At 42.6% G+C, this 57671-nt stretch carries 49 protein-coding genes, 1 other RNA gene and 1 pseudogene (1 of these 51 running past the window's edge); 31 read left to right on the top strand and 20 right to left on the bottom strand.

All coding sequences use genetic code 11. The annotated features are described in order from the left end of the window. From OH458_RS04420 to radC, 6 genes and pseudogenes are all read right to left on the bottom strand, one after another. Window positions 1-225: pseudogene (locus OH458_RS04420) on the bottom strand (lecithin retinol acyltransferase family protein); the annotation flags it as partial. Window positions 226-326: 101 nt separating this feature from the next. Beyond that, window positions 327-887: a tyrosine-type recombinase/integrase gene (locus OH458_RS04425; protein ID WP_269977400.1), complete on the bottom strand. Its 561-nt coding sequence runs from the start codon at window positions 885-887 to the stop codon at window positions 327-329. Window positions 888-1253: 366 nt separating this feature from the next. Then, on the bottom strand, window positions 1254-2084 hold the full coding sequence (locus OH458_RS04430) for a hypothetical protein (protein ID WP_269977401.1): 831 nt from the start codon (window positions 2082-2084) through the stop codon (window positions 1254-1256). 228 nt (window positions 2085-2312) lie between these two features. Further along, entirely contained in the window at window positions 2313-2741 is a 429-nt protein-coding gene (locus OH458_RS04435) for a DUF2787 family protein (protein WP_269977402.1), read from the bottom strand. A 25-nt stretch (window positions 2742-2766) separates the two neighbouring features. After that, on the bottom strand, window positions 2767-3192 hold the full coding sequence (locus OH458_RS04440) for a DUF2787 family protein (RefSeq protein ID WP_269977403.1): 426 nt from the start codon (window positions 3190-3192) through the stop codon (window positions 2767-2769). Then, complete coding sequence (gene radC / locus OH458_RS04445; RefSeq protein ID WP_269977404.1) at window positions 3189-3665, bottom strand: RadC family protein; 477 nt, start codon at window positions 3663-3665, stop codon at window positions 3189-3191. The genes OH458_RS04440 and radC overlap by 4 nt, the downstream gene beginning before the upstream one ends. Window positions 3666-3899: 234 nt before the next feature. On the opposite strand from radC, the gene OH458_RS04450 reads away from it, so the two are divergent. The 7 genes from OH458_RS04450 (at window position 3900) to OH458_RS04480 (ending at window position 15166) form a co-directional block, all read left to right on the top strand. After that, window positions 3900-4337: an RNase H family protein gene (locus OH458_RS04450; protein WP_269977405.1), complete on the top strand. Its 438-nt coding sequence runs from the start codon at window positions 3900-3902 to the stop codon at window positions 4335-4337. Between the two features lie 118 nt (window positions 4338-4455). Beyond that, window positions 4456-4671 (top strand): AlpA family transcriptional regulator, encoded by a 216-nt coding sequence (locus OH458_RS04455; RefSeq protein WP_081326294.1) that lies wholly within the window; start codon window positions 4456-4458, stop codon window positions 4669-4671. Window positions 4672-4827: 156 nt separating this feature from the next. Further along, window positions 4828-5025 carry a ribbon-helix-helix protein, CopG family gene (locus OH458_RS04460; RefSeq protein ID WP_102511038.1) on the top strand — a complete coding sequence of 66 codons (198 nt, stop codon included), beginning with the start codon at window positions 4828-4830 and terminating at the stop codon, window positions 5023-5025. Continuing rightward, entirely contained in the window at window positions 5022-8147 is a 3126-nt protein-coding gene (locus OH458_RS04465; RefSeq protein ID WP_269977406.1) for an anti-phage-associated DUF499 domain-containing protein, read from the top strand. The genes OH458_RS04460 and OH458_RS04465 overlap by 4 nt, the downstream gene beginning before the upstream one ends. A gap of 39 nt (window positions 8148-8186) precedes the next feature. After that, window positions 8187-9272 (top strand): anti-phage-associated DUF3780 domain-containing protein, encoded by a 1086-nt coding sequence (locus tag OH458_RS04470; RefSeq protein ID WP_269977407.1) that lies wholly within the window; start codon window positions 8187-8189, stop codon window positions 9270-9272. Between the two features lie 100 nt (window positions 9273-9372). Then, window positions 9373-12375, top strand: coding sequence for an anti-phage-associated DUF1156 domain-containing protein (locus OH458_RS04475; protein WP_269977408.1), 3003 nt, complete (start codon window positions 9373-9375; stop codon window positions 12373-12375). 43 nt (window positions 12376-12418) lie between these two features. Further along, window positions 12419-15166, top strand: coding sequence for a phospholipase D-like domain-containing anti-phage protein (locus OH458_RS04480; RefSeq protein WP_269977409.1), 2748 nt, complete (start codon window positions 12419-12421; stop codon window positions 15164-15166). Window positions 15167-15230: 64 nt separating this feature from the next. Here OH458_RS04480 and OH458_RS04485 read toward each other — a convergent pair whose 3' ends face one another. Both OH458_RS04485 and OH458_RS04490 read right to left on the bottom strand, forming a co-directional pair. Further along, on the bottom strand, window positions 15231-16469 hold the full coding sequence (locus OH458_RS04485; protein ID WP_017062794.1) for an integrase domain-containing protein: 1239 nt from the start codon (window positions 16467-16469) through the stop codon (window positions 15231-15233). Window positions 16470-16892: 423 nt separating this feature from the next. After that, on the bottom strand, window positions 16893-17513 hold the full coding sequence (locus OH458_RS04490; protein WP_269977410.1) for a hypothetical protein: 621 nt from the start codon (window positions 17511-17513) through the stop codon (window positions 16893-16895). 1047 nt (window positions 17514-18560) lie between these two features. On the opposite strand from OH458_RS04490, the gene OH458_RS04495 reads away from it, so the two are divergent. Genes OH458_RS04495 through OH458_RS04505 form a run of 3 tightly spaced genes read left to right on the top strand, consistent with a single transcriptional unit; the run spans window position 18561 to window position 20328 of the window. Continuing rightward, window positions 18561-19499, top strand: a complete 939-nt coding sequence (locus tag OH458_RS04495) for a hypothetical protein (RefSeq protein WP_269977411.1) — start codon at window positions 18561-18563, stop codon at window positions 19497-19499. A gap of 34 nt (window positions 19500-19533) precedes the next feature. Continuing rightward, window positions 19534-19920: a hypothetical protein gene (locus OH458_RS04500; RefSeq protein ID WP_269977412.1), complete on the top strand. Its 387-nt coding sequence runs from the start codon at window positions 19534-19536 to the stop codon at window positions 19918-19920. A gap of 57 nt (window positions 19921-19977) precedes the next feature. Further along, window positions 19978-20328 (top strand): hypothetical protein, encoded by a 351-nt coding sequence (locus OH458_RS04505; protein WP_269977413.1) that lies wholly within the window; start codon window positions 19978-19980, stop codon window positions 20326-20328. Between the two features lie 54 nt (window positions 20329-20382). Here OH458_RS04505 and OH458_RS04510 read toward each other — a convergent pair whose 3' ends face one another. Beyond that, window positions 20383-21804, bottom strand: coding sequence for a zincin-like metallopeptidase domain-containing protein (locus OH458_RS04510; protein WP_269977414.1), 1422 nt, complete (start codon window positions 21802-21804; stop codon window positions 20383-20385). Window positions 21805-22078: 274 nt separating this feature from the next. Between OH458_RS04510 and OH458_RS04515 the strand changes: the two genes are divergently transcribed. From OH458_RS04515 to OH458_RS04535, 5 genes are all read left to right on the top strand, one after another. Continuing rightward, window positions 22079-23665: a type I restriction-modification system subunit M gene (locus OH458_RS04515; RefSeq protein WP_269977415.1), complete on the top strand. Its 1587-nt coding sequence runs from the start codon at window positions 22079-22081 to the stop codon at window positions 23663-23665. Further along, window positions 23649-24836, top strand: a complete 1188-nt coding sequence (locus OH458_RS04520; RefSeq protein WP_269977416.1) for a restriction endonuclease subunit S — start codon at window positions 23649-23651, stop codon at window positions 24834-24836. The genes OH458_RS04515 and OH458_RS04520 overlap by 17 nt, the downstream gene beginning before the upstream one ends. A gap of 3 nt (window positions 24837-24839) precedes the next feature. Next, on the top strand, window positions 24840-28007 hold the full coding sequence (locus OH458_RS04525) for a type I restriction endonuclease subunit R (protein ID WP_269977417.1): 3168 nt from the start codon (window positions 24840-24842) through the stop codon (window positions 28005-28007). A 10-nt stretch (window positions 28008-28017) separates the two neighbouring features. Beyond that, window positions 28018-28926 carry a restriction endonuclease gene (locus OH458_RS04530; RefSeq protein WP_269977418.1) on the top strand — a complete coding sequence of 303 codons (909 nt, stop codon included), beginning with the start codon at window positions 28018-28020 and terminating at the stop codon, window positions 28924-28926. Between the two features lie 540 nt (window positions 28927-29466). Then, complete coding sequence (locus OH458_RS04535) at window positions 29467-30168, top strand: hypothetical protein (RefSeq protein ID WP_269977419.1); 702 nt, start codon at window positions 29467-29469, stop codon at window positions 30166-30168. A gap of 57 nt (window positions 30169-30225) precedes the next feature. On the opposite strand, the gene OH458_RS04540 is transcribed toward OH458_RS04535, so the two are convergent. Beyond that, window positions 30226-31641 (bottom strand): hypothetical protein, encoded by a 1416-nt coding sequence (locus OH458_RS04540; protein ID WP_269977420.1) that lies wholly within the window; start codon window positions 31639-31641, stop codon window positions 30226-30228. A gap of 361 nt (window positions 31642-32002) precedes the next feature. Here OH458_RS04540 and OH458_RS04545 point away from each other — a divergent pair, with 361 nt between their 5' ends. From OH458_RS04545 to OH458_RS04555, 3 genes are all read left to right on the top strand, one after another. After that, the gene (locus OH458_RS04545; RefSeq protein ID WP_269977421.1) at window positions 32003-32407 is read left to right on the top strand and encodes a hypothetical protein; all 405 of its coding nucleotides are present in this window, start codon (window positions 32003-32005) and stop codon (window positions 32405-32407) included. A gap of 179 nt (window positions 32408-32586) precedes the next feature. Beyond that, window positions 32587-33051: a Panacea domain-containing protein gene (locus tag OH458_RS04550; protein ID WP_171354591.1), complete on the top strand. Its 465-nt coding sequence runs from the start codon at window positions 32587-32589 to the stop codon at window positions 33049-33051. A 5-nt stretch (window positions 33052-33056) separates the two neighbouring features. Next, window positions 33057-33779, top strand: coding sequence for a hypothetical protein (locus OH458_RS04555; RefSeq protein WP_269977422.1), 723 nt, complete (start codon window positions 33057-33059; stop codon window positions 33777-33779). Window positions 33780-33898: 119 nt separating this feature from the next. Here the strand turns inward: OH458_RS04555 and OH458_RS04560 are convergent, their stop codons facing one another. From OH458_RS04560 to smpB, 3 genes are all read right to left on the bottom strand, one after another. After that, a complete protein-coding gene (locus tag OH458_RS04560) occupies window positions 33899-36022 on the bottom strand; it encodes a site-specific integrase (protein ID WP_269977423.1) in 2124 nt (707 codons plus the stop codon). Between the two features lie 120 nt (window positions 36023-36142). Next, window positions 36143-36509, bottom strand: a transfer-messenger RNA (tmRNA) gene (ssrA, locus tag OH458_RS04565). 67 nt (window positions 36510-36576) lie between these two features. Then, entirely contained in the window at window positions 36577-37062 is a 486-nt protein-coding gene (gene smpB, locus OH458_RS04570; RefSeq protein WP_005471475.1) for an SsrA-binding protein SmpB, read from the bottom strand. A gap of 119 nt (window positions 37063-37181) precedes the next feature. Between smpB and OH458_RS04575 the strand changes: the two genes are divergently transcribed. Together OH458_RS04575 and OH458_RS04580 are read left to right on the top strand one after the other, a co-directional pair. Continuing rightward, window positions 37182-37625: an SRPBCC family protein gene (locus OH458_RS04575; RefSeq protein WP_038140031.1), complete on the top strand. Its 444-nt coding sequence runs from the start codon at window positions 37182-37184 to the stop codon at window positions 37623-37625. Further along, the gene (locus OH458_RS04580; protein WP_269977424.1) at window positions 37615-37968 is read left to right on the top strand and encodes an RnfH family protein; all 354 of its coding nucleotides are present in this window, start codon (window positions 37615-37617) and stop codon (window positions 37966-37968) included. Before OH458_RS04575 ends, OH458_RS04580 begins: the two co-directional genes overlap by 11 nt. 57 nt (window positions 37969-38025) lie before the next feature. Here the strand turns inward: OH458_RS04580 and bamE are convergent, their stop codons facing one another. The 4 genes from bamE to nadK all read right to left on the bottom strand — a co-directional run bounded on the left by bamE (window position 38026) and on the right by nadK (window position 42692). After that, entirely contained in the window at window positions 38026-38385 is a 360-nt protein-coding gene (gene bamE, locus OH458_RS04585; protein WP_005471536.1) for an outer membrane protein assembly factor BamE, read from the bottom strand. Window positions 38386-38561: 176 nt separating this feature from the next. Further along, the gene (recN, locus tag OH458_RS04590) at window positions 38562-40226 is read right to left on the bottom strand and encodes a DNA repair protein RecN (RefSeq protein WP_269977425.1); all 1665 of its coding nucleotides are present in this window, start codon (window positions 40224-40226) and stop codon (window positions 38562-38564) included. A gap of 165 nt (window positions 40227-40391) precedes the next feature. Next, window positions 40392-41579, bottom strand: coding sequence for a DUF3103 domain-containing protein (locus tag OH458_RS04595; RefSeq protein ID WP_269977426.1), 1188 nt, complete (start codon window positions 41577-41579; stop codon window positions 40392-40394). A 228-nt stretch (window positions 41580-41807) separates the two neighbouring features. Next, on the bottom strand, window positions 41808-42692 hold the full coding sequence (gene nadK / locus OH458_RS04600) for an NAD(+) kinase (RefSeq protein ID WP_005471457.1): 885 nt from the start codon (window positions 42690-42692) through the stop codon (window positions 41808-41810). 144 nt (window positions 42693-42836) lie between these two features. On the opposite strand from nadK, the gene grpE reads away from it, so the two are divergent. The 4 genes from grpE to dnaJ all read left to right on the top strand — a co-directional run bounded on the left by grpE (window position 42837) and on the right by dnaJ (window position 48527). Then, complete coding sequence (gene grpE, locus OH458_RS04605) at window positions 42837-43433, top strand: nucleotide exchange factor GrpE (RefSeq protein WP_269977427.1); 597 nt, start codon at window positions 42837-42839, stop codon at window positions 43431-43433. A 285-nt stretch (window positions 43434-43718) separates the two neighbouring features. Continuing rightward, window positions 43719-44993 carry a dicarboxylate/amino acid:cation symporter gene (locus OH458_RS04610; protein WP_269977428.1) on the top strand — a complete coding sequence of 425 codons (1275 nt, stop codon included), beginning with the start codon at window positions 43719-43721 and terminating at the stop codon, window positions 44991-44993. Between the two features lie 241 nt (window positions 44994-45234). Then, complete coding sequence (gene dnaK, locus OH458_RS04615; RefSeq protein WP_038215401.1) at window positions 45235-47145, top strand: molecular chaperone DnaK; 1911 nt, start codon at window positions 45235-45237, stop codon at window positions 47143-47145. A gap of 239 nt (window positions 47146-47384) precedes the next feature. Next, complete coding sequence (gene dnaJ, locus OH458_RS04620; protein ID WP_038189949.1) at window positions 47385-48527, top strand: molecular chaperone DnaJ; 1143 nt, start codon at window positions 47385-47387, stop codon at window positions 48525-48527. Window positions 48528-48662: 135 nt separating this feature from the next. Here dnaJ and OH458_RS04625 read toward each other — a convergent pair whose 3' ends face one another. Next, on the bottom strand, window positions 48663-49100 hold the full coding sequence (locus OH458_RS04625; protein ID WP_269977429.1) for a type IV pilin protein: 438 nt from the start codon (window positions 49098-49100) through the stop codon (window positions 48663-48665). 103 nt (window positions 49101-49203) lie between these two features. On the opposite strand from OH458_RS04625, the gene OH458_RS04630 reads away from it, so the two are divergent. From OH458_RS04630 to tadA, 6 genes are all read left to right on the top strand, one after another. Next, complete coding sequence (locus tag OH458_RS04630; RefSeq protein WP_269977430.1) at window positions 49204-49713, top strand: GspH/FimT family pseudopilin; 510 nt, start codon at window positions 49204-49206, stop codon at window positions 49711-49713. A gap of 1 nt (window position 49714) precedes the next feature. Further along, a complete protein-coding gene (locus OH458_RS04635; RefSeq protein ID WP_269977431.1) occupies window positions 49715-50350 on the top strand; it encodes a PilW family protein in 636 nt (211 codons plus the stop codon). Window position 50351: 1 nt separating this feature from the next. Next, window positions 50352-51677, top strand: coding sequence for a hypothetical protein (locus OH458_RS04640; RefSeq protein WP_269977432.1), 1326 nt, complete (start codon window positions 50352-50354; stop codon window positions 51675-51677). Beyond that, entirely contained in the window at window positions 51667-52098 is a 432-nt protein-coding gene (locus tag OH458_RS04645; RefSeq protein WP_269977433.1) for a type IV pilus modification PilV family protein, read from the top strand. The genes OH458_RS04640 and OH458_RS04645 overlap by 11 nt, the downstream gene beginning before the upstream one ends. A 271-nt stretch (window positions 52099-52369) precedes the next feature. Next, a complete protein-coding gene (locus OH458_RS04650) occupies window positions 52370-53929 on the top strand; it encodes an AbgT family transporter (protein ID WP_269977434.1) in 1560 nt (519 codons plus the stop codon). Between the two features lie 253 nt (window positions 53930-54182). Continuing rightward, window positions 54183-54749: a tRNA adenosine(34) deaminase TadA gene (tadA, locus tag OH458_RS04655; RefSeq protein ID WP_269977435.1), complete on the top strand. Its 567-nt coding sequence runs from the start codon at window positions 54183-54185 to the stop codon at window positions 54747-54749. 46 nt (window positions 54750-54795) lie between these two features. Here tadA and OH458_RS04660 read toward each other — a convergent pair whose 3' ends face one another. Beyond that, window positions 54796-54933, bottom strand: coding sequence for a hypothetical protein (locus OH458_RS04660; protein ID WP_269977436.1), 138 nt, complete (start codon window positions 54931-54933; stop codon window positions 54796-54798). A 210-nt stretch (window positions 54934-55143) separates the two neighbouring features. Further along, window positions 55144-56673, bottom strand: a complete 1530-nt coding sequence (gene mltF / locus OH458_RS04665) for a membrane-bound lytic murein transglycosylase MltF (protein WP_269977437.1) — start codon at window positions 56671-56673, stop codon at window positions 55144-55146. 351 nt (window positions 56674-57024) lie between these two features. On the opposite strand from mltF, the gene purL reads away from it, so the two are divergent. After that, on the top strand, window positions 57025-57671 hold the start of the coding sequence (gene purL / locus OH458_RS04670; RefSeq protein ID WP_269977438.1) for a phosphoribosylformylglycinamidine synthase. The gene runs 3250 nt beyond the window's last position; only the first 647 of its 3897 coding nucleotides appear in the window; its start codon is at window positions 57025-57027; the stop codon falls past the right edge of the window.

Consider the following 57671-nt stretch of genomic DNA (forward strand, 5'->3'; position numbering starts at 1 on the left):
CAGGAACTGGTTAACTGATACGTCTTCGATAAGGCCGTTACCGTTACGATGGATGATACGTCCATTTCCTACGTAGACACCTGAATGTTCAGCAGTTCCAAATGCGAGATCGCAATACACAATGCAGCCTCTGACTGGGTGATTGGTTTTCCAGAATAAATTTTGGATTAAACTTTTCGATAAGTTGCCGACTAGAAAGCTTCCTATTGCGTTATATGGATTCATGTTATTTGCCCTCTAATGTTGTGATGACGAAACTCAAAAAGGCTCTGAGCTTAATGTTTATAAGGGATTAGCGGTCCCGCCCCCTTAGTAAATGACCATGCTTAAAGCTCAAGAGAAACGAAGTCCTTATCAACCTCATCTTGAGTGATACCGATATATCGAAGGGTGACGCCCTCAGATGTGTGACGAAGCATTTTCATGACACGCCCTATATCTTTTGTGGATTGATAGAGAAAGTAACCTCGGCTCTTTCTCATCGAGTGAGTACCTAACGCGATATTCAGCTCTTGGCCTACTTGCTGAAACGCCATCGATACAGCACGTCGCGTGATTGGCTGCGGTGGTTTGTTTTTCAACTGTTGGCATCGGTGGGATTGAAACAAGTAGATGTGGTCGGGATGTTGCTCTCTCAATCTAGCAATGTGCAGCTGCGCTTTGGTATTGAGCTGAATGTTGGCGAGCTTTCCGGTTTTACTCTCTCGAATAATAAGTCGGTCGCCATTAATGTCTTCAAAGCGAATCGACAACAAATCAGAAATCCTCAGTGCCAGATTTAATCCGATATGCCATATATCGGCCATTTGTGGATGACAACGAATACTCAATAGATGACCAACCATACGTATGGTGTCATCGTCTTTGATTGCTTGGACCTCAGCCATAGTCTGCTTCCTTTTTTGTCTGTAGGAGGGTGTTTTGGGAAGCACAAAGCCGACGATATTAAAGAACCCTTATACAGCAAGGGATGGAAGCTTCCCGTTTTAACAATATGGGAAGCAGCCTCGTTTTAGCTCTGTGCTGGTGGTTGTGTTGAATCCTTAGTCACTGGAAATGCAATTGTTTGCGGAGTGTTACATGACAGGTTTAAACTCTTGCAGAATAGTGGTTTATGTAAGCCGTAAAGAATGAGGTTAGATTAGACGTACGCAGGTGAGAAAGGATCAGTGATTTAGATCATTATGTTTTGGATGAAAGGTAATTTTGTTGTATTAAAAAGCCCTGAGAACTACTCAAGGCTGAAGAACATTTTATGTGCGCTTACACTTTAAATCACGTAAGTGGATAATGTCACTATTACTCAAGCCATTAATGCTTTGAGTCCAATGCAGTATCGTTTTGGTTAATGGCATATAACTTATTGCATTATTATCTTTGTAGATACTTTTTAGAGAGTCAAAGAGGTCTATTTGGCAGTCAACATGAGTACCATCCGACATCTCTGTGCTAAAGCCATTGTAAGAAAATATATAGGTTTCATCTGGTGTGGTAGACCATTGATAAATTTCGCTGATTTTAACTGGAGAGATGATATCGGCATATTTATTGTTGATCTCGTCGATTCTCGGGTCCAACCCTTGAGGGAACTCTTTTTTCATCTTTCGTTCGGAATTCTCCAGCCATACAAGGCGATCTTTGATGGGTCTTTCAGCTTCAAGCTTTTTGAGTAGGTTTTCGATCTTGGCTGTTTCTTCTAAACGTTGTTCTAGAGAATGTTTTAGCTCCATATCTTTAACTAACTTTTTGTATTCTTGAGTTAGTGTTTCGATTTTCTCAGACCTTTCATCTTCAACCTGAGTATTAATTGCATTGGTTAATTGTTTAAAGTCACATTGGTATTGTACGATGATTCTTTCACGACTATCTTCGAAAGTTTCCCAGTTAACTTCCTCACATATCTGACGATTATTGAAAGCCTGCTCAATAGTAAATGAGCGTTCATATTGGATAACTTCGTTATCTATATTGATGTAGCTAAACGGTTGGTCTTGGAGTGATTCTATATCACCCTCACAACCTGAAAGTGAAACGGTAGCGACGACAGCCGTTACACTTAACAGAAACTGTTTTTTTACTGACATTGTTTATCCTTAGGGTCATTAATTAATTTGTTAAGTTAAGCCTTTTTATAAGCGAAGCGGCATCATCAACAAAAGTAGTCGTATCCACGTTGGTGATGACTTGCCCGTCATGTTGAACGGATATACTTATATAGGCGGCACTATACCTATTTATGCATGGAGTTTTCCATGCATCACGTTGAATTTTTTGATAAAGAATGCACTTTCTGTATGGTTACAAAGTTCAACTCAATCTTCGGTTCCTTTTATCGAGTCATAAGCCCCCATTGCTACATAAGCCAGAAAGTTACACTCCCACATTTCATACAGCTCCGTGGTTTCTTGTAGGTGCATACCAAGCCATCCACTAAAGCGTGCGAAAGCGACGTTGTTAGCAAAATCAAAAGCCAAGTCAGGAACTAGCTCATGAGTATTCTCTCCAACATAAATAAGGTCAGTGATCTCAATAAGAGCAATATGGCCATCTTTGACATCAACCTTTATAGATACCGGATGAAAGCCACCGTTTTCTGGGTGATAGCTGGTGTCTCGATAACGAATAGTTACCTTACCTTGGGAATTAATATCATCGATAGAGCGTTTGATTAACTCGGTGAGTTGGTGTGAAGGCTTAGCGCGCTTGCTCGCGAACATAGCCAGGTTAGTAGCTTGATTCATAAGAACCTTATTGAAGTAAGTTGAGTTAAGAAACTGAAGTGATATGAATGGAAATTGCTGGTTGCGTGGTAAGAGAGTGCGTAATGGCTTTGAGCCAGCTAATAAGTAAGCTCTGTACTTCTGGCTGCTGTAAGCTGCACTGTTTAACTTCTGGGTGATAGAACCAGCAGCTAGCGAAGTTGAAATACAGGGATAACTCTTTTTGTGGTGTACCTGTGACTATCACATCAAAGGTGGCAATAAAGCGGAGTTGCCAAGGTGCTTGGCTTGATGCTCGCTCTAATTGAATTTCGATTGGTTGAAAACGGCTATTCATATCTTTAGAGCGTATGTTTAACGCTATCCGCTTGACTGTACTTGGGATGACGTTTTCAGACATTAGCGCATCGAGAAAACAATGCATGGGACGAACGAGTTCTTCGTTAACACCGGAAATGGCGAATCTATTCATACCCACCCCTTTTCTGCAAATGACACACAATCCTCACCCACAACGATGTGGTCCAATACTCTGATATCTACCAGCTTTAGCGCATCCACCAGCCTCTGTGTAATACGCCTATCAGCTTGAGAGGGCTCCGCAATACCTGACGGGTGGTTGTGAGCAAAAACTACCGCGGCGGCGTTGTAGTTTAGCGCTGCCTTGATCACCTCGCGCGGGTAGATAGATGCAGCATCAATAGTGCCAAAGAACAACTCTTCAAATTCTATTAACTGATGTTGGTTATCAAGAAACATCACAGCAAACACTTCGCGGTCGTGAGCCCCTAACTTGAGCTTTAAGAACTCTTTCACATTGGTGGGATTAGTAAAAGTGCCTTCTCGTTTGTATTTTGCAGCCAGTGCTTCGGCTGCACGTTCTAGCAGTTCATTTAACTCTGAAGTTTTGAACGGGTAATCGTGTTGGTTGTTGGAGTTACGCATAAGAGCTCCTCAGATCATCTGTTTGGTTATGCGTACTGATGAAATATATCTGAAAGGGCTTTAAATCAGCTTGCTAGGTATGGAGGATTGAAAGTAATCGCTCTCAGGGACAGGTAAAAAATAACTTACTTGCCGTTGCTATGTAGTAATCGTAATTAAGTGACGAATGAACAATCAACATAATTGGCTGGTGCAAAGGATGTATCGGCTGTTTAGTCTCTGGAGAGTATAAAAATGAATAAAGAAATTTATGTAGAAGCAGCAATCGTAGAGAAACGAAGAGGCCGTCCCGTTGGTGGCGTTGGGCTGATTATATTCGATGCAAGTGGAACTATGGCTCATGAAGACTGGCTGCCCTTTGACAGTATTATAGATCGTCATTATCTAGATTTATCAGCACTTGCGTTTGGGCTTGAATATGCCGGAGACGGTGACATTGTTTATAGCAGCAGTGACTACTGCGTTTCAGGCTTTAATGAGTGGTTAGATGCCTGGAAACGTCGAAATTGGCGTAAGGCAAATAAAAAGCCTGTAACTAATCAAGCTCTTTGGGAGCTAGTGGATAAACGAAGTGCAGATAAGCAGGTTGAGGTAAGAAAAGTCGCCGCTTGCTCCGCAGGAAAAGATGCCGCTTATAGATACGCTCTTGCAGCAGCGAATCGTCAATTGTAATAAGAATGAATCACTTGCTGGCATAGCCAGCAGGTGTTTTTTGTTGTTACTGGGTTTGAAGGTGGCATGGAACACCACAAGGTACAAAACGGTATTTTTCTACATGCCAAGTAATCCCATGGGAACCAATAACATAGGAGGACGTCCCATGAGATTTCTAAAACTAAAAGAAGTAATGCAAAAGACCGCACTTAGCCGTTCAGCGATTTACAGAAAGATGGATGAAGGGAGTTTTCCTAAATCAGTTAGCTTGGGTGATAGGGCTGTAGCTTGGATTGAAAGTGAAGTGGAAGAGTGGATGGAGTTGATTCTGTCTGCCCGCACCAGTGGCTAAAGTCCAGTAGCCGTTTAGTTAATATGCGCGCCAATTACGGTTCTCGCTCAAGGTAATTTAAAAAATTTGACTTCGAATTTATGTACCTATGTACTAGGTAAATTCTGATACTGAATGTAAAATGCAGTACATCTGCAGGTACTTAGGGATACGAAAATGGCTACTACCAAAACTGCAACGTTGACCATACGAGTTGAACCAAATTTAAAAGAAGCGTTGCGCACAGCAGCTCAAGCTGAACACCGCTCTATCGCCAATATGATTGAAGTGATGATTCGCGAGCATTGTGAGAAAAACGGTATAGCTATAGATAATGCCCAAGAATTAGATCAGCGTCAGGAGCTTAAGAAATGATTAAAACAGTTAAACAAGCATGTAGTTTCAATCCTGTGATTCAGGATTATAAGATGAGCCAAGCGATTGAAAACCTTGCTGATCTAATTAAAGATGAAGGTGATGGTAGCGAATTCTTTTCACGTAATTTCGTTACTCACGGTATGGAGCAACTTTTCCGAGAAGGTATGCTTAGGTTGTCAGGAAAGTCGGATCAAGCTGTTTTCGAACTAACTCAAGCGATGGGTGGTGGTAAAACACACATGATGATCGCTCTAGGCTTACTTGCTAAACACGCTCACCTAAGGCCTGCTGTGTTACCTGAAAGCCTCAGTAGTCGCTTAGATTTTGGTGACGCGCGTATTGCTGCTTTCAATGGGCGAAACAACCCTAGTAATTATATCTGGGGTGATATCTGTACACAGCTAGGTGCTGAAGAAGAAATCAAAGAGCACTGGGTTAATGGGCCTAAACCTGTCGATCAGCAGAAATGGAAAGACATCATCGGAGACACACCAACTCTGATTATGATTGATGAGCTACCACCTTATTTGAACGTTGCAAGTACACATGTTTTAGGTACAGGTACGTTAGCAGATATGGTGGTGTATAGCCTAAGTACGTTAATGAGTGCGGCTTTAGAACTACCAAATTGCTGTATCGTTATGGCGAACCTTTCAGGCAGTTATAAGGCTCAGACAAAAGCACTTGCAGACTCAATCTCTAACCTGCAACAAGAAACTCGCCGCCAATCTATGACCATTACCCCTGTGCAATTATCGGGTAATGAAATCTATGAGATTTTGAAAAAGCGTCTTGTTGATCAAATGCCTGATGAGCAAGTAATCAATGACATTGCGGAAGAGTACGCCCAGCAAATTAAAAAAGCGGAAGACGGTGGCTACATCATTGCTTCAAGCATTGAGCAGATTGCTGACCAGATTCGAGAGACTTACCCGTTCCATCCTTCTTTTAAGCACCTAGTTGCTTTGTTTAAAGAAAATGAAGGCTTTCGTCAAACGCGTGGTTTAATGCAGTTTACTGCTCGACTTCTGAAAAGTGTTGAACAGCGGAAAATTGATGATGTGTTCCTTATTGGTACTCAGCACCTCGATTTAAATGACGAACAAGTTAAAGACGAAATCGAGAGGATCTCTCCAAAGCTTGTACCAGCCATAACGCGAGATATTGCAGACAAAGGTGATGCAATTTCAGAGATTATCGATGCAGAGCAAAGTAACGATGCTTCAGTTCAGCTAATGACTTTATTATTAGCTTCGTCTCTTTCTCGTGCAGTGGGTGGCCGTATCGGTTTATCTGAAAGCGAAATTATCGAGTTTTTAGCGGCACCAAACCGAAAAGCCGATGAATTCTTAGAAGCTATTCATAAGCTACGTGAACAAGCCTGGTACTTGCACCGTGAAGATGAACGTTTCTTTATCAAAGAAACAGAAAATTTATCTCGTCAGATAGAGCGAAATGCGAAGGAAGTTCCACAGCCTAAAGTTGATCAAGCATTGATCAATCATCTAAAAGGAATATTGCAGCCTAACACTCGTAATACCTATCAAGATGTTCAAATTCTGCCTCGAATGGATGAGCTCAAGCTAAGTGGCCCTCGTACCCTTATTGTTATAAAGCCTGATGGTAAAGTGCCACCAAGTGAGTTAATGAACTTCTTTGAATTCCAGCAAGAGAAAAACAATCTTCTAGTACTAACTGGTAAAGATAGTTTTATGGCCGATGCGGTAGAGGAACGTTTGCGTGAGCTTTATGCCATTGAGAAAATCAAAAGTCGTCTAAAGTCAGGCGATACTTTATTTGAGGAAGCTCGTGATCGTTTTGAAGAGGCCGAAGGGCGTTTCACCAAGGCACTTTCAGCTGCTTATAACGTCATATGGTATCCAGGTGTTGATGAAACCTTTGGTACAGAAAGTTTACTCAATGTCATCATAGATAATGGATTAAAAATCGGTGATGGTGATCAATCTGCCGAAGTGCAAATCGATAAATTAATGGCTGATCCTCGCGCCAACTATAAGTTAGCCACGGATCTAAAAGACGACTTTGCTCAGTACTTTGCAATGGCAGAGACGGAGCTTTGGCCTTCTGGCGCTGGAAATAGACGTACTCCGTGGAAAGATGTGCTAAGCAAAGCCAAGTGTAATCCAGGTTGGCCTTGGATGCCTGGTAACGGTGGTATGGATACATTAAAAGCAGAAGCGCTCAAGCAAGGTCGTTGGCGTCAAGGTGAAGATGGTTACGTTGAAAAAGGACCATTCCCTAAAGAAAAAACCAGCGTGAACGTATCTTTACTGAGTTCACATCCAGATACTGGAGAGTCAGTACTTAGCCTAACGCCGCGAAATGCTGGTGACAGCCCCGTAATTCATTATTCAACAAGGCCAGAGGTTTTAGAAACGGATGCACAAGTTGAAGATAGTGAAAGCTTTAGTACAACTGAAAGTACGCTTTACTTCCTAGTGAGAGATCCTAGTGGTAAATATGAAACAGGTGCAGTTACTCGATGGGTTGCAGATCTTAAGATCAGACATCAGGTAGAGGCGTTGGCAGACAAACGAAAAATTACTCTGCAATGCACACCAAATGCTGACATGTTTTACACATTGGATGGCTCTAACCCTAAGGATGGCTCAGCTTATGACAAACCATTCGATATCGGTTCGGATGCAAAGCTGTTATTAGTGTACGCCAAATCAGGTGAAGCATCTGAGACGGTGAAATTTTCGATACCACATGTTGGCGATAAAACTGTAAAAATTGACGACACTAAACCAGCACGAATCAATAGTGCAAAACGTGTATCACTTGATACTACCGATAAGGTTTTCTCCGTTATCAATCGATTTAAAGACCAGGCTTCAACTCAATTCAAAGGAGTTAGGATCGAAATTGGTGAAGGTGAGAACACTGTTGGTATCCGCTTTGGTGAACGTCAAGTTACAGCGGCCATGATCGAAAAAACAGTGAACAGCCTAAGAGAACTACTCAATGAGGCGGATGCAGCGGTTACGGTTAACGTTAGAGATGGCATCGAGTTTGAAAATGGTTTTGAAGCAAAAGAGTTTGCTAAGTTAGCAGGTATTGAGCTTCGCCCTGGTGATGTGGTGCAGGAAGAATAGTCCTGTATGTATAAAGAAAACAGTGATGAGGAGAAATAAATGTCAAAGGTAACAGCAAAACAAAATGCGCCTAAATATTCGACGCTTGGTTTTGGGGTGCCAGCGTCCAGCGATCCTCATCACTTTAAAGTTATCATTCCAAAAGCGAATAGCGGCAAAGTTGAAATTAGTGAGCATCTGGGCATGCAAGCTCAGAGCGAAGAGCTATCGGTTATTGAGCGTGTGGTTCTAGAGCGTCCTTGCTGGACTGCAATACGTGCAGAGGTGCAGCGAGCGTTCAATGCTCGCTTGAAAAGCTATGATTTAAAGCCAAGTTCATGGAAAGTCGGTGAGAATGTTGTCGACCGTTTGCTGGGTAAAGAGCTTTGTGTACTTGCTTGGGCAGTCGAGAGCATGGACGTTGAAAATATCTCTGTCGCTGTTCGTAACTGGTTAGCGCTTCGTCCTGAAGAGCGCTGGTGGTTATTTGGTATGACAGCAATGAGCACAGGCCATAAGGATGACCGTGATGTAGGTTGGCGTGTTGCGCTGCGTCACGCGCTTGGTGACATAGTACAAACAGAGTCGCCAGAAAAAGACAGACAAGTTCGTGAAGTATCACCAAGTTACTCATTGGTTCAATCTGATATTGAAGACAACCTACAACCATCTAATGAAAATTCACGGAAGGCTGCTGAAAGTTTAGCTGAGTTGCCTGCTGGCAATGCAAATCTAATAGTCCGAGACGAGGAAGCTCCATTGCCGCCCGTTACTAAACCTAAAGAAGAGAGTTCATTGGCGGAGGATGTACTATTTCTATTTGAAGCCAAGAAGGCTAAAGCTGGTGGTCACCCAGTTGGTGACATGAGTAAGCCAGAATTTGTTGTCGGAAAAGGCTCGACGGCAAATGTAGCCGTGGCGAAGTCTCTACGACCTGCTATTCGTGAACTACGTCAGAAGCTTTTAGACGAAGGTGTTCTAGTGGAGGACGGAGAGGTTTATTCCTTTACATGTGAGTACTCGTTTAAAAGTCCAAGTTTGGCCGCTTGTGTGATTGCAGGCAACCCTCGCAGTGGTATGGATGCATGGAGAGATTTAAAAGGACGCAGCCTCAAAGAGTTAGGCTACGGTAAAAAAACTAACTAATTTTGCAACGGGGCGGCGAAAAAGCTGCCCCCTTAAATGCATCGAAATAAATATAGAGCGGCGTTCTCAAATATATCGCTCTTTTTGGAGATAGAATTTAATGGCACAACTAACGCCTTTAGCATTAAAAGACGCCCCGGCGTTAATTGAGGCAGCTTTTCCCGCACAAAAAGTTTCCTTTGAAGCTCAGAAAGAAAGAAAAGCGAACCTTGGTCAGACACTAACAGGACTGGGTTCATACTGGAAAGGCCGTAAACCTCTGATTTTGGTACGTTCAGTGGTACTTGGTAGCCTGTTGCCACAAACAAATGATACTGAGAAAGACTTAGAAATCTTCGAGATGCTGATGGCATTCGATAATCAGAGCCTCGCCAAAAGAGCCTTAATTCAGAACGCAATCAAACCTAAAGACATAGCAGAAAAAGTAAGCCTTCATAATCCGTGGGATTATTTTGCTCACAATGTAAAAGTAGATAATGTGCGCTTTAGTGAGGTTGATTCTTTGATTTTTCCTCTATCCCCTGATGAGCTGGGCTTAAAACTGCGTTGGCGACGCGATATCGAAGAAAAAGATAAAATCAATTTGTTAGCTTTGTATCTTGATACGATTGATGGCTATGAAGAGAAATCACTGCTATGTAAACGGCCGGAAGAAGTTGATCAAGATTGGTTAACACAACACATTTGGACAAAAGTAAATAAGCATTATCAAGAGTTCGGTGTTAACGCTAACTCTCACCAGGCTCTCGTTGAGCAACTAGGTATCTTAAAGTACGGACGTAAGCCAAGAATAGCCGATACTTTTAGTGGTGGTGGTTCAATACCATTTGAAGCAGCTCGTGTAGGGTGCGATGTATATGCATCAGATCTCAATCCAATAGCTCTAATGTTAACTTGGGGGGCATTAAACATTATTGGGGCCTCCCCGGAAAGAAAGGTTGAAATTGAGACAAAACAGGAAGAAGTCGCGAAGGCAGTAGATGATGAAATTACGGCTTTAGGGATAGAGCATGATGAACATGGCAACAGAGCAAAAGCCTACCTTTACTGCTTAGAAACAAAATGTCCTGAGACAGGTTGGCTTGTGCCTATGTCTCCTACTTGGGTGATCTCTAAACAAAAAAATGTCATAGCTAGGTTGATCCCTAACTATGAGTCTAAGCGTTTCGATATAGAAGTTGTCAGCAATGTATCAGCTTCTGAGATGAAGCAAGCAAATGAAGGCACTGTAAGAGAGGGCGCCTTAGTTTATGAACTTGATGGTAAAACTTTCCGAACACCAGTAAAAACTTTGCGAGGCGACTATAAAGACTCTGATGGAACTAACAAGAATCGATTAAGAAAGTGGGAAAAGGAAGATTTCGCTCCTCGCGAAGATGATATTTTTCAAGAACGTTTATATGCAATTCACTGGATAACTAAAGAAAGCTTGGATCTGTCGAAACAAGTAACGTTTTTTACTGGTGTATCACAAGAAGACATCGAAAGAGAGCAAAAGGTTAATCAGATTGTTTCAGAAAATATTGTTAAATGGCAGCAAGAAGGGCTCGTTCCAGATATGGAAATTGAACCTGGAGATAAAACTGATGAACCAATAAGAACTAGAGGTTGGACTCATTGGCACCACTTATTCAATGCTCGTCATTTGTTGATGTACGCTCTTTACTTCAAGAACAATACCCCAGAAGACTTTATATTTAACGCTAAGTCTTTGGATTGGAATTCTAGAATTTGCAACTGGATGATTCATTGGGAAAAGACGAATAACGTTTTTTATAACCAAGCGCTAAACCCTTTCTATAACTACGGAATCCGGTGCTTTACTAGTCACGAAGCTGGTCGTTCTTTTGGTTTTGCCAATAGCCCTCTACCTTCTGTTAAGTTTGAAATCAAAAATCATGAAGCAGAGAAAATCGAGGTTGAAAATGACATATATGTTACAGATCCGCCCTATGCCGATGCAGTTAATTATCATGAAATAACAGAGTACTTTATTGCGTGGCTACGTAAAAATCCACCAGCCCCATTTGATGAATGGACTTGGGATTCAAGACGAGCTCTTGCAATTAAGGGATCTGGTGACGGATTTCGTAAAGGTATGGTTAATGCGTACAAAGCCATGGCAAATCATATGCCAGACAATGGTATGCAATGTGTAATGTTTACGCACCAAGATACCGGAGTTTGGTCTGATATGGTTGGCATATTCTGGGCTGCTGGGCTGCAAGTAGTAGGCGCTTGGTATATCGCAACCGAAACAAGCACTGAGTTAAAGAAAGGTGGCTATGTTCAAGGCACCGTGATTTTGATGCTACGTAAACGTCCAGCAGGTGAAAATTCTGGTTTCAAACAGCGGTTGCTCCCTGCAGTTAGAGCTGAAGTGAAAAATCAGATCGAAACCATGATGCATCTAAACGATGAAGTGAAAGATAAGATGGGCGAGCCAGTATTTAACGATTCTGACTTACAGATGGCAGGTTATGCCGCGGCTCTAAAAGTTCTGACGTCATATACTCATATTGGTGGTGAAGACGTGACAGCATTTGCACTACGCCCCCGCACTAAAGGTGAAGTAACAGTCGTTGATGAAATCGTTCAACAAGCGGCAGAGGCTGCAAATAGTCTTTTAGTACCTGAAGGATTAAGTGCCGATACATGGCAGAAACTAAGTGGTATTCAACGTTTTTACTTAAGAATGATGGATATTGAGACCACTGGAGCTGGCAAGCTAGACAACTACCAAAACTTTGCTAAGGCATTCCGCGTTGAAGATTACACTCGTGTAATGGGAAGTATGGCTGCCAACAAAGCTCAATTGAAACGAATCCCAGAGTTTGCTTCTCGTGATTTAACAGAAAGCAACGAGATAGGTTCAACTTGGTTAGGGCAGTTAATTATAGGTTTACAACAACTACTAGCGGAAGCGGAACCTCAAACCGTGATTAGTCATCTTCAGGAAGAATTTCCGGACTTTATGGAAATTCGACCAGTTTTGATTGATGTGCTGAAGTTCGTTGAAAACAAAGCACCGGAGCAAGCGACACGAGATGTTGCGGAAGTGTTGGGTGCACGTTTACGCAATATGCGAGCGTTAGGAAATTAAGCGATATATGATGAATTACTCATGGTGTGAGGGAAAATAATACATGGCGATCAGACGGTTTTCTTCGCGAACTCATCGGCTTGATAGCAGCTTTTTACTTGAGCACTTAAAAGGAGCCCGCAGTTATAAACGTATAGCGGGTTACTTTACCAGTTCTTTATTTGAGGTTGCTCATGAGCTCATTGAAGCGATCCCTGACGTAAAAATCGTCTGTAACGTGGATATTCACCCTGACGACTTGAAAGTAGCTCAGCTTCGAGAGTCTAAGATGATTGGTCGTTGGAATGAGCAAGACATAGAGACGGAAGCTCTGCTTAATCGTGACCGTTATCGAAGACTTGATAGCTTTTTAGCTAAACACGGGCAAGTCATTCGGGTTGCACCTGACAGTGTGTGTGGGTTTCTACATGGTAAAGCCGGAGTCATCGAGTGTGCGGATGGCCGAAAACTGGGCTTCATGGGTTCAATGAATGAAACAAGTAGTGGCTGGCAAAGGCACTATGAGATCCTTTGGGAGGATGACTCTCCTGAGGGGGTAGCATGGATAGAAGAAGAGTTTGAATACTTGTGGAACGCCGCACGTCAGTTACCCGATGCAGTAATACGTGAGGTTAAGCGCCGCGGGTATCGGCGTGAAATCGTATTTGATGAGATTGATGATGAAGATGATGTAGCACCTGCAGCATTGATTGAATCACCGCTCTATCGGCAGGGTTTTTCACTAAGGCCCTGGCAACAAGGTTTTGTTACCGAGTGTATTCGTCATTATCGTAATCATGGCATTGTACGCTTGCTTATTGCTGATGAGGTTGGGTTAGGTAAAACTTTATCAATGGCGACAGCTGCATTGAGTCTTTGCCTTCTTAGTGATAAAGAAAACAAAAAGCGTAAACCCGTAATTATTTTTGCACCAGCCACGCTCTGTGAGCAGTGGCAAACAGAAATGATAGACAAGCTAGGTATTCCGTGTGCTAGATGGCATACACAAAAAAAAGCTTGGATAGATTCGAATGAGCGAGTGATATCGCCTTCAGGTCAATCGTCTATCGCCAAGTGTCCTCTACGTATTGGCATAGTCTCTACAGGGTTGATGATGCAAGAATCTTTAGAGAAAAAGTACCTCTTAGGTTTGAGGTTTGGTCTTACGATTCTTGATGAGGCACATAAGGCACGAAGCCGACAAGGTTTTGGAAAGGAAGCGGGTACTCCGAATAATTTACTTGCTTTCATGCGCGATGTCGCTGCACGTTCTGATCATGTGCTCTTGGGCACAGCGACACCCATTCAAACTCGTTCAGAAGACCTCTGGGACCTTATGGGTATATTGCATCAAGGAGTAGGTAATTTTGTACTAGGGAATGATTTTGCCAAGTGGCATCGTCCAAAAGAGGTACTACCTATTTTGTCAGGTGAGCAGCATGTAAGCTCGCCTAGCTTTGCATGGGAGCTGTTACGTTCACCGCTCCCTATGGTTGATTCTAGCAACGAGAAGCATTCGCGGAAACTGATTCGCTCCATTCGCGAAGATCTTGATCTACTAAATAATCGAAAGTCAGATATTAGAAACCCATTAACAGATCTATCTGAGGACTCTAGGGACTACCTAGAAGACGAGCTAGATCGTGATATTGCTGGAGCTAGTTTTTTCCAGCGAGAGAATCCATTTGTTCGTCATATCGTTTTACGTAAACGTGTGACATTAGAGGACGCAAATCTACTTCCTCGTATTGGTGTTCATGTTCACCCGGATAGACAGCTAGCTAAAGAAGAGCATAAGTTTGGCAGTTTGTTTACGGGTAAGGCGCTAATTACTAGTGAAGAGTTTCGCCAGGCTTACACAGAAGCTCGACATTTTGGCAAAGCGCTTTCGCAAAGCGGTAAAGGTGGTGGCTTCATGAAAAACCTCATGGAGCAGCGTATTTGTTCAAGTATTGTTGCCGGGTTAAATACAGCCAAAATGCTGCTTGAGGGACGAATCGTTCAAGAAGAAAGTGATGAGCAGTTGATTGAACTAAAAGCGGAAAGCCCAGAAGAGATAGCGGTTCTTGAACAAATGATTGCTAGTTTGGAAAGTGTTGAAGAAGACCCAAAACTACGTGCTGTATTACATTATTTGGAGCAGGAAGGCTGGCTCAAGCATGGGGTTATTATTTTCAGCCAGTACTACGACACTGCAAAATGGGTTGCGGACTCTTTAGCCGAGCGGTACCAAAATCAAGCTGTAGGTTTATATGCTGGAGCAGGGAGAAGTCGTCTATACCAAAAAGGTGATAGCGTTAATATTGAGCGTGAGACCTTAAAGAAAATGGTCTCAGAGCATCAATTAGAAATAATGGTTGCTACAGATGCGGCCTGTGAAGGCTTGAATCTACAAACATTAGGTACACTCATAAATGTTGATCTCCCATGGAATCCAACCAAGTTGGAACAAAGAATAGGTCGGATCAAACGCTTTGGACAAGTTCGAGAGCAAGTGGACATGCTTAATTTGGTCAATGAACAGACTGTTGATGAAAAGGTGTATGACAAGCTCTCTGAGCGTATGCAGGATCGTTACAACTTGTTTGGTGCATTGCCAGATACTATTAAAGATGAATGGATAGAAGACATTGAAACGATGGGCGAAAAAATGGATGAGTACATTGATGCGCAAAAAAAAGCCAATGGTTTTGATCTTCGCTATACAAGTACCATGGAGCCTTCGGATAAGGATTGGCGAGATTGCTCTAGCGTTTTATCAAGAAGAGACTTTAGTGAGTTAATGGCATCAGGGTGGAGTGATAATAAATAGCATACCCACTCCCCCTCGACCATCCAGTATAGTACGGCTAATTACTCGGCGTAGGTAAGTCGTACTAGATAACTTTTAATTGCTTAGTTCCAGTTACAGAGAGGCTGCCTTTGGCGGCCTCTTCTATATGTCCGCTCCACCAGTTCATCATTGGTCGGCGGCGTTCAAGGTAGTCAGTACGGTTGTAAGCACTACGTACTTGGTTGTCATCAACGTGGGCCAATGATGCTTCGATTAAGTCACGGTCAAAGCCTTGTTCATTGAGTGTGGTGCTCGCTAGCGAGCGTAAACCGTGGCTAACCAATCTTCCCGCAAACCCCATACGTTTTAGAGCCATATTTGCCGTTTGGCTATTGCATGGCTTCTTGGGATCTCGGTCAGAAGGAAAAATAAACTCTCTGTGTCCGCTAATCGGCTTCATCACTTCTAGCAGCTCTAGCATTTGTTCAGTAAGTGGGATGCGGTGCTCTCTTCTTTTTTTCATTCTCTCTGCAGGAATGGTCCAAACTCCCTCTCCCAAATCAATTTCGTCCCATCGAGATCCAGACGCTTCAGAGGGGCGAGTCATTGTGTGAAGTTGCCACTCTAATAAGCAGCGAGTCGTGAGTTTTATTTGTGCATTGGCAATGGCTTTGATCAACTCTGGTAACTCTGCTGGTTTCAGCGCTGCCATATTTTCTTTTTTTGGTTTTTTGAACGCTGCTTTGATACCAGTTAGCGGGTTTGCTTGAATTAGTCCACAGTTGGTAGCGAAATTCATGACTTCATTGAGGCGTTGAGAAAGGCGTTTGACAGTCTCTAAACTACCTTTGGCTTCTATTGGTTTTAAAAGCTCAATGATTAATGGTGCAGTAATATCTTTAATTGGAGTACCGGCTAGGTGGGGGAGTACATGGAGTTCTAGAGAACGCCAGATGTCGGTCGCGTAGTCTGGAGTGACCGAATCTTTCTTAATTTCAAACCATTCCTTTGATATTTTTACAAAGGTATGCTCATGAACTTCTTTATACTCTCGCTGTCTTTTCTTTTGGTCTTCTTGAGGGTCTATATCTTGTGCGATCAGCGCTTTTGCCTCTAAGACACTCTTTCTTGCTTGAGCAAGTGATACCTCTGGATATCGCCCTAGATTGAGGTTTGCACGTTTTTTACTTATAGGTCGATAGTAATTAAGCTGCCATTGCTTAGAACCACTGGGTAGAATTCTTAGTTTCAGCCCTTGGCCATCAAAGAGGTTGTATTCTTTCTCTTTGGGTTTTGCGTTTTTTACTTCCGTCGCACTAAGAGGTATCGTTGGTCTAGGCATCTTTAGGAACCAAAAGTTAGGAACATAAAACAAAGGTTCCTACATTGGTTCCTAAATGTCAAAGATTCAGTGGAATCTCTTGAAACCTTGTGGGTATGTAAGTCGTTGATTTTTCATTGTTACAGGTACAAAAAAAGACGTCCTGGAACGTCTTTAAATGTAGAATTGGTGGAGCTGGCCTGTGGCTCACATCGTCATTCCCACCAAAGTTAATTTATCAAGTGATTGTTATTTAAAATAAAAATCTTTGGCTGTGGGGTAAGTGTACCACATTTGTGGCTCACCTGAAGGGCTTTTTGGGAGTGTGAAATGGCACTTTTTCGGACGGCAGTTCAACTCCCTGTTTGGAGGTGGTTATCAGGTAAAGGAATGCTTGATAAGGGTTTAAAAAATGGTTTTCTAACCCTCACAACCAAGGAGGAATTACGCCTCCTTCGTTTGATTATTCAGCTCTTGTTTGATCTGCAAGTATGCCGCTCTGGACTCTTCAGAAAGCGCTTGAACTTGCTGTTGGTAGTTGAGCATTTGCGTATCAAAAAGGTCTTTGATCAAAACTTGGTTTGTTAGATGGTGTTCAAACAGTTCTTTTACTTTATCTTCGACACCTTGACCGTTTTCAGTGAGTCTTTTTTTGTCTGAAATGGGTTTGATTAGCGATAGTATGGATTTCTTGGTCGGACAAACACCTAACAGGATCAGAGAAAAGGCACTCAGTGCAGCGGACGAGAATGCGCTAAATAGTTCAGGGTGGTTGTTGATAAGCTGACTCAAGATCTGAGTAATAAGCGTGTGTTTAAACTGTCTCGTCTGTCCTGAGATTTTTCCGCCTATTCTGGCTAATTTGGGGTTTACCTCAGATAAGTAATATTGCTGCATATCCCAGTTAGAACCTCTGCGATGTTCAATCTCAATCAAAAACCTTTCTAAGGTATTTTCTTTCTCTCTGTTCAATGCTGCGACTCGCAGCAAATGGGCTTCGCCCTGTTTCTGAGAAAATCGCTGAAATGCTGTGGTGTTGATGTTCAATTCTGTAGTGTTATTCATAGTTCACTCCTTTAAAAACGGGTTTTTAAACCCTAAGTCAGTGATCCATAAATCAACGAAACGTCAAATTGAGTAAAAGTTGAGCGTGCGAAAAATCCCTCTACTACGGTGTTTTTGCGTTTTGAGAATATTATAGTGCTTGGAAAATTGAATGAGACGGCGAGTTTTTCAAAAAAAATATCTTAGTGAATGCCTTTTTCTAAAAGGGTTTGAGAGTGAAAAACCCCTTAGTTGTCAAGAAAAAAATAAAATAATTCTTGCATCTTGATATTAATTTTGATATGATATGAGAACACTAAACGTTGTACGTGATTTTTAGTGTTAAAATCGCTAAGTATTCCAAAGGAAGTGGAATAATTGATAGAGTCATCGAATGACACTTTAGCGTAAGTGAAAATTATTTTCGCTTTATATTGGCTTATCTACGGACATACACCTCCGTTGTTTGCCGCCAAATAGCACGAACGAAATGTTCGAATAAAACTTAGCAGCCCCGTTGATGAGGGTAGCTACACAAAATAACTGTAAGTGCCACTTGAAGAGGAGTGTTTGACGAAAGAACAGTGAATAAACGTTGTTGATAGCTTTTGTGCTATCAGATCAATCTTTAGGGATTGATGTGCCTTCGCTTTAAGCGATAGAGAAACATAAATAGGTGTCGTGTATTGCGATCACGATCCTGACGTTTATTGATTTTCAGTGTGTCTATCACTGAAAAATGCTGTGCTAATTCGTTAAAACGCCACTCATCTCAGGCTGTGTGTTTTGTGATTTGGTGACAAATTAACTTTGGAGGAAACGCTATGTCATTATTAACATCAATTCAAATTAAACCTACCTTGCACTCGTTCGTGTCTATCACTTACGAGGGATTTTCATACCTGCAATTCCATCAATTCCCTTTCTATTTGTGGCGTTTTCCATAGCCAGCGTTCTGATTGCCTAACTTAGAACGTTAATTAATTCAAAAACTTAAAACAATACGCTCTCTGGGCGGGGGTTCTTACACCCTAAAGAAAACAAATAATCAAATAGAAGGAAAACAATATGAAATATACAAAACTATATCGAGATCAACTAGAAATGTTCAAAAGTAGCAAAAACGGTAGACAAGCACTGAAAAGTCTTTTTGGTAAACAAAATGTGAGCTTTCCGAAGTATGTTCAAGTTATCAGAGAGTTAATTATTAGCGAGACAAAGGAAGATAGCTGTTTGGGAGGGGAGCATTTCAAATTATTAAGTCAAGAGTTGTATTGGCGTGAGAGTGGATCGCCAGTTATTTTTCTCGAAAGTCAGAAGCTAGTGAGTGACTTATACGCAGCAAAGTTCGATTTTGAAACGGATTTTTCTGTTGCCCCACCCTTTAAGTCCTTTGCTCTGAGCTTTCCTGAAAATACGTTGATTAATGGTGTTCCTTTGAAGAGTTGCCTTGTCACCATTATGACAAATAGAGAGTTTGTCAGGGTACACGGTGAGGAATATACGTCATTAAATCATTTTTTGTCTAAAGAGTATCAAAATGATGAGCTGGGGATTGCCGTTCACTATGAAAGCTCCTTTGGTGTGATTAATAGCAACTTTGCATACCTGTATAAGTTGGCGGAAACCTTGAAAAATAATGCTAAAAACCCCTTAGCTGACAACGGAACCGTGATGCTTGAAGCTCAAACTAAAATCGCTCTTGCATTATGTATGTACCACAGCGCTACCAATGGTGAAAAGTTGAAAGCTGGCTATCCATCAGCCTCAATCGAGTTACCCAAAGACAAATCTAAAGGGAGCTATAAGGCGGTAACTGTTCGTTCATTTGATAAAGAGCGTGATAGCACTGGCAGAACGGTTACGCACCGTGTACCTCACTTTAGAAACTTGAGAGCAGAATGTTTTTACAAGAAAGATGAGTACAAACACTTGAAGCGTGGCTCTCGATGGACATTCGTCAGAGGCGTTGATCGCAATGGCAGTATGAACACCTTAGAACAATGAAAACTAACAGAAAATAAATGAAGAGGATTACCTGATGGAAAGAATGAATACAAATAATATTTTAATGAAGCTAGAGAAAGCAGTCGAGAGCTATGGTGGTTGGTTTTGGCACGATGAACTAACAGGTATTGAAGAGTTAGAGGCAACAATTGATAGCTGTATTTGGGATAAAAAGCCTGACTTTGAGTATTTGGCTTTGGAAGTGCTCAAATACTTAGAAATTATTGATAGATATCACATTATTGAAACTGAAACAATTCGGCTCAAAGCTGAGATTTGGAGCGATGAAGAAGAGTTCCTTTATCACGGAGGGGATGAATGTTTTGACAGTTTTGATGAATATCTTGAGTGTAAAAAGACGGACATTTTTTACGGTCTAAGAGAAGTGCTAGTTCGTGAATTAATGGATATTCATAACTAAGAATAAGAAGGGGACAAACAGCAGCGGAGTCTGCACTAACTATAAGCGAGAAAAATAATGATAAAACAGAGTAACGCAGTAGAAAATAAGGCGATCACAAGGGCAATAGAAACGTGGTCAATCGATGAGATTTATGATCAGTGGCAGATCCCTAACTCTTTAGAAAGTAATGACTTGGAATTGCTCGGAAAGGCAGTCAGAGATTTAGTGGTATCAAACCAAATCAATGTACTACTAACACTCCCAAATTACGCAAGATTATGTGTGATAGAAACGCTTGATTGGTATGATCAGCTTTCAATGGATAATGTCTATTACATTGAGCAACAGCTTCACTTTGAGAGGGATGACTATCAAATAGACGATTCAGATTTTGAGGTTATGATGAGAAGGGTGAAACGCAACTAAACCGAAACTTGTATGCAAAGAAGCCCGTGAAGGGCTTTTTGCGTTTTTGGGGGATCAAATTGATAGGCCATTGGTTTTTCTCGGTTTTTTTGTTGGTGAAAAATCTGGCTCAATATCCAACATCGAATCACAGAATAGATCTTGCTTCACGTCTAGTTCTTGCAGCTTATGCTCTATAGATTTTGCGGCTGGGCCATACACATTGACTTTCTTTTCATCGGTGTAAATTTCTAACCCTTTAGCTAAATGGTTAAAACCAACAATTCGCTGATTTTTAAGCGGAATCAATAAACCAAATGAGCGTGATTGTGTGTCAATGAACTGGCTGAGTTCGTCACTGTAGGCACTGTTAAGCGTCACTCGTTGATCAAGTTGATTTGGAATAGAGTAAGAGGCTTGTTGCTCTAGTTTTAGCTTGTGCTCTGCGACTTTATCACTGATGTACTGTTGTGCCTCTTTTGCTTGTTTACATACGCTGAGTAGCACTTTTTTATTATCTGAAAAGTGGCTCGACCATCCTTCTAAGTAGCGAGCGTGGGAATGAAACGTTTCTAAGCCCTCATCTAAGCACATAAACATTGTTGCTGTCTCAGCGATCAATTCTTCTTTTGAGTATGACGCACTGCCAAATGTGCCTGAGATATCACGCCCCAAATGCCTCGAAGTCGAGTGAGAAATTTCGTGCAAAATCACTGCAAAATAGGCTTTATCAGAGCGGAACTTATGCCTAGGAGGGATCACAATTTCGTGTTTACTTGGCGAATAATAAGCACGATCTTCATTCTTTTCTATGACAGGTACACCCATCGCATCAATGATGAGCTGGGCTTTCTCAACAAACTCCTGATCTCGCATTTCTTCACTCATTTGTTGCGATTCAAGTTCGGCTTGTTTGGCAAAATAACAGCGCTCGTCAATGTATGACTGAGGAAGAAGATGTTTGATGCGCTCAATAGGAAATACTTTGTATGGTTTAAGCCCTTTGCGTTTGAGGTAGCCCTTATCGTGCATCTCCTTAAAACTCATTCCTTGAGTTTCATTCTCAAATTTAGCCTTGCTGATTACCTCACCGTCTTTCTTGTAAGTCTCAAGATATTTTACGACTTGTGCATCCAGTTTTAACCCTTTCAATGGTTTATCAGGATCGAATGTTTCTGACTTAGGGGGGAGTTGATCTTTGTGTTGCTCCAATAGTGCAGCGGCTTGTTTGAATGTGGCGTAAATTGGCACTTTTGCAGCTGATTCTTCCTGAGCTTGTATCAACATTATGATGTTAACCCCGTTGTAGTTATTGTCGTTAAAGTTTCTGGGTAGGGCGTTTAATGCGGATCGATAAAAGCTCACATTGATGTCATTTTCTGAAGATGGTTTTTCGCCTTTCGGTTTTGAAAAGTAATCGAATAGACGGTTTAGTATTTCGTTCTGTTGGTCTGTTTTTGCTGTAGTGCGTCCTGCACTCGATCTTGGCTTTTTCATAAGTAACTCCTTTTCTTCGGCCGTTACTTATGTCGTATCACTGATTTTGAATTATCCAAGTTATTGAAAATATAGCGTTAATTTTATCCCTAGATTTCGGCTTTTTGAGGGAATAGTAGAAGCGAAATTTCTATTGCCAATTTAGTTAAAAGTAATGTCTATCAACTTGATATGAGTGTGATTTCAATAGAAAAATCAGGGTGTTTCTGATAGTATTTGGCCCAAAATTTAACCAATAAAATATTCTTAACAGAATCCTATAGGGTGTGCGTAAGTGGCTAAACTGTCTACAAAAAAAGCAGCAGCAAAAAAGAAAGAAAAATCATTTGAAGAAACACTCTGGGATGCGGCAAACAAGCTGCGTGGTAGTGTTGAATCGTCAGAGTACAAACACATCGTATTGAGTCTGATTTTCCTCAAATTCATCAGTGATACATTTGAGAAACAGCGCCAAAAGCTGATTGATTCAGGGCTGGAAAAGCACGTTGATATGGTTCCAGCCTACACCAAAGACAATGTGTTTTATCTACCAGAAAACAGTCGTTGGAGCTTTGTTCAGCAAAATGCTAAACAAGAAGATATTGCTCTAAAGATCGATACCGCTCTAAGCACCATCGAGAAAACCAACAAAGCACTGCAAGGTGCATTGCCTGATAACTATTTCTCTCGTCTTGGTTTGGATGTCAGCAAGCTATCTGCACTGATCGATGTGATTAACAACATCGACACCCTAGCGAATCCGCACGAAGATGTGGTAGGTCGAGTCTACGAATATTTCTTGTCTAAATTTGCGATTGCAGAGGGTAAGGGTAAAGGCGAGTTCTATACCCCAAAGAGCATCGTTAACTTGATCGCAGAGCTGATTGAGCCATACAAAGGTAAAATCTATGACCCGTGTTGTGGTTCGGGCGGTATGTTTGTTCAGTCAATGAAGTTCATTGAGAACCACAAAGGCAACAAGAAAGACATTTCTGTGTATGGTCAAGAGTACACAGGCGCAACCTACAAACTAGCGAAAATGAACCTCGCTATTCGTGGTATCTCTGCCAACCTTGGCGCAGCAGCAAAAGATACCTTTGCCAATGATCAGCACGAAACTCTTAAAGCTGACTTTATTATGGCAAACCCGCCATTTAACCAAAAAGACTGGCGAGCTTCTGATGAACTGGTTGATGATCACCGTTGGGACGGCTACGAAACTCCACCAAGCAGCAATGCCAACTATGGTTGGATTTTGCATATGGTTTCTAAATTGTCAGAGGACAATGGTGTAGCTGGATTTGTTTTGGCAAATGGTGCTTTGTCAGGGGATGGCACAGAGAAAGAAATCCGTAAAAAGTTGGTTGAAAATGGTTTGGTTGAGGCAATTCTTATCTTACCTCAGAATATGTTCTATACCACTAACATCAGTGTAACTTTATGGATTATCAACAAAAATAAGAATAGGCGAGTAGTGGAACAAGCCGATCACACCCGAAATTATAGAGCAAGAAAAGACGAAGTTTTATTTATGGATCTTCGTGAAATTGGTGTTCCATTTGAGAAGAAGTTTATCCAATTCTCGCAAGAAAATATTCAGCATATCGCTTCTACCTTCCATAGTTGGCAATGCGAAGATTCAGGTTATGAAAATGTTGCTGAGTATTGCTACTGTGCATCTAAAGATGAGATTAAAGCTAAAGATTATTCACTTGTACCAAGCAAATACATAGAGTTTGTGAATAAAGATGAACAGGTTGATTTCGACCAGAAAATGACTTCTATCCAGACAGATATGAGAGATTTGCTCAAAGCAGAGCAGAAATCAAAAGTTGAACTTCTATCTGTATTTAAAGAGCTTGGTTATGACATCGAACTATAAACGAATTGGAGATTACATCAGGCTTGTTGATGTACGAAACAAAGACTTAGCAGTTGATACACTATTAGGTTTGTCGATTTCCAAAGAATTTATCCCTTCAGTTGCCAATACTGTTGGGACAAATATGGCTAACTACAAAATAATCAATAAAGGGCAGTTTGCTTGTAGCTTAATGCAAGTAAGGCGAGATAAAAAAATCCCAGTGGCTCTACAAACAGATTTTGATAAAGCCATTATTTCTCAGGCATACCCTGTCTTTGAGGTGATTGATTCAGAGTCATTAGATCCTGAATATTTGATGATGTGGATGTCTCGTGCTGAGTTTGATAGACACGCTTGTTTTCTTGCTGTTGGTGGCGTTCGAGGTAGTTTAGAGTGGGATGACTTTTGCGATATGGAACTACCTGTCCCATCTATCGAAAAGCAGCGTGAAATCGTGCGTGAATACAATGTGGTGAATGGACGTATTGCACTTAACGAGCAACTAACTAAAAAGCTAGAAGAGACCGCTCAAGCTATTTACAAACAGTGGTTTATCGATTTTGAGTTCCCGATCTCTAAAGAATATGCAGAATCCATCGGTAAGCCTGAACTAGAAGGGAAGCCTTACAAGTCTTCAGGTGGTGAGATGGAGTATAGTAAAGAGCTTGATGGTGAAATTCCGCTTAACTGGGAATGTGGAAAAATCCAAGATTATATAGTGATTAATTATGGTAAATCATTGCCTGAAGCTAAACGCATTGCAGGTGAGTATGGGGTTTATAGCTCTGCTGGTCTGACAGGTTCACACAATGCTTATCTAACCGATGAGTCAACTATAGTAATAGGTCGAAAAGGGACTATTGGTAAACTGTACTATGTGCAAAATCCGAGCTTTTGTATTGATACAGCATACTACATCAGAGAGTCGGACTCTCAATTTCCTTTGTCATTTACGTATCGCATATTGTTAGGTTTGAACCTACCAGAATTAAATGAAGATTCCGCTGTCCCAGGTCTGAATCGAAATACAGTTTACGACTTGCCAGTTGTTAAACCTATCTCAAATGTTCTAGATGAATACAATGAGGTTTCTGGAAAGATAACCACTCATAAAAACAATTTACAGGCAGAGATAAGCTCACTTTCGCAACTAAAAAAACTGATTAATACAAAAATGTCAAAGGCTTAATCTATGAAATTCACAGAAGAACGGCTAGAACAAGCCATTATTGAACTGCTAGGGAAAGAAGGCTATCCACATACTCGTGGTGAGGTGATTGAGCGAGCACCTGAAGATGTGCTGATTAAGTCCGATCTTCGTGAATTTCTAGCTAAACGTTATCAAGCGGAAGGTATTACAGCCTACGAGATAGAGCAGATTATCCATAAGCTTGAGTATCTTCCTGCTTCGGATCTCTATGATACCAACAAAGCCATAATGAAGTTTGTCTCTGATGGTTTTTTGCTCAAGCGTGAAGATGCAAGCCAGAAAGATTTATACATTCAGCTTCTAGACTACGTTGACCTAGAGAACAACCGCTATCGCATCGTTAACCAAATGGAGATACAAGGCTATGAGCTGCGTATCCCTGACGGGATTCTATACATTAATGGCTTACCTCTTGTGGTGTTTGAATTTAAGAGTGCCATTCGTGAAGAAGCGACTATCTATGATGCGTATAAACAGCTAACCACTCGTTATGATCGAGATATTCCTGAGTTATTCAAATACAACGCTCTATGCGTGATTAGTGATGGTGTGAACAGCAAGATGGGGTCGTACTTTGCCCCATACGAGTTCTTTTACTCTTGGCGCAAAATTACGGGTGAAGAAAAGCTAGATAAAGACGGTATTGATTCATTGTTTACGATGATCAGCGGCTTGTTCAATAAGAAACGACTTACCGATGTGATACGTCACTTTATCTACTTACCTGACACCTCAAGTAAACAAGAAAAGATTGTTTGTCGTTATCCTCAGTATTACGCAGCAACAAAGCTTTTTGCCAATATCAAACAGCATATGAAGTGCTTTGATGAGCACGGAAAGTTGGTGAGCGGTGATGGTAAGGGTGGTACGTATTTCGGTGCGACTGGTTGTGGTAAAAGCTATACAATGTTGTTCTTATCTCGTCTACTGATGAAAGATGTCGAGTTGGGAAGCCCAACCATTATACTCATTACTGACCGTACCGATCTGGACGATCAGCTTTCAGGTCAATTCACTAATGCAAAAGGTTATGTGGGTGATCAAAACATCATTAGTGTAGAGAGCCGTGCTGAACTTCGTGAACACCTGAAGGGGCGTAAAAGTGGTGGTGTATTCCTGACTACCATCCATAAATTTACAGAAGATTTGGAGCTGTTGACGGAGCGAACCAACGTCATTTGTATCTCGGATGAAGCGCACCGCAGCCAAACCAATTTAGAACAGAAAATTACCGTTACAGAAGACGGAGTGAAAAAGACTTACGGCTTTGCTAAGTATCTTCACGACTCTTTACCAAACGCTACTTATGTTGGCTTTACTGGCACACCGATTGATGCAACGCTGGATGTATTTGGTGCGGTTGTCGATAGCTACACAATGACAGAATCGGTTTATGATGAAATTACTGTTCGTATTGTGTATGAAGGCCGAGCAGCAAAAGTGCTACTTGATGGTCGCCAGCTTGATGAAGTCGAAAAATACTATAAAGAGTGTGAAGAAGCAGGAACAAATGAATACCAAATAGATAAAAGCAAAACGGCTATGGCGAGTATGTCTACCATACTAGGCGACCCAGATCGTATTAAATCTATAGCGAAAGACTTTGTTGAGCATTATGAGAATCGTGTTGAAGAAGGCACGACTCAAAAAGGCAAAGCAATGTTTGTTTGTAGCAGTCGTGAAATCGCTTATCAGTTCTACAAAGAATTGCTTGAGCTTCGCCCTGAGTGGGATGAAGTAAAAGTCTGTGAAGACGGTGCAACTCTATCAGAAATTGATAAGAAGAAAGTGAAGCCGATGGAGCGAGTCAAGATGATTATGACTCGTAACAAAGACGATGATAAAGCTCTGTGGAATAAACTCGGTAACAAAGAGTACCGTAAAGAGCTGGATCGTCAGTTTAAAAATGGTAAATCGAACTTCAAAATCGCTATTGTGGTTGATATGTGGCTAACGGGCTTTGATGTGCCGTTCCTCGATACCATCTACATAGATAAGCCTTTGCAAAAGCATAATCTGATCCAAACCATTTCGAGAGTCAACCGTAAATTTGAAGGTAAAGAGAATGGTCTGGTAGTCGATTACATCGGCATAAAAAAACAGATGAACCTTGCACTTTCTCAATACACAGCAGGGCAAGATCAGAACCTAGAAGATATTAAACAGTCGGTCATTATCGTTAAGGATCACCTGAGCCTGTTAGACGGGCTGTTCCATAAGTTTGACTCTAAGCCCTACTTCAATGGTACGCCACTAGAGCAGTTACATTGCTTAAATGCTTCGGCTGATTTTGCACTAAGAACCAAGAAGTTTGAAAAGACGTTTATGGATCTGACCAAACGCCTTAAATCAGCCTATGACATTTGTGTGGGTAGTAGTGAGCTGACCAAAGAGCATAAGGACAAGATTCACTATTATCTAGCGGTTCGAACCATCGTATTTAAGATCACTACGGGTGGTGCGCCAGATGTTGACCAAATGAACCGTAAGGTACGTGATTTGGTCAAAGACGCACTGATGAGTGATGGTGTTGAAGAGATCTTTAAACTGGGTGAAAAAGACGGTGGTGAGATTGATATTTTTGATGATGATTATCTTGCCAAGTTGGAGATGGTGAAACAGCCAAACACCAAACTTCAACTGCTTCAGCAAATGCTTGCCAAAGCGATTGGCGAGTTTAAAAAGACCAATAAAGTGAAAGGTGTCGATTTCACTAAGAAAATGAATATGTTGGTTGAAAAGTACAATGAGCGTGATGAAAAGGATGTACTTCGCTCGGAAGTCATCAATGACTTTTCTGATGAAATTATCAACCTTTACAATGAACTACGTGCTGAAATGGCTTCATTTGGTGAAATGGGGATAGATTTTGAAGAAAAAGCGTTTTACGACATTCTCATTTCACTGGCTCATAAGTACGACTTTACCTACCCAGAAGAGAAGCTGCTTGACCTATCTAAAGAGGTGAAGAAGGTCATTGATGATAAAGCGAAATACACCGATTGGAACAAGCGAGACGATATCAAAGCTGAGTTGCACTTTGACCTGATCATTTTGCTCGATGAGTGGGGCTACCCACCGATTGATCGTGATGAAGTGTATAAAGAGATTTTTGAGCAGGCAGAGAACTTTAAGCGCAATGCGGCATAGGTAAAGAATTATGACAATCCCTAAGCACAATGAGATTCGATTTGTAGTTTTAACTCACTTACTTGATGGTGAAGTGAAAAAACTCAAAGAACTGGTTAAACCGTTGGCGCAACATTTCCAACTCTCTGATGAAGAGATTGAGCAAATGTATGATTCTGGTAATGGTCCCGTTTTTTTAGATCGGATCTCGTGGGCGATGAGCTTTTTAAATTTAGCAGGGTATATAGATAAGCCTAAGCGTGGTGTGTATCAAATCAATGATGCTGGTCGATTGGTATTGCAACGAGAAGACGCTCAAACATACCTCTATAAAGCTCATACAAAGAGAAAATCAAAGCCTTTAACGGTAGATGAATCGGCTGATATTGAAGCGGAAGATAAAACGCCACTTCAGCTCTTTTCTGAATCATTCGATGAAATTAAAAAATCCATCTACGATGAGATTTTAGAGACGGTTCTGAGAAAATCACCACGAGAGTTTGAACACCTTGTAGTGTCTCTGCTTGAGCGGATGGGCTATGGTGGACAAGTTAAAAACGCTGGTGAAGTGACTCAAGCCTCTAACGATGGTGGAATTGACGGGATTATCAAAGAAGATTTGCTGGGGTTAGGGCGAATCCACATCCAAGCAAAACGTTATGATATTGGTAATACTGTTGGTCGGGACGAGATTCAGAAGTTTGTTGGTGCATTAGCTGTCGCTCAATCGAACAAAGGGATTTTCATTACCACTTCATCTTATACGAAAGGTGCTCAAGAGTACGCTAATAATTTGAATGGCACTACCGCACTGGTTTTGATCGATGGTCAGCAACTCGCTCAATACATTTATGATTTTAACTTGGGAATGCAAGTTGAAAAGGTCATTGAAATTAAAAAGTTAGACAGTGAGTTTTGGGACTTGATGCAAGACGTATAACTCAATAATTTTCACTCAGAGGCAGAAAAATCTCTGATTTTTCATTTCTGTGAATCTCTGATTCATCAGCCTTATGCTCATATAGCGATAGTGGCTCTTTAAATGGCGTTTTTAGCCTAGTTTAATATTGTTGTAGCTAATGGGTGAGCTAATCCTAAAAGTTAGCTTAAAACACCTTTTTATGCACTTTGGTTATATTAAAGAAAGATTTTATTATCATTCCATTATTGAATTACCTCAGATGTAAGGGGGGGAACAATTAGGGGGGAGCAATAGAGCGTATTGGTGTGTGTAATAATCTTTGGTGTGTACAACTAGGAAGGTGTGTGTAATAAGGGTTTTGCTCTTGCAATTTGTTTTTTTTGAGGTTTACTGACTGAAGAACGAAAAAAAAGAACTCGGCAAAAGTTCTTTAGTTTCGGAAAATCTCGATGCAGCGAGATATAATCATTGTTAGCATATTTTTACTTTTTATCAATAGCTTAACCATAAATTATATTTTTTCTCACGAGATAGCATAATCAACCAAGGAGAAAAAATATGCTATCAAACAACCTTTTTTTAAGATTACCTCGTGATTGTGTGGTCAACAACTCTGACGCTCAATCCGCACTTTACCCAGAAAATTTAACCCCACTTCAAATGAAATTGGTGTTGTCCTTTCTTGCTCAAGCTGGAATGAAAGACGATATCGTAAATCACGTTGAAATCTTCCTTAAAGATTTTAAATCAGAAGAGTCTCTATTTGGTTGGGTGAAGCTTTCAAAGAGTAAAATCGAGCAAGCTGTTATAAATATTCAGCATCCCTTTATTGCCAAAATTTCCTGTGATGATGATCGTATCAACGTCACTTTTAGTCGCCAGTTCCTAAACCTCCAAGCAAAAGAAATGCTAGATCCAAAAGCGGTAAATGTGGGGCTGAGTGCTTTAATGGCATACAAGCAAGTATCATCTATTAAGTTGCATATTCAAACGCTGGCGTATTACCCATATAGAGCTAATTTTTACTTCTTAGTCGATTTTCTGGGCGTATCTACTAATCAAGCTCGAAAAGAGCAGATCCGTTCTATCAAAAACAAGATTCGTACAGTCGGTATTGTTCAAGATTTTGATTACCAGCACCCACCTCAAATTTCTTCGCCTCGTAAAGAAGGGGATTATGATTTTTCCATCTATCGCCTGAAAGAGGGGCATTTTCGAAGCGAGAAGATGAATAAGAGAAAACCGGGGAAGAGGACATAGATAGTTTAGTGTGTTTGATCTTGTGGCTTTGCTTTGATTGTTCGTTCAAGTGATAGATTAATTTTTATATCGGTTCTTCGCCTCTTGTCTATCAAACTCCTTTTTATAACGCCTAAGCTGATCTTGTTGTAGAGCTAGTTCAACCTCATCCATTAAGATTTTTCCTGCGTCTTCACGTTCTTGACTAAGGGATAGATGAAGCTCGACAGGCTGGATCAAATCTCGGTTAAGGTTGGATTTTTTGAACGTCAATAAGCCGTTAAACCATTGCTCAAATTTTTCTTCAAACCACTGAGACAGATTCGCTTTAGTACGTTGTAATAGTGCCTTTTGCTGTTTGGCTTTTTTGTTCCAGTTGATAGCCGTTTTTCGTTCCTGAATGGCTTTATCTTTCCAGCGTTGCTCTTGATGTTTAAGGTCGCTTACCGCTTCTATTAGCTCGGTTTTATCGTCATTGAGTTGATTGACTCCGTTATGAACTCGATGCCTAATCTTGAGGTTTGAATATTCGTGTGCGTCTTGTTTGACTTCTTGCGGTGTGCGTTTTACTGCATTGATGTTGTAGCCCAGTTTTTGTAATTGGGTATTACAGTATTTAAACATAATGTTTTGATAAAGTTGGCCGAACTGCTCTACTTCGTCAGGGCTTAACTTACTCCACTTTTTACCACTAAAGAGATCAGGCTTGTTATACAGTTTACGTACTAAGTTTAACTCGTGATCAGGTAAGTCAAACTGTCTAGTTGTGTTGTTATAACCACTCAAACGATGGTGAGCGTGTGGATTTTCTGCTTTTTCGTCTAGATGGACTGCGGTGTAATAAGCATCATAGTCACTGTAAAATTTGTTGTGGAATAGCTCGATTAACTTATTCCAATCTTCAGCGGAGATGCTAATGCCGTGCTTATCAGGGATTTTAAAAATTTTTTCTGAAGATATGACTTTCAATGACATAGAGCCATTGTCGTTGACTGTTAGGAGTTTATTGCACTCTTCTAACTTGTGAATGGTTTTCTTCTTGTTGTTATAGCGTTTGATCTTGCCAAAGCTGGACAGCCTTTTAAGCTCTGTCTTAGCGTGAATTTTATCAATTCCCACCTTTGCCAGTAGTTCATTGAAAAAGTCCCTTTCTAGCGGATTTGAAGCATTCTCCACCCACTTTTTCAGTTTGGACTTGCTCTTAGATCGAGCAAGGTTTAGCTCTCCAACATATTTGTCAGACATTCCGCCTTTGACCTGCTTGAGTTTGTTGTGTTGGTCGGCTTCGATCTCTGCTAATAGGTCGGTCAATTGTGAAGGTTCGACAGGCTTACCTTGTCGATATATCACATTGTTAGGGCTTAGTTCAGGGGTGTAATTACGCTCCTCTGGCGTTAATTCATCCAGTCTAAAGTTATGCTTATCAAATCCTGTTTTGTTCTTGTGGAAGCCGTATGTGTGTGCGGTACGGCATAATAATCTTATCTGCTTCACTGCTGTTTTTTCTCCTTTTTATTTACTCAACTTTTCAAAAGTTGACCAGCATCTATACAAACTTTACTCAAACGTAGAGCAGAGAAAGTGGGTATAGATACAAGCTGGTTGTATGAATGCTTACTTTTAGTAGTCCACAGATATTAAGATATGCAAATTTTAAACGGTTAAGGTGCTGAATATACTGCGGTTTTTCTCTTTAGTTATGGCGATTTTATGGTTGAAACGGGTTCATTTTTTAGCCATAAAATTGTCTACCACTTTTGTTATTAGCATTAGGGTATTGATGATCTTTTTGCTACTAACCTATTGTCATTGCTTGTTTTTGTGGTAGTTCAATAAGTATGGGTAGGAGAAAATTATGAGTGGAAAGAAACAAGAAAGCCGATTGGAATCCTCAGCAAAAAATGAGCTGAAAAAAACACAAGAGTTGGCGAACTCTGACTTCATCAAAGGTCAGCTTAAAGAGCTTATGAGCAACAAGCTACGCAAAGACATAGTTCTGCGTGATGATTTAATCAAAAACGGTTCTGCACCGTCTGAAAAGCTGATCAGCCGAATAGAGGGAAGACAGGAAGCGTTGGATGAGTTAGTCGCTGAGACTTCGACTACTCAAACAGAGCTGCTAGGCACTTACGACATTTTAAAAGCTCTGATTAGTGAGCTAAGAAAGTACGCCCCCGAAAAAGCGGATAAATTTGAAGGCGCACTGGTTCTAAAGATTCAGCAAAGTGGTTCAACAACTATCAAGAAGCAACGTTTGTAAAACAGCATAGATGTGTTGTTGATAGATTTTGTGAACATTATGCGTGTTTAGCTAGGAATGAGTGGACATTTAGGCTATTCAGAGTAATGTTTAAATAACTAGCTTGTGCATTCATTTTTAGTGTAATTTTGTGTATAATTTGCGCCCTCAATTATCACTTAAGTTAGCAGGATAAATTTATGATAAAAATTAATGATTTAGCTGACTACATCATCACTAAACTTAGTGAAGGTGGGGAAAGCCTTAGTAACCTGAAACTTCAGAAGCTTGCTTACTACTGTGATGCTTGGCACTTGGCTTTTAAGGGTGAAAAGCTCGTTGACTCTGATTTTCAGGCTTGGATTCACGGTCCTGTAAGTCGAGAGTTATATGATAGATTTTCCTCAACGAAATCTCTTTACTCTGATATTTCAATAGAAAATCGCTCTGAAGATTTTCAATTGGAATCAGTTGCAAGCGTATCAGGACACATTGACACTGTATTAGAATCTTACGGTAAATTTTCTGGTGCTCAACTCGAAGAGATGACCCACCGAGAGCTACCTTGGATTGAAGCAAGAAAAGGCTATCGTCCAAGCCAGCGTTGCGAAAACGTGCTTGATAATGACGTAATTAAAAAGTACTACAAAAGCCGCCTATCTTAATTCAAATGAAGCCAGTTCTAGACCACACTCCATCAACTAACACTCCTGTCTTAGTTGATGTTGGTGAACGCAAGTGGACGTTTTCTTTTCGGTATTGGAAGCAAATTGAGTATTTTGGTTTAGATAAATCAAACCCCTCTTGGTTTGTTTCTTTAATTGAAAAGCTAAAAGATTTATCAGATAAAGAAGTTAGGAACTTTGTTTCATCTGGTTCTGAGCGGGATGCTTGGCGCTACCATAGCATTAACTGGAATCAACAGAATATCCCTATTCAACGCAAGGACTTGGATTGGTTAGCTTCAGACTATCGAGACAATGAAGAAGAATACCCTATTGTTCAATTTCAGATTTCTCAGGCTTTAGGGAGAGTTGTGGGTTTTTGGGATGAAAATAGTGTTTTTAATATTTTACTACTAGATCCGTTGCACAATATCCAGCCATCCCAACGTTATGGGTATAAAGTTGACTCGTGCAGTCCATTGTCTTGTGATTATTCCTCTCTATTAGCTTCTATTGATGGGCTGAAAAGTGGGAGTTATTGTTCAGCGCACGACTGTGGTTATCAAGAACAACTTGTGCAGTTATCAGCTGATAAGACATACACTAATGTGGTGATGCACTTTCTTGATGATTCTCAAATTTCTGAGGTAGATGCGTTAATCAAAGCCGATAAAGCTCGTGATGAAAAAGAGATTTTTGAAGCAGGCTTGTTATTTTTATCAGAGTAGTTGAAAATAAACGACAAGCTTGTAGATGACCACTGATCCAAGCCACTACATAAGCAACCGTTTATCGGAGAGAAACCCCAGCCTTTGACTGGGGTTTTTCACTTTCTAGTCCTAGATACTTAAACTTTCGTTTTTCTTGGCACTTCAACGGGTGGTGTGATCCCAAGAGGTTCAGCGAGTGCTTTGTGTAAGTGCTTATTGCTGGTAATGCTCTTTTTCATATCCACTACGGCATTGGTTGATTTTGACATTGTGCTACCAAGAGCAAACTCCTTCCACAATTTAAACGGAAGGATTTTTTTTATCTGTGTTTCTGTCAATGGCTCGTAACGGTCAATCTGCGCCTTTTTGAGCGTGATTTTATACTCTTTGCCGTATCGCCCTAATGTTTCATTATCAATCTCGTGTCCCATCAGCTCTGCGGTCATTGCTGGGTTTTCATCGGCTTGTTTACGTTCATCAGCGAAGGTATGACGTAGGCTGTGGAACGATTTACCATCAGCTTTGATGTCCAAAGCTTTGAGGTAACGGTCAAACGACTTAGCGGTGTTATGCCCGTAACCATCACGCCCTTTAATTAAATCTGGAAAAATGAGGTTAGTATGAAGCTTGTCGGCTTTATACAGGGCTTTTAGGTGCTCGACATATCGAATAAAACCTAAACGCACCAAGGTTTTATGCACGGGTACTTTGCGAATGCTGTTAATGGTTTTCAGCGTTTTATCTTCATCTTCATTAAAATCCACCAACCACGTTCCTTCTTCTCGATACACGTCTTGCAGTCTAAGTTGAGACAATTCTCCTAAGCGTGCGCCCATATACAAACCAAGCAGTGGCAACCAATACTCAAAAGTGCGATTGTGCTTACCGTTTTGATACTTGTCGGAATTGAAGATGGTAATGAGTTCATCTTGTGTAAAGCGTTCACGCTGCTTTTTTGCTTGAACTTTCTGAGCACGGTTTTTTACTCGCATCTTATCGAGAATATTTACCGTCATATATCTACGCTGCACCGCCCACAAAAACACGCTTTTCAGTCGCTCTAGGTTTTTGTTCACGTTGGACGCACTCATTGGCTCAAACGTGCCTTGCATTGCGATCAGCTCTTCAATGGATTTATCTTTGAAGGCTTTAAGTTTCTTACGGTTTGGTGGGAGCTTTCGCAGCGTGTCAATGTATTGGTTGGCGTGTTCAAAACTCAGTTCATCGACAAACACATCACCAACAATCTCGACAAAGGTATCGTAGAACGCAAGGTTGGTAGTATGGGTTTTATGACTCTTCCATTCAGCGTTTTGCTCGTCATAAAACTTCTGAAACAGCTCTGATACCTTGAGCATCGTTTTTGGCACAATCACAGGCTTGGAAAATGCTTCAAACTCTTGAATTGGCACATTTTCGCCTTTCTCTAACAGCGATAGCAGTTTTACAAAATTATGCGTGTCTTGCTCATTATCGAGCGTGATCCCTTCTAAGATAATATCGTCTTGCTGATTGTCTGCGAGAGTCGAGCGAAGGGCTGGTGTGCTGCCTGTGTCTATTTCACCGTCAATGAGTCCTACAATGGTGTCACTGGCACTAGTGCGACTGGCTTTCGATTGCTTGGTCAGTTGGTTTGGCGTTTCTGGTAACGGCTTGGGTTTATTGCGTTTGACTACCATTCGAGCGATCCCCACCGATTTATAGGGCGAGTTATCAGTGTTAGAGACATTGGCTCTTGGTTTGATTTTTAGTTGGTCAATATATGGTTGCGGATCGGCAAGGGTGGGGGAAGAGAGTAAATCTATGATCGCAATGAAGTGATTAATTTTATCTATGCTGCTTAAATCCATATCGGCTAATGAATAATCTTGAAGCGGCTCAATATTTTCAAAAGCGTATTTAATGCGGTTTTTACGCTCTAACAAGAAAAACAATTGCTGAGTGAATTGCTGATCGTTAATCGCTTCAGTGGCTCTTTGCTTGAGCATTAATTCTCTTTGCGTGCTTTCATCGAGTTCTTGAAAGGTTTCTCTCATACTTGCCATTCTCGCTACACTCTCCCTGATCTCAGTAAACAGACAATCAAACACCACTTTATGCTCACGAGCTGCGATCATCGCTGTGGCTCGGCATTTGGTTTGTAAGCTGATTTTCAGCTCAACTTTTGCCCGTGGTATAGCGTTAAGAATATCTAAGGGTGTGCGCTGGCGAAAGTAAAAGGTATGAAATCTGTTGAGATAGAGGAAATTATTTGTGGTCATTGTGTGGCTCACCTATGTGGCTCACCTGACTAATTAACCCTGATATAGTGGAAATGCTTTGAAAGGAGATACAAAAAAGGCTTGTAAATCATTGATTCACAAGCCTTTTTTATTTCCAATTGGTGGAGCTGGCGGGAGTTGAACCCGCGTCCAAAAACCATTCATCATTGGTACTACATGCTTAGTCGATCTTTAATTTCACCAGTGACCTGCGAACCGACACGCCAGCCAAAGGCTATCCTGAATTAAAATTCGCCGTTCATCTCTCAGGCGGGAGAATCCGGGCTAGCGCGTTTGGGTTTGATCTCTCGTTGGTCCCCGTCTTACGTGCGGAAGCTAGGGCGAGAGAGCTCTGAGCAGGTTATTAAGCTGCTAGTGCGTAGTTTTCGTCGTTTGCGACTATTTTTTTGCGGCTTTTTACGTGGCCAACCGCCCCACGGCATGCACCTCAGACTGCAAAATTCCTGTCGAATCCTAAATCAGCCCCAAAGTGTTCTTCGCATAGTACCAGAAAAGTCTAACCTGTCTAGCCTTGTGCGTTTAAGTGCTCAATATTAGCGCAGTGAGCTCTTCATCACGCGCGCTTTTTCACGAGCCCAATCTTTTTCTTTTAGATCAGTACGTTTGTCGTGCAGCTTTTTACCTTTTGCTACACCAATTTTCATCTTCACCCATGAGCGAGACCAGTAGAGCGAAAGCGCTGCTAGTGTCATACCTTCACGGTTGATGCGACCGAGTAGGTTGTCGAGTTCACGACGGCTCATTAAGAGCTTGCGTACACGCGTTGGGTTTGCCACCACGTGAGTTGATGCTTGATTAAGAGGAGTGATGGTCATACCGCTGACAAAAGCTTCTCCGTCACGCATAAATACGTAACTTTCGGCGATGTTTGCTTTGCCTTGACGCAGTGCCTTAACTTCCCAGCCTTGTAGCTCTAAGCCAGCTTCAATTTCATCATCAATGAAGTATTCGTGGCGAGCTTTCTTATTGACCGCGATGGTATTGCTACCCGCTTTTTGTTTAGATTTTTTCTTTGCCATAATGGCTGCATTATACGGTTAGGATTTAAGTTAGGAAATCCCTTTATTTGCGCTGAGTGCAAATAAAAGTAAAATTGCTTACAAGCTTGAAGTTCAAGCAATTGATACGAGGAGTCAATATGAAGCAAGTCAGCCGTTCTGCTTTGGTTTCGTTTAGTGCAGAACAGATGTTCAATCTAGTGAACGATGTCGCTAGCTATCCTGAGTTTTTACCAGGGTGCTCGGGTTCGCGTGTGATTGAATCGAGCTCAGAGGCAATGGTGGCTTCAGTTGATGTTTCTAAGGCAGGGATTAGCAAAACATTTACCACATCCAACTCGCTAGTTTCTGGCGAAGCGATCATGATGAGTTTGGTGGACGGTCCATTTAAGACGCTCAAAGGAGGGTGGTTCTTTACTCCTCTTGATGAGCAGGCGTGCAAAGTGGAACTGAAACTAGAATTCGAGTTTTCTAGTAAGATGATCGAAATGGCCTTTGGTAAAGTATTCAATGAGTTAACCAATAATATGGTTAACGCTTTTACACAGCGCGCAAAACAGGTATACCCAGCTTATGAGTATTGAGTCTGAGATGATCCACGTTGAGGTGGTGTACGCTTTACCGCAAGAGCAGCGTGTTTACACCTTGGTGGTCAACAAAGCGATGACGGTTGAAGAAATCATCAAACAATCTGGTGTATTGGAGCAATACCCAGAAGTGGATTTGAGCAAGAATAAAGTCGGCGTGTTTAGTCGCAATGTGAAGTTAGATTCAACGGTACGTGATAAGGACCGTATTGAGATCTACCGCCCATTACTCGCTGACCCTAAGGAGATTCGCCGTAAGCGAGCGGAACAAGCGAAAGCCTCTGGCGCTGCTGACCCTGTGACTGGCGGAAAAAAGAACCCACTTCGCAAAGAGGGTTAGGGGCAAATAAAAAAGGTTGGCATCAGCCAACCTTTTTAAATCATTCTTACTTTTCGATCAGTTAATACTCTCGAAAAAATCTTTACTTGCCGGGAAGTCTCCCTGAATCTCAACCAGCTGACCTTGACCATTGAAATTGACAATTAAGTCTTTTTGAATTGAGTCATTGTGGCCGTCAGTGTGGTGGTAAATGTAGTACCAAGTATCAGGGTAGCCATTTTCCACTAGCATTGGTGAGCCCATAACAAAACGAACTTGCTCTTTTGTCATGCCAAATTTCAGTTTTTCTACTGAGCCTTGTTCAATGTAGTTACCTTGGTTGATATCAATACGATAAACCAATTTTTCTAATAAAGAGCAGCCTGTCAGGGTAGACACAGCGAGCGGTACAGCGATAAGCCACTTTGTGAATTGCATACTTAAATTCTTGCTACTGATATTGGTTAAACTTTGCCGATAATAAACAAGCTGAGCCTTAATGTAAAAAACTCATGCGGTTTTGAATTGTTTCAGACTGCGATTTTTGAGTTTTGTTGCAAAGTCGAGCCAAAAAAGTGGCTTTAGGGAACTTTGACTCGACTTTCTAAGCAGAGCTAGGCTGCGATCAATAACTCGCGAGCATTGGCTAGGGTGGATTCAGTAATCTGGCTGCCACCAAGCAGGCGAGCAAGCTCAGAGATTCTTTGGTCATCATTGAGCGAGTTCATTTGGGTTTCTGTTTTGCCAGCCTTAGTTTGTTTGGCCACAAACAGTTGTTGATGACCACACCCTGCGACTTGAGGCAGGTGAGTGACACACAGAACCTGTGTTGATTCCCCCAGTTTTCTGAGCATTCTTCCAACAACTGCGGCAGTTGGTCCGCTAATGCCGACATCGACTTCGTCAAAGATGAGGCTTGGGGTATCAACTTTCTGAGCGGTAATGACTTGGATAGCCAATGAAATACGAGAAAGCTCACCACCAGATGCTACTTTTGCGATTGGCTGCATTGGTTGCCCTGGGTTGGTTGAAACCACAAAGCAAACACTGTCCATGCCTAATGGCGAAGGGTGCGTACCTTCGTTGTTTACTTCGATACTGAACTGGGCTTTTTCCATGCTCAACTCATGCATGCTCGCTGTAATGAGTTTATTTAGCTCTTTCGCGTAACGACCGCGGGATTTGTGTAACTTTTCAGCGGCGACTAAGAAGGCTTGGTATTTAGCTTCTACTTCTTGTTCGAGGGCATCGAGTTTCTCATCTGAGCAGTCAAGGGCTTCAATTTGTGTGAGCAGATCTTGATGGTGCTGGAACAGCTCTTCTGGCATCACGTGGTGTTTACGCGCAATCGACATGACTTTAGAAAAGCGCTCTTCGACGTACGCCATTCGACCAGGGTCAACATCAATATTATCGAGGTAGTTACGCAGTTCGCTGTTTGCTTCTTCTAATTGGATGATCGCTTCCGCAACCATATTTGGCAGTTCAGCTAACTTGTCATCGAGCTCTGCGAGCTGAATCAGGGAGTGATTGGCTGATTGGAGAATACCAAGCGCATTAACTTCTTCACCTTCGTAAATAAGTTCGATGGCTTGCTGACAGGTAGAGGCAAGTTCACCGCTGTTGGACAGTCTTTTGTGCTCTTGTTCAAGCTCTTCATATTCGTCCTCACCAATTGACAGCTCGTTAAGTTCTTTGATTTGGTATTCGAGCAGTTGCTTCTGCGCCAAATTGGCTGCACTGTTTTCTTTTAGCTGTTTTAAATTGTTGTCTGCCTGGCGCCACGTCTGGTACGCGTTTCGGGTGCTTTTTAAAAGGTTAGTATGCCCCGCATATTGGTCAAGCATGGCCATCTGGTAGTCGCTCTTCATCAATTGATGGTGCGCGTGTTGGCCGTGAATATTAATCAATAATTGACCCAGAGACTTGAGTTGAGAAAGGGGAACGGGACTGCCATTAATAAACGCACGAGAACGACCTTCTTTGTTAATGATACGACGCAAAATGCAATCAGAACCATCGAGTAGATCGTTATCCTCTAGCCAACGAGTTGCGTGAATATTGTTCTCGAGAGAAAACGCGGCACTGACTTCGGTTTTCTCTTCCCCTTGGCGTACCATGCTGGCTTCTGCGCGACCGCCTAAACATAAACCTAATGCATCAATCGCGATAGATTTACCTGCGCCAGTTTCGCCTGTGATGGTCGTCATTCCCTTGGATAGCTCTAGCTGTAGAGACTTAACAATCGCAAAATTATTAACACTTAGATGAGCCAGCATGTAGTTGTACCTGTTTAAATGAACAATACTGTATATAAGTGCAGTATATACTGTTTCTTTATACAGTAAAGTGGGTGGTGTGGATTTTTTTACTGAGAATCTAATTTTGTGATAGGCATGAAAAAACCGCAGTCGAGGCTGCGGTTTAGCTGCAAGGGTGGGACGCTAAGGTCTGGTAGGGTTTATCGTTAAAGGTTCAAGAGTAACGATGGCATTAACGCCCGCTCCTGGATGATCAACGTAAGATGTGTCTTGCATAAGGGTGTAATAGACATCAACAAAGTCGTCATCATTGGTCAGAGCGCCATCTGGGATTGCGTCGATGATTTTGTTGGTAATTTGAGGAATGATAGCGTAAGCCTGCACTTCAGGATCTGGGATGGCTTTCAATACCTCTTCTGCGACTTGAACTAGCAGCTTCGCCAGCTTTTTATAGTCAGTGCCGTCATCTTGTTCCATTAGCACGATGTCAGCCGCTCCCCAACGATAGCGGGACCAATGGATAATGATTTGGTTAGGGTAGTAATCTTGGTTGTCGTAATCCAAGTACGGCATTTCAACCAGATCAAGCGCGGGCTCATCTCGGCTTGGATTCACACCGGTGACCAAGGCATAAATTTCTGCTTTTCCGGAGATCCAAGGTTCTTGATCATCAGCAAGGCGAATTTTCTTCAGTTGGGTGGTATGAATAGGTGACGTCGTGACACTGGATGCACGAGTTGAAAACGCTTCTTTTGCGTTGCGATCTTGTACATATGGCTGCACCTGAGTGGTTTGACCAAGCTTACGCATTTCGGATCGCATTGCTTGTAGGCCCGCCTTGAGTTCTGCCGAGCTATTGCTGTCGACAACCAGTACAGGTACTTCCGGTAATTGATAAACGTCTAATTGGTGTATTTGGCCGTAAACGTCATACGCTTCGATGTATTGCCACTGTTCATCGTCACCACTTGGCTCAAAAGCAAACAGAGGATCGACTTTTCCTTGCTGCCAAGCTGCGAGCATTTGTTCATTTGCTAGGCGAACTTCCAGTATTTGGTCAGCGTATTGTGTAATCCCTTTCCAGCTCCGAATTTGCTCATCGGCGCTTTCAAGTCGTTGACTGAACTTAGAAAGCGGTTGTTGCTCAACAAATTCTGATACCGCAATGCTTGTGTCCTGCGCGGTAATTTCCTTTCGTAAAGTAGACTCGATATCGACATAGTTTTCACTAAGCTGTAACGCCAACTCTCGCTTGGTTTGAGTAATGTCATTCGCTCGAGCGTTTGATGTATCGGTAACCTTTGCCTCATCTGATTGGCAGCCAACAAGCGCTAATGTAGAGAGAGCGGACAATATAATCGTTTTTTTCATAGTGTGTCCTTTAGAGATGAATTGAAAATAGAGTTATTGTTCTATTCATCACGAGAATAACACTGGGTGCTTTTCATTCAATCCGCTCGACAGATGAAAAGTAGAATTTGCCCACAGGATCAAATTTTAAAATTTGTAATTTAGCGGGCTCTTATGTAGGGAAGGGTTATGAATATAGAGGATTTGTCTGTTCGAAAAGGGCTAGCACTGTCACTAGCCCCTATTGGGTTAAAACAATCGGCTTGACCAACCGAGCTTGTTTCTTAACACGTGGTAATAACTGTAGTTTTTAGGATGAATGAGTTTGAGCACGTTGGGGCTTTGGTATACGTGCACTTCATCCCCCGGCGAGACGGGCAGAGAAACTTGACCATCACAGCCGACTTCTTGAGTTCCTCGGTTGTCTGGCGAGACCACGAGTTTGATTCGACGGTTACCATCGACCACCAGAGGGCGGCTTGATAGTGTGTGTGGGAACATAGGAACAAGTGAAATCGCATTGAGGCTTGGAGAGAGAATAGGGCCACCGCCAGACAAGGAATAAGCCGTTGATCCTGTTGGGGTGGATACGATTAACCCATCCGCACGTAAAGAGAACGCAAAGCTATCATCGATATAAACTTCGAATTCAATCATATGTGCCACTTGACCAGGGTGAAGTACTGCTTCATTTAACGCGGCATTGTGGCTTTTTACTTGGCCGTGACGGTGTACTTCCGCTTCAAGTAAGAAACGTTCTTCTTGGATAAATTCGCCATCTAAGACGGCTTTTAGGGCGGTTTGGAAGTCTTCAGGGTTTAGGTCGGTCAGGAAGCCCAAATTCCCTCGGTTGACGCCAATCACTGAAATATCAAATCGGGACAAAACGCGTGCCGCGCCAAGCATATTCCCATCACCGCCAACTACGATCGCGAGATCTGCCGCTTTGCCCAATTGAATCAAGCTAGCAAAGTCCTCTTTAGGTACGTCGTCAAGAATTTCAATTAAGCGATCGTCGATAAAAACTTGATAGCCCTCAGATTTAAGCCAGGTATAGAGCTCGCGATGAGTCTGAATGGCTTGCTGATTTCGGGGTTTTCCGATGATGGCGATCACTTGAAAAGGTTTTTTCATAGGTTTTCCGCACTAAATAGGCTTGATTCGGTAATCTTCATCCCCATAATAATGGCAAGTTAGCTATTTATGCGAGTTTTTGTGTATCTAAACGCGATAAACGTGAAGCGTTAGGTACCAATGGATATGTATTTCGGAGATAACATGAGCAACGAAGAAAACAAAGTTACAGAAGAAGAGCTAGATCAAATCATCGAAGAAGCGGAAAAAGTGGAAGCAGCAGCGCAAGAAGCGGAAGCAGAGCTTGAAGAGATCGGTGATGAGAAAGACGCGAAGATTGCTCAACTAGAAGCGGCTTTACTGACTAGCGAAGCAAAAGTTCAAGAGCAGCAAGACAGCGTGCTACGTGCGAAAGCAGAAGTAGAAAACATGCGCCGTCGTACTGAGCAGGAAATCGATAAAGCTCGTAAATACGCGCTAAACAAATTTGCTGAAGAGCTATTGCCGGTTATCGACAACCTTGAACGTGCGATTCAAGCCGCTGATACGGAAGCAGAAGTTGTTAAGCCACTGCTTGAAGGTGTAGAGCTGACTCACAAGACGTTTGTTGACACGGTGGCTAAGTTCGGTCTTAAAGAGATTAACCCAGAAGGTGAAGTCTTTAATCCTGAATTGCACCAGGCAATGTCTATTCAAGAAAGCCCTGATCATGAGTCAAACACCGTGATGTTTGTAATGCAAAAAGGCTACGAGCTGAATGGTCGAGTGGTTCGCCCAGCGATGGTCATGGTGGCGAAATAATTCAGTTTATCCCCTGCGTTTTAAACACAAGAGAGGCATTCGCCTCTCTTTTTTTATCCCCTACCACCAATTTTACCTGTCTCCAATAACTGATTGATTTAGTGAATTATTCTTAGAATAAAATTTAACCAAAAATTAATTTCTGATTTGAAACTTGTAACATTATCGTAAACAAAGTCTTTATTTTGTAACCTTGATGTGTATTATGTGCGAACTCCGTCGTAAATAGTGGCGGAATAAACTATAAAATCATAATTTAAGAACACAACATTCTGGAGATGAAAGATGGATAAATCGCTTTCAAGCAAGATATTTGTAGGCTTGTTTGCTGGTCTGCTCATTGGTACTGCGATTCAGTACCTATTCAGTGGAATTGCAATCTTTGATACCTACCTCCTTGGTGCCGCAGAGGGCGCTGGTGGTATGTTCGTATCATTGATCAAACTGCTTGTTGTCCCATTGGTCTATGTTTCTATTGTATGTGGTATTGTTGATCTGAAAGACATCACTGCATTTGGTCGCCTTGGTGGTAAAACTTTTGCTCTTTACATTATCAACACCATTATCGCGATCACAGCCGCTCTAACGGTAGGTATGATTTTCCAGCCAGGCGCTGACGCGAATCTAGCTGGCACGATTTCAGAGACCGTTAAACTCACCACAACTGAAACACCGGACATCTTCTCACTTGTCGTTAACATTGTTCCTAGCAACCCAGTTCAGGCGTTTGCTAACGGTGACATGTTACAAATCATCTTTATGGCAATCCTGACAGGTCTTGCTATCCAAGCTCTTGACTCACGCGGTGGTCCAGCAATCCGTACGTTCAAGATGTCGAATGAAATCATGATGAAGCTAGTGGGTCTTGTCATGAGCCTAGCGCCATACGGTGTATTCGCGCTGATGATTCAACTAGGTGCAACACTAGACGCAAACACGTTAATGTCGGTAGCAGGCTACGTAGCACTTGTTGTAGCAATGCTAGTGTTCTGGATTTTCTTCTTCTATCCAACAGCAGTAGGTATTGCGACAGGGACTTCGCCGAAGACGTTCCTACGAGCAACACGTGAGCAGATTCTGTTCTCATTATCAACAGCGAGCTCAAATGCGACGATTCCTGTAACGATGCGCACTTTGACTGAGAAGCTACACGTTTCTAAATCAGTCGCAGGCTTTGGTGTTCCACTCGGTGCAACCATGAACATGTCTGGTGTATCTATCTACATCGCACTAGCAACTATTTTCGTGGCGAACGCATTTGGTCAGCCAATCAACACTGCTGATGTGTTTACTCTAGGTCTCACTATCCTTCTACTGTCAATCGGTGCTGGTGGTGTTCCTGGCGGTGGCGTTGTAATGGTAGGTGTTCTTCTTCATCAACTAGGTCTTCCACCAGAAGGTCTTGCAATCATCGCCGCTGTAGACCGTATCAACGATATGTTCTGTACTTCATCGAACGTAGTGGGCGATACCGCAGTAAACACTATCGTTGCTAAAACGGAAGGTGAAATCGGCAAAGAAGAGGAAGTTGAAGCGAAACCAGTTCAAGCAAATGCTTAATTTGTAAACTTCCTGATTCTAAAAGCGAGCCATATGGCTCGCTTTTGTTTTGTCAGAGGAAATCTTTTTTCACTTTTTTTTACTCTTTCCCTTGAAAAGCCATTTGCCGCCCTTATCTATGTGGCATAGAAGAAGCAAACAACCTTATTTTTGTTTGTGAGCAAGGGTTGAAACCCGATTCTACATCCCCACATAGGGGATATAGCAAAACGAAAATAGAAAATTATTCGGAGATAGCCTGATGGGTAAAATCATTGGTATTGACTTAGGTACTACTAACTCATGTGTTGCTGTACTAGACGGCGACAAACCACGCGTTATTGAAAACGCAGAGGGTGAGCGTACAACTGCATCGGTAATTGCATACACAGATGGTGAGACGCTAGTAGGTCAACCTGCGAAACGTCAAGCAGTTACAAACCCAACTAACACGCTATTTGCAATTAAGCGTCTTATCGGTCGTCGCTTTGAAGACGAAGAAGTACAACGTGACATCGAAATCATGCCTTACAAAATCGTTAAGGCTGACAACGGTGATGCTTGGGTAGAAGCGAAAGGCCAAAAAATGGCGGCTCCTCAGGTTTCTGCTGAAGTACTGAAGAAAATGAAGAAAACTGCTGAAGACTTCCTAGGTGAGGAAGTAACGGGTGCAGTTATCACAGTTCCTGCATACTTTAACGATGCTCAGCGTCAAGCGACTAAAGACGCTGGCCGTATCGCAGGTCTAGAAGTTAAACGTATCATCAACGAACCAACAGCGGCTGCTCTAGCATACGGTCTAGACAAGTCAGGCGGCGACCGCACTATCGCGGTATACGACCTTGGTGGTGGTACATTCGATATCTCTATTATCGAAATCGATGAAGTTGAAGGCGAGAAAACGTTCGAAGTGTTAGCAACTAACGGTGACACGCACCTAGGTGGTGAAGACTTCGACAACCGCATGATCAACTACCTAGTTGAAGAGTTCAAGAAAGAGCAAGGCATCGATCTTAAGAACGATCCACTAGCAATGCAGCGTGTTAAAGAAGCAGCAGAAAAAGCAAAAATCGAGCTTTCTTCTACTTCTCAAACTGACGTAAACCTACCTTACGTAACTGCAGATGCGACTGGTCCTAAGCACATGAACGTTAAGGTTACTCGTGCGAAACTAGAATCTCTAGTTGAAGACCTAGTACAACGTTCTCTTGAGCCACTAAAAGTTGCTCTAGCGGACGCAGACCTATCGGTAAACGATATCACTGACGTAATCCTAGTGGGTGGTCAGACTCGTATGCCAATGGTTCAAGCGAAAGTGGCTGAATTCTTCGGTAAAGAAGCGCGCCGTGACGTGAACCCTGACGAAGCAGTAGCAATGGGTGCTGCAGTTCAAGGTGGTGTACTTGCTGGTGATGTTAAAGACGTACTTCTACTAGACGTTACTCCTCTGTCTCTAGGTATCGAGACAATGGGCGGCGTAATGACTAAGCTAGTTGAGAAGAACACAACAATCCCAACAAAAGCGAACCAAGTTTTCTCTACAGCAGAAGACAACCAGAACGCGGTAACCATCCACGTTCTACAAGGTGAGCGTAAGCAAGCGATGTACAACAAGTCTCTAGGCCAATTCAACCTAGAAGGTATCCAGCCTGCACCACGTGGTATGCCACAAATCGAAGTTACTTTCGACCTAGATGCGGACGGTATCCTACACGTATCAGCGAAAGATAAGCAGACTGGTAAAGAGCAGAAGATCACTATCCAAGCTTCTGGCGGTCTAAGCGATGAAGACATCGAGAAAATGGTACAAGAAGCAGAAGCGAACAAAGAAGCGGACAAGAAGTTCGAAGAGCTAGCGACTGCACGTAACCAAGCTGACCAAATGATTCACGGTACTCGTAAGCAAGTAGAAGAAGCTGGTGAAGCGCTACCTGCAGAAGAGAAAGAGAAGATTGAAGCAGCTATCTCTGAGCTAGAGGAAGCACGTAAGGGCGAAGACAAAGAAGCTATCGACGCGAAAGTTCAAGCACTTATGACTGCGGCTCAAAAGCTTATGGAAATCGCTCAGCAGCAAGCTCAAGCACAACAAGGCGCGGAAGCGGGTGAACAGCCTAAGCAAGACGACGATGTTGTAGATGCAGAGTTTGAAGAAGTTAAAGAAGACAAGAAGTAATTTCTTCACAGAGTGACTTGATTTCCTTCTAGAACTCAAGTCATCTGTTTTGAAATTGGTGTCCTGACTTAATGCGGGCGTTTGAGGAAACTCATACGCCCGTATGTTTGTAACTAACCTGTCAGTCTAGATAATGGTTCTCGAACATTAACTCTCGAATCTTTATCTAGAATGATACAAACACCAAGCGGTGTAATGATAAATCCTCCGTTTGCAGTACTACATTGGTGACGAAGAACATGTCAAAACGTGATTTTTACGAAGTATTAGGCGTAAGCCGCGATGCGTCAGAGCGTGATATTAAAAAGGCGTACAAGCGTCTAGCAATGAAATTCCACCCAGACCGTAATCAGGGTGATGAGAGCGCAGCAGATAAGTTTAAAGAAGTAAAAGAAGCGTACGAAATTCTTCTCGATCCGCAAAAGAAAGCGGCTTACGATCAATACGGTCATGCTGCTTTTGAACAAGGCGGTATGGGTGGCGGCGGCTTCGGTGGTGGTGGCGCTGATTTTGGAGACATCTTTGGTGATGTGTTCGGCGATATCTTCGGTGGTGGTCGTCGTGGTGGCGGTCAGCAGCGTGCTCAGCGTGGTGCAGACCTGCGTTACAACATGGAATTGACTCTTGAAGAGGCCGTGCGTGGCGTATCTAAAGAGATCGAAGTCCCAACCTTGGTAGAATGTGATTCATGTGACGGTAGCGGTGCTGAGAAAGGTTCAGCAGTAGAGACATGTGGCACCTGTCACGGTCACGGCCAAGTTCAAATGCGTCAAGGATTCTTTGCGGTTCAACAAACCTGTCCTACCTGTCACGGTAAAGGCAAAATCATCAAGAATCCATGTAAGTCTTGTCATGGCCAAGGTCGCAAGCAGAAAACCAAAACACTTAACGTTAAGATTCCAGCTGGTGTGGATACTGGTGATCGCATTCGTCTATCTGGTGAGGGTGAAGCAGGTGAAATGGGCGCGCCAGCGGGCGACCTATATGTACAAGTTCATGTGAAAGAGCACCATATCTTCGAGCGTGACGGTAACAACTTGTACTGTGAAGTACCAGTAAGCTTTGCTATGGCAGCGCTTGGCGGTGAAGTCGAAGTTCCGACTCTTGATGGCCGTGTTAACCTGAAAGTACCAACAGAAACGCAAACGGGTCGTATGTTCCGTATGCGTGGTAAAGGTGTAAAAGGCGTTCGTGGCGGTGGTATTGGCGACTTGATCGTTAAACTAGTGGTTGAAACTCCGGTTAACCTAAGCTCGCGTCAAAAAGAACTACTTAAAGAGTTTGAAGAGTCTTGCGGCGGTGAAGCGGCGACGAAACACAAGCCGAAATCTGAAGGATTCTTCAACGGTGTGAAGAAGTTCTTTGATGATTTAACCAGCTAAACTGGTAAGAAGAATATTATTAAGCCTGCGACTAACGCAGGCTTTTTAGTTTTCAGCTAACCGAGTTAGAAGGTAAGTGGCTCAAGGTGGTTGCGAGTCATTCTCTGCCAAACAACGTCAATAAATGGCTAGCCATTAAATCCAGCAATCCTCTGGATATTGCGCATTCGTCGCATCAAGCGTCATGTAATCCACACTCTCATCCGTTAAGCATTTGTCTTTTGTTTGTCCGCTCCCTGATTGTGCCTCGGCTTTAATGACATAAGCCTTACCCGCTTGACTCGCGATGGAAAAAACATAGCGGCTCGAAGGGGTATCGCACACGCTACAATTGCTTCCTGAGATTATCCCACTCCAGTTGTAACCACTGTTGTAACTCGACTCCAACTTGAGTTGAATTTTTGAAAGGTCAGCAATGGCTTTCGCACGATATGACTTGAGTACGTAACTTTGATAACTCGGGTAGGCGATCGCTGCCAGTATGGCTACGATAGAGACTGCGATCATTAATTCGATCAATGTCATTCCATTTAGTCGTTTATTTCCTACTTTACATTCATTTCTTCGAATCATTCCGCGTAGTTCCTTATTGGCTGTCTGGCTATTTTTCTTTGGTGTTAGTCTTTGCGCAAGACTGAATACGGTTACTTACTGTTTTTGCATAGGATTTTGGGAAATGTCTCGCGGCTTTACCTTATTAGAACTCTTGGTCTCTATTGCGGTGCTCGGCACATTGATGGTTTGGGCGCTGCCGAATTACAGCGATATGACGGATACGGTCAAAATGCGAAGGCTGGCCAAAGAGTTAAATGGTTTCGTTCTGATGGCCAAATCAGAGGCCGTGTTGAGACGCGAAAGACTTTGGGTTCACTTGATTATGTCTGGAGCATCAGACAGCAATGGAGATTGGCGCTTAGAGCTGACTAATAGCGATGTCAATGGTGCGGGCGATGTCTATTCGGCGTTGTCCGGTGTCCCGTTTGAGGGAGTCACGCTTTCAACAACATACACCTCTAATCAAATCAGTTTCGATGAGACTCATGGGCGACCAAAAGCTGGACGTTTTACTTTTCATCCCAAGAGCAGTCCCTCATCAGCACTGGACATACGTACTTACCATCGCAGCGCCATTGTTCGCGTTTGTTCTCCTAGTGCCAATACCTACTTAAGTTATGAGAAGTGTTGATATGAAGTTGTCGAAGGAGCGAGGGGCGAGTCTTATCGAGTTTATGGTTGCAGCGACCATTGGCGTTTTCGCGTTGGGTATCATAGGTTCGATGTTTTTAAGCGGCTATAAAACTGCGACTAAGCGAACGCAAGAGCTCACTTTATTACAGTCAACCAATAGCGTACTGCAGATGATGAAATTGGACATGCATCGTGCTGGGTACAATGGCGTTTCCCCGAACTTGGTCAAGCTATCCGGCACGGGTCATTCTTTCTACGTTGAAAATTCGGCCACAACGGGACTGCTTGCTTATGCATATGTTGCCGAAGTCTCAGGTGCTTCTTATACCTACTCAAATGTCGTGTATGAGCAGACCTCTGCCGCAAGTGATGTATTGCGTATATGTGAAAAAAAACAATCGACGGTGATGTCAGTGTTGGATGCTCAAGACTTTCCTGGAAGAGTGGGCAACAACTGCAACACCCTATTTCATAAAGATCGCATTAAGGTTGATGGATTTAATCTCACTTTAGTTGAGTTACCGGGAAGCAATATTTCATCAGCAATGGTGACCGTAGAGCTTCAAACCTCACTAAAGAATGCGCCAACTTATACCAAGTCACTCTCGTTTACGACAAAACAAAGGAACTGGTGATATGCAGAAAAATCAAGGATTAGCGACGCTTCTTATTACTAGTTTGCTGCTAGTTGCCTCACTACTTGTGGTTTTAGGGAGCTACAAAGGACTGTTTTACCAAGTGAAGCGTGCACAAAATGAAGTTCAAGCGCGCAAAGATCACTGGGCGGCAGAGGGAGGATTGGAGTGTGTTTACACTAAAGCAAAGCAACTTAATGCAGTCCCCGCTTCGGTTTCCGATTGCAAAAATCTATTGGATTTAGATTCTTTAAATATTGTCGGTGGCACGCCAAATGTCATTCATTCCAAGAGTGGTTATCTCACCTTAAAAAAAGCCTTTGTTTCACCGATTGTTTCGAGTACTGGGGCCATTCGCTCAAAGTCGGATTTAGTTATCAATGGTGCCTACACATCGTCCCCAGATCCTGGTAAAAGCTTGGGTTCAAATCTTTGGGAGTGCACCTCTGTACGGTACTTTAATTATTTTCATGCAAAAACCGGATATAACACTTTCCACCCTTTTGAGACAATCAAGCCCTATGCGTCTTTTCCTGACAGCATTAATCCAAATTTCCAAAAATGCTCGCCAGCTAATCACTCATGGTCGGTATTGGACTTAGCAGATACGGCGGAAGACTTTAAGAAAGATACCGATATGGACCCATTTCGTGACGTGTTTAATGTCCCAAGAGCTGAGTGGTTTCCCTTAATGTCAGATAAAAGCCTTTTTGGCTATGTGCCCTATACATTGAATGGCGAAACGTTAACAAAAGTGGAAGACCTGGGCTCGCCAACGTTTAATACTCAATGTGCGGAAGAAATTAAAAAGAATATTGAGCAGGGCAAAGACACTATTTGGGTGTACGGTGGGTGTGAAATTAATGATGCAGACTTTGACATAATCAGCACAGCAATTGATACCCACCTGAGTAGCGGAGTCATACTTGTGATTCATAACGGTATATTGTCCGTTACAGGCTCTCAAGCATTTAAAGGAATGTTATACCACTTTATTTCCGATGATTTTACCGACAGCAGCGGCCAAGTGTTGGACTTTAGCGATTGGCCTCTCACCGAAAATGACACGAGTGCCGGAGGAGGAAGTAGTGTTTTAGAAGGGGTGATTTCAGCTTTGGGGTCGACGGTAATAATGCCCAAAGAGAAAATTGGCTACTTCCAAAACGGAGCCTTTAATCCAAGTGGTGGCTATGTGATGGATGCGCCAGGGACTTATGCTTTGTTCAATGCATCCCTTAACTTTACTTTCAATCGAGATGTTATAGAGGGGCCGTCAAAAAAATTCAAAGTGGTGAAATGGTACAGAGGATCATGGCATGACTTGTAAGCAGCGGGGCGCCAGCTTAATCGAAGTGTTGATCGCTTTTGTATTGATAGGGATAGGAGCGATGGGGCTCATCAAGTTGCAGGCAGTGGCTGAGTCCAAAGCCGATTTTGCAGAGCTGAGCCTTGAAGCGCTTTATCTTGCAGAAAACAAACTTGAGTCTTTTACGCGCAGGGGGATCTCTTCTGCTTCTGGGTCATACCGTTACTCTGATATAGCAGATGATAGCTGTGTGAGTTCAAGTTTATGCTCTACGAAAGCCTCCGGATTTATAACCCAATGTGACGTCTCCCCTTTTGCCAGCTTAAGTAACGCGCTGAGTGTAGTGACCGTTGAAGTGTGCTGGTGGGACCGATTCGGTGACAAACAATCCGTGACGTTAAAGAGCGCAATCTCACAATATAGCGAGTTCGACAGTAACTAGTTGTATATCTAGACGGTGTTGAGGTTTTTTACTAACAAGCGTGCGTTATATTTTTCAAAATAGTATTTAAATTGTTTCATAACCTGATCGGGTTGTGTTCTTATTTTGTTGCACGTTAATGGTGTTTTTGCAAAATATGTCTCCATATATGGAAAAAACTCTAGAACCTTGTGCTTTTTGTAACCCTATTTAATAGAATGTGTGGTGAATCATAGGCTGAAAAAAGAATAACCAGAAGCCTGAGGCAACAACATCACACTATGGAGTTACCATGAGTAACCAAGCTGTAAATCAAGCGCCATCCAATAAGCCGAGTGGTATGGATCGCTTTTTAAACTTTATTGAACGCGCAGGTAATAAGATCCCAGATCCTGCAATTTTGTTTTTCTGGGCTCTTGTTATTACTTGGGCGGCGTCTGCTCTCCTTTCAAACGTTTCGTTTGATCTGCTAAACCCTCGCACAGGTGAAGCGCTTGCAATCAACAACCTTTTAACTGGCGAATCTCTAGCAAGCTTCCTAGCGAACATGGTGACTACGTTCACTGGCTTTGCACCTTTAGGTATCGTTTTAGTTGCGATGTTGGGTGTGGGCGTTGCTGACTCTTCTGGCTTTATTACTACAGGCCTTAAGAAGATGCTGAACTTCACGCCAGCTAAGCTGCTTACGCCAATGCTAATTCTTGTCGCAATCGTATCGCACACTGCTGCGGATGCGGGCTACGTTTTGGTTATTCCTCTTGGCGGTATCATCTTCCACGCGGCAGGTCGTCATCCTCTAGCGGGTATCGCAGCGGCGTTTGCTGGTGTATCAGGTGGTTTCTCAGCGAACTTTATTCCATCAGGTATTGACCCGCTACTAGCTGGTTTCACGCAAACAGCGGCTCAAGTTCTAGATCCTGAGTACGTGGTTAACCCATTAGCGAATATCTTCTTTACTGGTATCTCTTCAGTGATCATCGTTGCTATCGGTTGGTACGTCACTGAGAAAATCATCGAGCCACGTTTAGCGAACACGCCAATCGATGAAGACGCAGAAAAAGCGCCTGATCTTGGCTCGTTCACTGAACTAGAATCGAAAGCATTCCGTTACGCGGGTTGGGCGATGATGGCAGGTATTGCTGTTTTGATCGCAGCAATCATCCCTGAAAACTCAGCACTACGTTCTCCTGAAGGCGAGATTACAGCGTTCTCAGCACCGCTAATGAAGTCAATCGTTCCATTGATCTTCATTCTATTCATCATCCCAGGTTACGTTTACGGTAAAGTTTCGGGCACCTTCAAAACAAGCAACGACATCATCAAAGCCATGTCTGACACCATGTCAACAATGGGTGCTTACATTGTAATGTCGTTCTTCTGTGCTCAGTTCCTTTCTGCGTTTGCACAATCAAACATTGGTACCATGCTAGCGCTATACGGTGCGGAAGGTCTGAAAGCGATGAACTTACCGGGTGAAGCGACAATCATTGGTATGATTCTTCTAACGGCTTCTGTAAACCTGCTAATCGGTTCCGCATCAGCGAAGTGGGCACTTATCGGTCCAATTCTAGTTCCTATGCTAATGGCTGTAGGCATTTCTCCAGAACTGTCTCAAGCGGCATACCGTGTCGGTGACTCTGTATCAAACATCATTTCACCTCTGATGGTCTTCTTCCCTCTAGTGGTTGTTTACTGTCAGCGTTACGTGAAGTCGACTGGTATCGGTACTCTAGCATCGCTAATGATGCCATTCTCAATTGCAATGCTGATAGGCTGGTCTATCTTCTTAGTAGCATATTGGGCACTGGGTATTCCACTAGGTATTCAAGCGCCATACACTTACACTATGTAAATACCGTTATATTTGGCGCTGTAGCGTTGTTAACTGCGCAAGTTCCCCGGAGCGCCGGCCGCCCTAATTACATAGGACATCTATGCTCATAGGGCTGAACTTGCTTGTTGCCTAGCTACAACACCAACTATTTAGGTATTGGTAATTCGAAAGCGCTGGTCGAGAGGCCAGCGTTTTTTTGTTTGTATTTTTGCCCATTCAGCGTGCTTTTACTCTTGGTGGGTTAAAGGTAAAATCGTGGCCCACAGCATTTATGCTAGATTTTGGAGCCCCAGTGTCAAATTCCCAATTTACTTCTCATGACGAACAATTTATGCGCCGCGCAATGGAGCTTGCAGCACATGCGGAAACTGAAGGTGAAGTTCCGGTCGGCGCTGTGCTTGTGAAAGATGGCGAGATCATCGCGGAAGGCTGGAACCAGTCTATTGGTTGTCACGATGCCACCGCGCATGCCGAAATGCAGACCATCAGAAAAGCGGGTCAAGTACTTGGGAACTATCGATTGCTAGATACCACCCTTTACGTAACGTTAGAGCCTTGTCCTATGTGTGCGGGCGCGTTGTTGCACAGCCGTGTAAAGCGCGTTGTGTTCGGCGCACCAGATTTGAAAGCCGGCGCTGCAGGAACGGTATTAAACCTTTTTGAACATCAAGCGGCTTATCACTATGCAGATGTAGAGCAGGGGCTGTTGGAGGAGGAATGCCGAGTACAACTTCAGTCCTTTTTCAAACGTCGTCGCAAAGAGAAAAAGACAGAGCGTAAAGCAACACGTGTTCAGCAGGCGAATGAGGCGAAGAAGGGACGAAAGAAATCAGAATAGTCGTTTTAAGCAAACATCTTATCGACAAGATGTTTGCTCCTTGGTGTTACGCTGCACAGATGAGTTGCATGAATGCTCGGTGACGTGCGATCACCTTTTTCTTGTTATTGCTAAGCAGGCGTTTACGGCGGTTAGCAGCAACGGTTTTGTTAAGGCGTTTTGACTGTAGTTTACGTCTAGCCATAGAACAACCTCCTATATGAGTGAATACAATATTACTGACATTCATTGATGAATGTTCATGATAATCTGATCGTATCGGTTTTATACTCGCCAATTGTTACCATTTTAAGAAACTTCGCAAGTGATCGAGCACACGATATTATGTATGGGTTGCAGTGGAGGATTTCAAGTGCGCAATCTTTGTTCAAAAATTGCGCGCTTGAGGATGAAGCTAGTCAGCTTCTAACTGGTCAACAGTTGATTCGGCCGCAGAAAGAGGTTGCGCTTGAGAGGCAACTTGATCCGGCACTTGAATAACGGTCAAGTCATCAACGTTGTCATTGTCTTCCGCCAATGTCTGTTTTTCAACATGACCAATGATGCTTTGGTAGTAGCGACGAATGTTTTCGACATAGTTACGAGCCTCATCACCGCGAGCGTAGCCGTAGCGAGTCTGGCTGTAGTACTTTTTCTGACGCAGTAACGGTAGGCGGTCTTTTACGTCTGACCAAGCGTCTGGATTTCCACCTTGGCGCTTGGTTAGGCGTCTTGCGTCCATAACATGACCATAGCCTACGTTATAGGATGCGAGTGCAAACCAGATTTTCTCATGTTCTTCAATGGAGTCGGGGATACGTGCAACCATACGGCGTAAATACTCTACCCCCCCTTTTACGGATTGCTCTGGGTCTAAACGATCGGTAACACCAACACTTTTCGCGGTTGGCAGTGTTAGCATCATCATGCCGCGGACACCGGTAGGAGATTTCGCCAATGGATTCCAATGCGATTCTTGGTAGGCGAGCGCTGCGACTAAACGCCAATCAAATTCATCAGAATACTTTTTAAACAGTGGTGACCATTTAGGCAGCTTGGAATCGAGCGCACGAATGAATGCGCGAGTATCCACGTAGTCAAATGAGTCGACATGACCGATGTACTTCTCTTCAAGTGATGCCAAGTGCCCTGATTGTTTGATGTAGCCAAAAAACTCAATAAGTAAGGCGTAGAGACTCTCATCTTGGGAACGACGCAGAAACCAAGAAGTCGGCTGATCTTCTGTTAGCTCAAAGGCTAATGCAATCTCAGGATAGATGCGTTGAGAAAGTGACACTTCAACAGAGTCAGCAACCGTAAATTGCAAATCTCCTTCAGAAACCTTTTTGAGCAGGTCGTTAACGTCTGCGTTTGGGTCGACTTTATAAATAAATTGTGGGTGTTCTTGTTGGATGGCCGCCAAGGTTTGGTTGAAATGCGAGTCTCCCACGATTTGAATAACCGGCTCGTTGTCATTGCTTTGTTCTAACTCGGATTGCAGTTCGAGTAACTGTTCTAAGTTGCGTGGGCGCCATTGACCCTTTTTATAGACCACCTGTTGGCTCACGTAATAGTAAGCGGGTCCGGGTCTAAACGCTTTCAATCTTTCCGGTGATTGGCTTAAGCCAGCCGCAATAATATCGATTTCGCCGTTTCGTAGGGCAGGATAGAGGCTTGAAATACGATAGGCAGGTTTCATCTCGAGCTGCACGCCGAGCTCATTGGCAAACTCTCGAGCTAACTCATAATCAAGTCCAGCGGGGCCATCAGGACCAATATAGTAAGAGAGTTGGTTGTTTAATGTTCCAACCCTTAGCACGCCGCGCTCTTTAATTTGCTCCAGTTCACTCTTAGGTTCTGATTCGATTTGGCAGCCAGATAGCACCAAGGCGCTGGCAAATAATAAACAGAGTGATTTTAGTTGGGTTAGGTAATGCTTCTTCATTCACGGCAATCTCATACATCCAGTAGGGCATTTATATCAAAGTGGTATAACAAGGCAAGACAATCACAGTAACTCTTAGTAATAGAGAACAATAAATAGCGTTTTCTGTCGAAATTCAAAATTGACGAAAAAAATGACGCAAACGGTTGCTTTTGGTGTTACATCACAAAAACAATTGCTATATAATGCGCTCGCAACGAAGAGGTGGAATCGGCATAGGTTTGAAAAACCTTCGGAATAGCTTCGAAGAAAACAGTGAAATGTATAGAGCAATTAGATGCTCTAGAACATTTTAACCCACTGAATTTATTCCAATATCACCTTAATCAATTGCATAAGAGACCTAAGTACATGAGAATTTTTCGTGGCTCCCCAGCTCTATCTGAATTTCGTGTTAACAAGCTTCTAGAGCTTTGTCGTGAACTTAGCCTGCCTGTCACTGGCATTTACGCTGAGTTTGCACACTTTGCAGATCTAATGGCAGACCTAGATGCGTCTGAAGTTGAGAAACTAGAAAAACTACTGACTTACGGTCCAACAATTGAAGAGCACAAGCCTGAAGGTCTTCTTCTACTAGCGACTCCTCGCCCTGGTACTATCTCACCATGGTCTTCTAAGTCTACCGACATCGCGAATAACTGTGGCCTAGCTAAAGTTGCTCGTCTAGAGCGCGGTACCGCTTACTACATTGAAACATCATCTGATCTTTCTGAGCTTCAACTGGTTGAGCTTAAAGCGATTCTGCATGACCGCATGATGGAAGTTATCTTCACTGATTTCGACTCAGCAGCAGCACTTTTCCAAGTGGCAGAGCCTGCACCGGTAGCGGACGTTGACCTACTTGCTGGTGGTCGCGCTGCGCTTGAGAAAGCAAACGTTACCCTAGGTCTTGCTCTTGCCGATGATGAAATCGAATATTTGTACGACAGCTTCGTAAACAAGCTCGACCGTAACCCAACTGATATTGAACTGATGATGTTTGCGCAAGCGAACTCAGA

It is taken from the genome of Vibrio sp. MarTm2, from assembly GCF_027587055.1.
In the GTDB taxonomy this organism is placed as follows: domain Bacteria; phylum Pseudomonadota; class Gammaproteobacteria; order Enterobacterales; family Vibrionaceae; genus Vibrio; species Vibrio sinaloensis_D.

Excerpts from the sequence above, each read along its gene's own strand:
- OH458_RS04425 (WP_269977400.1), bottom strand. The coding sequence starts at position 887 with ATGGCTGAGGTCCAAGCAATCAAAGACGATGACACCATACGTATGGTT.
- OH458_RS04430 (WP_269977401.1), bottom strand. The coding sequence starts at position 2,084 with ATGTCAGTAAAAAAACAGTTTCTGTTAAGTGTAACGGCTGTCGTCGCT.
- OH458_RS04435 (WP_269977402.1), bottom strand. The coding sequence starts at position 2,741 with ATGAATCAAGCTACTAACCTGGCTATGTTCGCGAGCAAGCGCGCTAAG.
- OH458_RS04440 (WP_269977403.1), bottom strand. The coding sequence starts at position 3,192 with ATGAATAGATTCGCCATTTCCGGTGTTAACGAAGAACTCGTTCGTCCC.
- radC (WP_269977404.1), bottom strand. The coding sequence starts at position 3,665 with ATGCGTAACTCCAACAACCAACACGATTACCCGTTCAAAACTTCAGAG.
- OH458_RS04450 (WP_269977405.1), top strand. The coding sequence starts at position 3,900 with ATGAATAAAGAAATTTATGTAGAAGCAGCAATCGTAGAGAAACGAAGA.
- OH458_RS04455 (WP_081326294.1), top strand. The coding sequence starts at position 4,456 with ATGGGAACCAATAACATAGGAGGACGTCCCATGAGATTTCTAAAACTA.
- OH458_RS04460 (WP_102511038.1), top strand. The coding sequence starts at position 4,828 with ATGGCTACTACCAAAACTGCAACGTTGACCATACGAGTTGAACCAAAT.
- OH458_RS04465 (WP_269977406.1), top strand. The coding sequence starts at position 5,022 with ATGATTAAAACAGTTAAACAAGCATGTAGTTTCAATCCTGTGATTCAG.
- OH458_RS04470 (WP_269977407.1), top strand. The coding sequence starts at position 8,187 with ATGTCAAAGGTAACAGCAAAACAAAATGCGCCTAAATATTCGACGCTT.
- OH458_RS04475 (WP_269977408.1), top strand. The coding sequence starts at position 9,373 with ATGGCACAACTAACGCCTTTAGCATTAAAAGACGCCCCGGCGTTAATT.
- OH458_RS04480 (WP_269977409.1), top strand. The coding sequence starts at position 12,419 with ATGGCGATCAGACGGTTTTCTTCGCGAACTCATCGGCTTGATAGCAGC.
- OH458_RS04485 (WP_017062794.1), bottom strand. The coding sequence starts at position 16,469 with ATGCCTAGACCAACGATACCTCTTAGTGCGACGGAAGTAAAAAACGCA.
- OH458_RS04490 (WP_269977410.1), bottom strand. The coding sequence starts at position 17,513 with ATGAATAACACTACAGAATTGAACATCAACACCACAGCATTTCAGCGA.
- OH458_RS04495 (WP_269977411.1), top strand. The coding sequence starts at position 18,561 with ATGAAATATACAAAACTATATCGAGATCAACTAGAAATGTTCAAAAGT.
- OH458_RS04500 (WP_269977412.1), top strand. The coding sequence starts at position 19,534 with ATGGAAAGAATGAATACAAATAATATTTTAATGAAGCTAGAGAAAGCA.
- OH458_RS04505 (WP_269977413.1), top strand. The coding sequence starts at position 19,978 with ATGATAAAACAGAGTAACGCAGTAGAAAATAAGGCGATCACAAGGGCA.
- OH458_RS04510 (WP_269977414.1), bottom strand. The coding sequence starts at position 21,804 with ATGAAAAAGCCAAGATCGAGTGCAGGACGCACTACAGCAAAAACAGAC.
- OH458_RS04520 (WP_269977416.1), top strand. The coding sequence starts at position 23,649 with ATGACATCGAACTATAAACGAATTGGAGATTACATCAGGCTTGTTGAT.
- OH458_RS04525 (WP_269977417.1), top strand. The coding sequence starts at position 24,840 with ATGAAATTCACAGAAGAACGGCTAGAACAAGCCATTATTGAACTGCTA.
- OH458_RS04530 (WP_269977418.1), top strand. The coding sequence starts at position 28,018 with ATGACAATCCCTAAGCACAATGAGATTCGATTTGTAGTTTTAACTCAC.
- OH458_RS04535 (WP_269977419.1), top strand. The coding sequence starts at position 29,467 with ATGCTATCAAACAACCTTTTTTTAAGATTACCTCGTGATTGTGTGGTC.
- OH458_RS04545 (WP_269977421.1), top strand. The coding sequence starts at position 32,003 with ATGAGTGGAAAGAAACAAGAAAGCCGATTGGAATCCTCAGCAAAAAAT.
- OH458_RS04550 (WP_171354591.1), top strand. The coding sequence starts at position 32,587 with ATGATAAAAATTAATGATTTAGCTGACTACATCATCACTAAACTTAGT.
- OH458_RS04555 (WP_269977422.1), top strand. The coding sequence starts at position 33,057 with ATGAAGCCAGTTCTAGACCACACTCCATCAACTAACACTCCTGTCTTA.
- OH458_RS04560 (WP_269977423.1), bottom strand. The coding sequence starts at position 36,022 with ATGACCACAAATAATTTCCTCTATCTCAACAGATTTCATACCTTTTAC.
- smpB (WP_005471475.1), bottom strand. The coding sequence starts at position 37,062 with ATGGCAAAGAAAAAATCTAAACAAAAAGCGGGTAGCAATACCATCGCG.
- OH458_RS04575 (WP_038140031.1), top strand. The coding sequence starts at position 37,182 with ATGAAGCAAGTCAGCCGTTCTGCTTTGGTTTCGTTTAGTGCAGAACAG.
- OH458_RS04580 (WP_269977424.1), top strand. The coding sequence starts at position 37,615 with ATGAGTATTGAGTCTGAGATGATCCACGTTGAGGTGGTGTACGCTTTA.
- bamE (WP_005471536.1), bottom strand. The coding sequence starts at position 38,385 with ATGCAATTCACAAAGTGGCTTATCGCTGTACCGCTCGCTGTGTCTACC.
- recN (WP_269977425.1), bottom strand. The coding sequence starts at position 40,226 with ATGCTGGCTCATCTAAGTGTTAATAATTTTGCGATTGTTAAGTCTCTA.
- OH458_RS04595 (WP_269977426.1), bottom strand. The coding sequence starts at position 41,579 with ATGAAAAAAACGATTATATTGTCCGCTCTCTCTACATTAGCGCTTGTT.
- nadK (WP_005471457.1), bottom strand. The coding sequence starts at position 42,692 with ATGAAAAAACCTTTTCAAGTGATCGCCATCATCGGAAAACCCCGAAAT.
- grpE (WP_269977427.1), top strand. The coding sequence starts at position 42,837 with ATGAGCAACGAAGAAAACAAAGTTACAGAAGAAGAGCTAGATCAAATC.
- OH458_RS04610 (WP_269977428.1), top strand. The coding sequence starts at position 43,719 with ATGGATAAATCGCTTTCAAGCAAGATATTTGTAGGCTTGTTTGCTGGT.
- dnaK (WP_038215401.1), top strand. The coding sequence starts at position 45,235 with ATGGGTAAAATCATTGGTATTGACTTAGGTACTACTAACTCATGTGTT.
- dnaJ (WP_038189949.1), top strand. The coding sequence starts at position 47,385 with ATGTCAAAACGTGATTTTTACGAAGTATTAGGCGTAAGCCGCGATGCG.
- OH458_RS04625 (WP_269977429.1), bottom strand. The coding sequence starts at position 49,100 with ATGATTCGAAGAAATGAATGTAAAGTAGGAAATAAACGACTAAATGGA.
- OH458_RS04630 (WP_269977430.1), top strand. The coding sequence starts at position 49,204 with ATGTCTCGCGGCTTTACCTTATTAGAACTCTTGGTCTCTATTGCGGTG.
- OH458_RS04635 (WP_269977431.1), top strand. The coding sequence starts at position 49,715 with ATGAAGTTGTCGAAGGAGCGAGGGGCGAGTCTTATCGAGTTTATGGTT.
- OH458_RS04640 (WP_269977432.1), top strand. The coding sequence starts at position 50,352 with ATGCAGAAAAATCAAGGATTAGCGACGCTTCTTATTACTAGTTTGCTG.
- OH458_RS04645 (WP_269977433.1), top strand. The coding sequence starts at position 51,667 with ATGACTTGTAAGCAGCGGGGCGCCAGCTTAATCGAAGTGTTGATCGCT.
- OH458_RS04650 (WP_269977434.1), top strand. The coding sequence starts at position 52,370 with ATGAGTAACCAAGCTGTAAATCAAGCGCCATCCAATAAGCCGAGTGGT.
- tadA (WP_269977435.1), top strand. The coding sequence starts at position 54,183 with ATGCTAGATTTTGGAGCCCCAGTGTCAAATTCCCAATTTACTTCTCAT.
- OH458_RS04660 (WP_269977436.1), bottom strand. The coding sequence starts at position 54,933 with ATGGCTAGACGTAAACTACAGTCAAAACGCCTTAACAAAACCGTTGCT.
- mltF (WP_269977437.1), bottom strand. The coding sequence starts at position 56,673 with ATGAAGAAGCATTACCTAACCCAACTAAAATCACTCTGTTTATTATTT.